The organism is Pseudomonas sp. LAMO17WK12:I1 (genome assembly GCF_900177315.1).
Classification (GTDB): Bacteria; Pseudomonadota; Gammaproteobacteria; order Pseudomonadales; family Pseudomonadaceae; genus Aquipseudomonas; species Aquipseudomonas marginalis.
Map to the genome: position 1 here is coordinate 1 of NZ_FWZV01000012.1, position 56275 is coordinate 56275.

53 protein-coding genes and 1 pseudogene (1 of these 54 cut by a window edge) are annotated in these 56275 nt (G+C 63.5%); 19 read left to right on the top strand and 35 right to left on the bottom strand.

Features of this window, described 5'->3' with window-relative positions; genetic code table 11:
- Positions 1–99 (top strand): annotated as a pseudogene (locus B9N88_RS32415) (ABC transporter); the annotation flags it as partial.
- Between the two features lie 54 nt (positions 100–153).
- Here B9N88_RS32415 and B9N88_RS22080 read toward each other — a convergent pair.
- Positions 154–1362 carry a DUF1835 domain-containing protein gene (locus tag B9N88_RS22080; protein WP_027606137.1) on the bottom strand — a complete coding sequence of 403 codons (1209 nt, stop codon included), beginning with the start codon at positions 1360–1362 and terminating at the stop codon, positions 154–156.
- A 628-nt stretch (positions 1363–1990) separates the two neighbouring features.
- Complete coding sequence (locus B9N88_RS22085; RefSeq protein ID WP_027606138.1) at positions 1991–3067, bottom strand: aldo/keto reductase; 1077 nt, start codon at positions 3065–3067, stop codon at positions 1991–1993.
- A 131-nt stretch (positions 3068–3198) separates the two neighbouring features.
- On the opposite strand from B9N88_RS22085, the gene B9N88_RS22090 reads away from it, so the two are divergent.
- Both B9N88_RS22090 and fetB read left to right on the top strand, forming a co-directional pair.
- On the top strand, positions 3199–3876 hold the full coding sequence (locus tag B9N88_RS22090) for an ABC transporter ATP-binding protein (protein ID WP_027606139.1): 678 nt from the start codon (positions 3199–3201) through the stop codon (positions 3874–3876).
- On the top strand, positions 3873–4664 hold the full coding sequence (fetB, locus tag B9N88_RS22095) for an ABC transporter permease (RefSeq protein WP_027606140.1): 792 nt from the start codon (positions 3873–3875) through the stop codon (positions 4662–4664). The genes B9N88_RS22090 and fetB overlap by 4 nt, the downstream gene beginning before the upstream one ends.
- 170 nt (positions 4665–4834) lie before the next feature.
- Here fetB and B9N88_RS22100 read toward each other — a convergent pair whose 3' ends face one another.
- Both B9N88_RS22100 and B9N88_RS22105 read right to left on the bottom strand, forming a co-directional pair.
- Positions 4835–5887 carry an L-idonate 5-dehydrogenase gene (locus tag B9N88_RS22100; protein ID WP_027606141.1) on the bottom strand — a complete coding sequence of 351 codons (1053 nt, stop codon included), beginning with the start codon at positions 5885–5887 and terminating at the stop codon, positions 4835–4837.
- Positions 5888–5901: 14 nt separating this feature from the next.
- Positions 5902–6675 carry a glucose 1-dehydrogenase gene (locus B9N88_RS22105; protein WP_027606142.1) on the bottom strand — a complete coding sequence of 258 codons (774 nt, stop codon included), beginning with the start codon at positions 6673–6675 and terminating at the stop codon, positions 5902–5904.
- 135 nt (positions 6676–6810) lie between these two features.
- On the opposite strand from B9N88_RS22105, the gene B9N88_RS22110 reads away from it, so the two are divergent.
- From B9N88_RS22110 to B9N88_RS22130, 5 genes are all read left to right on the top strand, one after another.
- Positions 6811–7683 (top strand): LysR family transcriptional regulator, encoded by an 873-nt coding sequence (locus tag B9N88_RS22110; protein ID WP_027606143.1) that lies wholly within the window; start codon positions 6811–6813, stop codon positions 7681–7683.
- 104 nt (positions 7684–7787) lie between these two features.
- On the top strand, positions 7788–8420 hold the full coding sequence (locus tag B9N88_RS22115; RefSeq protein ID WP_027606144.1) for a glutathione S-transferase family protein: 633 nt from the start codon (positions 7788–7790) through the stop codon (positions 8418–8420).
- 18 nt (positions 8421–8438) lie between these two features.
- Positions 8439–9359: a LysR family transcriptional regulator gene (locus B9N88_RS22120; RefSeq protein ID WP_027606145.1), complete on the top strand. Its 921-nt coding sequence runs from the start codon at positions 8439–8441 to the stop codon at positions 9357–9359.
- A complete protein-coding gene (locus tag B9N88_RS22125; RefSeq protein WP_027606146.1) occupies positions 9359–10243 on the top strand; it encodes a LysR family transcriptional regulator in 885 nt (294 codons plus the stop codon). The genes B9N88_RS22120 and B9N88_RS22125 overlap by 1 nt, the downstream gene beginning before the upstream one ends.
- 79 nt (positions 10244–10322) lie before the next feature.
- Positions 10323–11255, top strand: coding sequence for a pyridoxamine 5'-phosphate oxidase family protein (locus B9N88_RS22130; RefSeq protein WP_027606147.1), 933 nt, complete (start codon positions 10323–10325; stop codon positions 11253–11255).
- A 261-nt stretch (positions 11256–11516) separates the two neighbouring features.
- Here B9N88_RS22130 and B9N88_RS22135 read toward each other — a convergent pair whose 3' ends face one another.
- On the bottom strand, positions 11517–11714 hold the full coding sequence (locus B9N88_RS22135) for a DUF6124 family protein (protein ID WP_043293586.1): 198 nt from the start codon (positions 11712–11714) through the stop codon (positions 11517–11519).
- 239 nt (positions 11715–11953) lie between these two features.
- Here B9N88_RS22135 and B9N88_RS22140 point away from each other — a divergent pair, with 239 nt between their 5' ends.
- Positions 11954–12547 (top strand): LysE family translocator, encoded by a 594-nt coding sequence (locus tag B9N88_RS22140; RefSeq protein ID WP_027606148.1) that lies wholly within the window; start codon positions 11954–11956, stop codon positions 12545–12547.
- A gap of 47 nt (positions 12548–12594) precedes the next feature.
- Positions 12595–12999 carry a RidA family protein gene (locus B9N88_RS22145; protein WP_027606149.1) on the top strand — a complete coding sequence of 135 codons (405 nt, stop codon included), beginning with the start codon at positions 12595–12597 and terminating at the stop codon, positions 12997–12999.
- Positions 13000–13104: 105 nt separating this feature from the next.
- Here the strand turns inward: B9N88_RS22145 and B9N88_RS22150 are convergent, their stop codons facing one another.
- The 3 genes from B9N88_RS22150 to B9N88_RS22160 all read right to left on the bottom strand — a co-directional run bounded on the left by B9N88_RS22150 (position 13105) and on the right by B9N88_RS22160 (position 17142).
- The gene (locus tag B9N88_RS22150; protein ID WP_027606150.1) at positions 13105–14625 is read right to left on the bottom strand and encodes an ArnT family glycosyltransferase; all 1521 of its coding nucleotides are present in this window, start codon (positions 14623–14625) and stop codon (positions 13105–13107) included.
- A complete protein-coding gene (gene arnT / locus B9N88_RS22155) occupies positions 14625–16280 on the bottom strand; it encodes a lipid IV(A) 4-amino-4-deoxy-L-arabinosyltransferase (protein ID WP_027606151.1) in 1656 nt (551 codons plus the stop codon). The genes B9N88_RS22150 and arnT overlap by 1 nt, the downstream gene beginning before the upstream one ends.
- 193 nt (positions 16281–16473) lie before the next feature.
- Positions 16474–17142 carry a lipopolysaccharide core heptose(II)-phosphate phosphatase PmrG gene (locus B9N88_RS22160; protein WP_027606152.1) on the bottom strand — a complete coding sequence of 223 codons (669 nt, stop codon included), beginning with the start codon at positions 17140–17142 and terminating at the stop codon, positions 16474–16476.
- 274 nt (positions 17143–17416) lie between these two features.
- Here B9N88_RS22160 and B9N88_RS22165 point away from each other — a divergent pair, with 274 nt between their 5' ends.
- The 4 genes from B9N88_RS22165 to B9N88_RS22180 all read left to right on the top strand — a co-directional run bounded on the left by B9N88_RS22165 (position 17417) and on the right by B9N88_RS22180 (position 23211).
- Positions 17417–18076: an ABC transporter ATP-binding protein gene (locus B9N88_RS22165; RefSeq protein ID WP_027606153.1), complete on the top strand. Its 660-nt coding sequence runs from the start codon at positions 17417–17419 to the stop codon at positions 18074–18076.
- A complete protein-coding gene (locus tag B9N88_RS22170; RefSeq protein ID WP_027606154.1) occupies positions 18073–20535 on the top strand; it encodes an ABC transporter permease in 2463 nt (820 codons plus the stop codon). Before B9N88_RS22165 ends, B9N88_RS22170 begins: the two co-directional genes overlap by 4 nt.
- A complete protein-coding gene (locus B9N88_RS22175; protein ID WP_027606155.1) occupies positions 20525–21586 on the top strand; it encodes a lipocalin-like domain-containing protein in 1062 nt (353 codons plus the stop codon). Before B9N88_RS22170 ends, B9N88_RS22175 begins: the two co-directional genes overlap by 11 nt.
- Positions 21587–21699: 113 nt before the next feature.
- Positions 21700–23211, top strand: coding sequence for a hypothetical protein (locus B9N88_RS22180; RefSeq protein WP_027606156.1), 1512 nt, complete (start codon positions 21700–21702; stop codon positions 23209–23211).
- A gap of 60 nt (positions 23212–23271) precedes the next feature.
- On the opposite strand, the gene B9N88_RS22185 is transcribed toward B9N88_RS22180, so the two are convergent.
- From B9N88_RS22185 to B9N88_RS22260, 16 genes are all read right to left on the bottom strand, one after another.
- Positions 23272–24369, bottom strand: coding sequence for an SMP-30/gluconolactonase/LRE family protein (locus B9N88_RS22185; protein WP_027606157.1), 1098 nt, complete (start codon positions 24367–24369; stop codon positions 23272–23274).
- Entirely contained in the window at positions 24366–25043 is a 678-nt protein-coding gene (locus B9N88_RS22190; protein WP_027606158.1) for a sterol desaturase family protein, read from the bottom strand. Before B9N88_RS22190 ends, B9N88_RS22185 begins: the two co-directional genes overlap by 4 nt.
- Before the next feature lie 89 nt (positions 25044–25132).
- Positions 25133–25996 (bottom strand): LysR family transcriptional regulator, encoded by an 864-nt coding sequence (locus B9N88_RS22195; RefSeq protein WP_027606159.1) that lies wholly within the window; start codon positions 25994–25996, stop codon positions 25133–25135.
- A gap of 127 nt (positions 25997–26123) precedes the next feature.
- Positions 26124–26603 carry a DUF2846 domain-containing protein gene (locus B9N88_RS22200; RefSeq protein ID WP_051429361.1) on the bottom strand — a complete coding sequence of 160 codons (480 nt, stop codon included), beginning with the start codon at positions 26601–26603 and terminating at the stop codon, positions 26124–26126.
- A gap of 118 nt (positions 26604–26721) precedes the next feature.
- Complete coding sequence (locus B9N88_RS22205; protein WP_027606161.1) at positions 26722–28116, bottom strand: amidase; 1395 nt, start codon at positions 28114–28116, stop codon at positions 26722–26724.
- The gene (locus tag B9N88_RS22210; RefSeq protein WP_027606162.1) at positions 28113–29381 is read right to left on the bottom strand and encodes a Zn-dependent hydrolase; all 1269 of its coding nucleotides are present in this window, start codon (positions 29379–29381) and stop codon (positions 28113–28115) included. Before B9N88_RS22210 ends, B9N88_RS22205 begins: the two co-directional genes overlap by 4 nt.
- Positions 29382–29394: 13 nt before the next feature.
- Positions 29395–30090, bottom strand: a complete 696-nt coding sequence (locus B9N88_RS22215; protein WP_027606163.1) for an ABC transporter ATP-binding protein — start codon at positions 30088–30090, stop codon at positions 29395–29397.
- A complete protein-coding gene (locus tag B9N88_RS22220) occupies positions 30090–30839 on the bottom strand; it encodes an ABC transporter ATP-binding protein (RefSeq protein WP_027606164.1) in 750 nt (249 codons plus the stop codon). Before B9N88_RS22220 ends, B9N88_RS22215 begins: the two co-directional genes overlap by 1 nt.
- Entirely contained in the window at positions 30836–31846 is a 1011-nt protein-coding gene (locus B9N88_RS22225; RefSeq protein ID WP_027606165.1) for a branched-chain amino acid ABC transporter permease, read from the bottom strand. Before B9N88_RS22225 ends, B9N88_RS22220 begins: the two co-directional genes overlap by 4 nt.
- Before the next feature lies 1 nt (position 31847).
- Positions 31848–32708: a branched-chain amino acid ABC transporter permease gene (locus B9N88_RS22230; protein WP_027606166.1), complete on the bottom strand. Its 861-nt coding sequence runs from the start codon at positions 32706–32708 to the stop codon at positions 31848–31850.
- 67 nt (positions 32709–32775) lie between these two features.
- A complete protein-coding gene (locus B9N88_RS22235) occupies positions 32776–33978 on the bottom strand; it encodes an ABC transporter substrate-binding protein (RefSeq protein ID WP_027606167.1) in 1203 nt (400 codons plus the stop codon).
- 123 nt (positions 33979–34101) lie between these two features.
- On the bottom strand, positions 34102–34872 hold the full coding sequence (locus B9N88_RS22240) for a FadR/GntR family transcriptional regulator (RefSeq protein ID WP_027606168.1): 771 nt from the start codon (positions 34870–34872) through the stop codon (positions 34102–34104).
- Between the two features lie 107 nt (positions 34873–34979).
- Positions 34980–35729, bottom strand: coding sequence for an alpha/beta fold hydrolase (locus tag B9N88_RS22245; RefSeq protein WP_027606169.1), 750 nt, complete (start codon positions 35727–35729; stop codon positions 34980–34982).
- Positions 35730–35836: 107 nt separating this feature from the next.
- The gene (locus tag B9N88_RS22250) at positions 35837–37249 is read right to left on the bottom strand and encodes an efflux transporter outer membrane subunit (RefSeq protein WP_027606170.1); all 1413 of its coding nucleotides are present in this window, start codon (positions 37247–37249) and stop codon (positions 35837–35839) included.
- Positions 37242–39212, bottom strand: a complete 1971-nt coding sequence (locus tag B9N88_RS22255; RefSeq protein ID WP_027606171.1) for a MacB family efflux pump subunit — start codon at positions 39210–39212, stop codon at positions 37242–37244. Before B9N88_RS22255 ends, B9N88_RS22250 begins: the two co-directional genes overlap by 8 nt.
- Position 39213: 1 nt before the next feature.
- Positions 39214–40383 (bottom strand): efflux RND transporter periplasmic adaptor subunit, encoded by a 1170-nt coding sequence (locus B9N88_RS22260; protein WP_027606172.1) that lies wholly within the window; start codon positions 40381–40383, stop codon positions 39214–39216.
- 191 nt (positions 40384–40574) lie between these two features.
- Here B9N88_RS22260 and B9N88_RS22265 point away from each other — a divergent pair, with 191 nt between their 5' ends.
- From B9N88_RS22265 to B9N88_RS22280, 4 genes are all read left to right on the top strand, one after another.
- Positions 40575–41123: a sigma-70 family RNA polymerase sigma factor gene (locus tag B9N88_RS22265; RefSeq protein ID WP_223841646.1), complete on the top strand. Its 549-nt coding sequence runs from the start codon at positions 40575–40577 to the stop codon at positions 41121–41123.
- 119 nt (positions 41124–41242) lie between these two features.
- On the top strand, positions 41243–42580 hold the full coding sequence (locus B9N88_RS22270) for a lysine N(6)-hydroxylase/L-ornithine N(5)-oxygenase family protein (RefSeq protein WP_027606174.1): 1338 nt from the start codon (positions 41243–41245) through the stop codon (positions 42578–42580).
- A gap of 66 nt (positions 42581–42646) precedes the next feature.
- Positions 42647–43867, top strand: coding sequence for a putative DNA modification/repair radical SAM protein (locus B9N88_RS22275; protein ID WP_027606175.1), 1221 nt, complete (start codon positions 42647–42649; stop codon positions 43865–43867).
- The gene (locus tag B9N88_RS22280; RefSeq protein WP_027606176.1) at positions 43864–44697 is read left to right on the top strand and encodes a TIGR03915 family putative DNA repair protein; all 834 of its coding nucleotides are present in this window, start codon (positions 43864–43866) and stop codon (positions 44695–44697) included. Before B9N88_RS22275 ends, B9N88_RS22280 begins: the two co-directional genes overlap by 4 nt.
- Positions 44698–44749: 52 nt before the next feature.
- Here the strand turns inward: B9N88_RS22280 and B9N88_RS22285 are convergent, their stop codons facing one another.
- From B9N88_RS22285 to ctlX, 7 genes are all read right to left on the bottom strand, one after another.
- Positions 44750–45247 (bottom strand): Lrp/AsnC family transcriptional regulator, encoded by a 498-nt coding sequence (locus B9N88_RS22285; RefSeq protein ID WP_027606177.1) that lies wholly within the window; start codon positions 45245–45247, stop codon positions 44750–44752.
- A 5-nt stretch (positions 45248–45252) separates the two neighbouring features.
- Positions 45253–46083, bottom strand: a complete 831-nt coding sequence (locus tag B9N88_RS22290) for an ABC transporter ATP-binding protein (protein WP_027606178.1) — start codon at positions 46081–46083, stop codon at positions 45253–45255.
- Positions 46084–46086: 3 nt separating this feature from the next.
- Positions 46087–46800 carry an ABC transporter permease gene (locus B9N88_RS22295; RefSeq protein WP_027606179.1) on the bottom strand — a complete coding sequence of 238 codons (714 nt, stop codon included), beginning with the start codon at positions 46798–46800 and terminating at the stop codon, positions 46087–46089.
- Entirely contained in the window at positions 46797–47498 is a 702-nt protein-coding gene (locus B9N88_RS22300; protein ID WP_027606180.1) for an ABC transporter permease, read from the bottom strand. Before B9N88_RS22300 ends, B9N88_RS22295 begins: the two co-directional genes overlap by 4 nt.
- 137 nt (positions 47499–47635) lie before the next feature.
- Entirely contained in the window at positions 47636–48415 is a 780-nt protein-coding gene (locus B9N88_RS22305; protein WP_027606181.1) for an ABC transporter substrate-binding protein, read from the bottom strand.
- 257 nt (positions 48416–48672) lie between these two features.
- Positions 48673–49719, bottom strand: coding sequence for an ornithine cyclodeaminase (locus B9N88_RS22310; protein ID WP_027606182.1), 1047 nt, complete (start codon positions 49717–49719; stop codon positions 48673–48675).
- Between the two features lie 11 nt (positions 49720–49730).
- On the bottom strand, positions 49731–50657 hold the full coding sequence (gene ctlX, locus B9N88_RS22315) for a citrulline utilization hydrolase CtlX (RefSeq protein ID WP_027606183.1): 927 nt from the start codon (positions 50655–50657) through the stop codon (positions 49731–49733).
- A 288-nt stretch (positions 50658–50945) separates the two neighbouring features.
- Here ctlX and B9N88_RS22320 point away from each other — a divergent pair, with 288 nt between their 5' ends.
- Entirely contained in the window at positions 50946–51839 is an 894-nt protein-coding gene (locus B9N88_RS22320; protein ID WP_081744436.1) for a GNAT family acetyltransferase, read from the top strand.
- A gap of 127 nt (positions 51840–51966) precedes the next feature.
- Here the strand turns inward: B9N88_RS22320 and B9N88_RS22325 are convergent, their stop codons facing one another.
- The 4 genes from B9N88_RS22325 to B9N88_RS22340 form a co-directional block, all read right to left on the bottom strand.
- Positions 51967–52986: a branched-chain amino acid aminotransferase gene (locus tag B9N88_RS22325; RefSeq protein ID WP_027606184.1), complete on the bottom strand. Its 1020-nt coding sequence runs from the start codon at positions 52984–52986 to the stop codon at positions 51967–51969.
- A 103-nt stretch (positions 52987–53089) separates the two neighbouring features.
- A complete protein-coding gene (lpdA, locus tag B9N88_RS22330; RefSeq protein ID WP_027606185.1) occupies positions 53090–54469 on the bottom strand; it encodes a dihydrolipoyl dehydrogenase in 1380 nt (459 codons plus the stop codon).
- Between the two features lie 4 nt (positions 54470–54473).
- A complete protein-coding gene (locus B9N88_RS22335; RefSeq protein WP_027606186.1) occupies positions 54474–55730 on the bottom strand; it encodes a dihydrolipoamide acetyltransferase family protein in 1257 nt (418 codons plus the stop codon).
- Positions 55731–56275: the 3' portion of an alpha-ketoacid dehydrogenase subunit beta gene (locus B9N88_RS22340; RefSeq protein ID WP_027606187.1), read on the bottom strand. Its footprint extends 514 nt past the window's final position; only the last 545 of its 1059 coding nucleotides appear in the window; the start codon falls outside the window, past its right edge — the gene reads right to left on this strand; its stop codon occupies positions 55731–55733.

The window sequence follows — 56275 nt, forward strand, 5'->3', positions numbered from 1 at the left end:
ATCTGGGACCGCTGGATCGGCCCGAACACCGAATACAAGATGGTCCGCGAGGACAAGGTGCAGAGCTTGAGCGCATTGAAGTTCGAGCCGTTGCCGTAAGCGCCGGCGGTTGTGAAAAAGCCCGCCGTGGGTGATGCACGGCGGGCTGTTTTTTTACGGTGTTCTGTACTGGGGGCGCAGGGCCTCATCAATCATCCAGTGCGGTTGGCCGGGCCTGACGCATGTACCGCCCACCCAGCGTTCGTGGCTGGCATGGTCGAGCCAGTACGCCTGTCCGTTGAGCACGCTATGGCCCAAGGGGGTCAGCGACAACGTGCGGCGGGGCCAGTCCAGATGCATCTCGGTTTCCGTCAGCAACGGCTGCTCGCCATCGATCAACGGCCGCAACAGCGCATGAAACATCATGTCCCCGAGGAACGGCAGCGGGTCGCGCCTGGCCATCAGCTCGGCGAACACACGGCCAAACGGCAGCGGCCCGGCTTCGGCGAGGTAGGTCAGGGCCAGGCGTTCGGTCAGCGACAGGCCGTCCTGGGTGCCCGGCAACTCCTGTAATTGACGCAACAGCGCCGGCGCCAGCAACGGCAGGGCCGGGTGTTGGCCATGGGCAAGCGCCGCCAGCCGGGTCGGTGAGCTGTCGCAATAGGCCGACCAGGCCTGTTTGGCCAGGTGCACGGCATCGTCACCGATGAGGCGCCGCTGTGGCCAGAGCCACGCCAATACATCGGGCGCCAGTTGGCCGATACCGATAAAACGCTCGACACCGGGAATACGATCCACCTCGATCAGCTCCAGCCTGGACGGTGCCTGCTCCAGGCCGGCCAGGGCACGCATCAGGAACAACTGGTCATAGGCGTCCGCCTCGCACCACAGCACGCTGTGCTCGGCACTGGCCAAGGTTTCCAGCTGATCGTATTCATCGTCGACGCGGCGCGTGACGTCCGCTAAGGGCAGAGCAAAGGCCTGGCTGATGAACGCGCTGCGCAGGGCGCGGAATTCTGCGGCGGGGACGTCGCGCACCGGGCCCATGCACAGCGGGTCGGTGAGCATCTGGAAGCGGCCCTTGAACCCGGCCACCTGGAGGCTGTGGGCAATGTCATTGCCGCAGCGCCAGTGGGTGGTGCGTGCTTCGTCGCTGGCGGCAAAGTCGGGATGGCGGGCGGCGAAGTCAATGGCGTCGACATGGGCCTTGAGCTTGGGCCAACTGCTGAAGCCCAGTTGCCTGGCGATCTGCCATTGGGCTTGGGACAGGGTGGCGCCGGGGTCCTGGGCTTTCAGATGGCGCAACAGTTCCTTGGCGCGCTTGCGCTGCTGCTCAAGGTTGAGACGGCCATCGGTGTTGGAGGATACGGGGCGTTGCGACATACGATCTCCTTGCACAAACCTTTTCCGCTTTAAGGTTGGGAGTCGTAGAAATGAGGTAGAGCTTCATTGTCCTGGGCGCAGCCCAGCCCTTTCCGCGGAAGGTGGCGTAGAGAGCGCCAGGCGGGAAATATAGGCACTGCGGCGTTTGATTGCAAATCGGGCTTGGGATCGAAGCCGTACTCCTTTTTTGGGGGGGACGGGATTAAATGTGGGAGGGGGATTTGCCCTCATGCCAGTCAGTGAAGACGTAGAAAGGGGAAAAAGTAACCTGTGGTGAGGGAACAAGCTCTTATCAAGATTAAAATAACTCACTGATTTTAAAGGGATAAAATTTCACGCTGAAGTCTTGAGTCCTGCATAAATAATTTCAGGCGAGCGCATTCTTGTGGTGAGCGGGCTTGTCGAATCGTCGCACCGCCCGCGTTGGGCTGCGCAGCAGCCCCAAAAACAGGCGCAGAGGAGTGTCTGATACACCACATTTGTCTCCATCAGGGGCGCTTCGCACCCCAACGCGGGCGGTGCGACGATTCGACAAGCCCGCTCGCCACAGAGGTCCCAGTTTGCTGCGCGACAGCGCTACGTCGAAGAGGTAGTGGCACCTCCCGCGCCACAGGTACGCTGTTCTGGATTATTTGTCCTTGCGTGCATCCATGGTCTTCTGGTGCTCGGCCAGGAACGGCTGTTCTGCCGGGTCGAAGCGATCAATCCCGGCAGTAAAACGATGCCAGTACGGGTACAACGGTTGGCGCCGTGTCACCGCTTCAATACGCGAGAACTGTTCATCGGTGAGTTTCAATTCCGTGGCCGCCAGGTTGTCACGCAGATGCGCTTCCGTGCGGGCGCCGACGATCAGCGAGGTAATTCCCGGACGGTCCTTGAGCCAGGCCAGGCAGGTGCGCGCCACTGACACGCCCTGTTCATCGCCCACGGCGGCGAGGGTCTCGATGATGTCCAGCGCACGTTCCTGGTCATGCACGTAGGGTTCGGGCCAGCCGCTGCCCTGACGGGTATTGGCCGGTGGCTGCTGCCCGCGCCGGGTGGAACCGGTCAGCAGGCCTTCGCCCATCGGCCCCCACACCAGCGTCCCCACGTGCTGGTCCAGGGCCAGGGGCAGTAACTCGTACTCGGCCTCGCGGGATTCCGGGGTGTAGTAGATCTGCTGGGTGATGGGCTTGAGCATGCCGTGCAATTCGGCCTTGCCGAGGGTTTTCATCATCTGCCAGGCGGTGAAGTTGCTGGTGCCAAAGTAGCGGATCTTGCCTGAGCCAACCAACAGCCGCAGGGCTTCGAGGGTTTCCTCGATGGGGGTCATGCCGTCCCAATTGTGCAATTGGTAGAGGTCGATATGGTCGGTGCCCAGGCGCTTCAAGCTCGCTTCGCACGCGCGAATCAGGTGATAGCGCGACGAGCCTGAGTTGTTCGGGTTGTTGTCCACGGGGCTACGGCCCTTGGTGGCCAGCAGGATATCGTTGCGCTTGTCGCCCAAGGCTTTGCCGACCACTTCTTCGGCCAGTCCGTGGGAGTAGAGGTCGGCGGTGTCGACCATATTCACCCCGGCGTCGAACGCGATATCGAACATGCGCCTGGCCTGGGGCACGTCTACCGATCCGCATTTTTCAAACTCGGCGCGACCGCCAAAGGGCACGGTGCCGAGGATGATTTCGGATACCAGCAGGCCCGAATGGCCCAGTTGTCGGTATTGCATGTCGTCTCCTACTTAACGTTGAACCTGAAGTTCTGAACGACGTGGGTGGCGATAGTTTGAATTTTTTCATGAAAACTTCCCGCGCCTGCCGCACCATTGCGCCCAACAGGTTTAAGAGGAATACCGCGTCCATGAGTGCACTGATCGAAACCCGCGCCCTCACGCGCATGGACGAACGCCGGCAGGTACCGTTGCTGCAGCCCACGGATTTCACCTTGAACCGCGCCGACCGCGTGTCGATCACCGGCGCTTCCGGTTCCGGCAAAAGCGTATTGCTGCGGGCATTGGCGCTGCTGGATGCGCCCACCAGCGGGCAGGTCCTGTGGAACGGCCAGCCGATTGCCAATGCCGAGATTCCCCATTACCGCAGCCATATCAGCTACCTCTCCCAACGCCCCGCGCTGCTCGAAGGCACGGTGGAGGACAACCTGCGCTTTCCCTTCAGCCTCAAGACCCTGCGCCAGCGCCGCTTCGACCCGCAAGCGGTGACCGCGTTGCTGGGGCATGCCGGCAAGGCAGCCGATTTTTTGACCAGGAACGCATTGGACCTCTCGGGCGGCGAGGCCCAGGTGGTCTCGCTGATCCGCACCCTGCAACTCAACCCCGAGGTGCTGCTGCTGGACGAACCCACCGCTGCCCTCGACCCCACCTCATCCCGCGACGTGGAAGTGCTGATCAGCGCCTGGTTTGCCGGCGACAACGCCCGCGCCTATGTCTGGGTGTCCCATGACCTCGATCAGGCGCGGCGCATGAGCGACATCCACTTGCACATGAGTGCCGGCGTGTTGAGCGAGGCGACCCAGCCATGAATTATCAAAACCTCACCGCCCTGGACATGGGCATCGCCGCTTCGCTGATCCTGGTCAACGGTGCGCTCTCCCTGCTGCTGCGCCTGGGCCTGGGCCGCCAGTTGCTGTGGGCGGCGGTGCGTACCGTGGTGCAACTGTTGGCCATCGGTTACCTGCTGGGCTGGGTGTTCGCGTTCGCCTACTGGTATGTGGTGCTGCCGTTGATGGGCGCAATGACCCTGATCGCCGGGTTGTCGGCGGCGGGGCGCGGGCGCAGGACGTACCGTGGGCAAAGGGTCGACAGCATCCTGTCGGTGTGGGGCAGTTCGTGGCTGGTGACGGCAGTGGGCTTGTTTGCGGTGATCCGCATCCACCCGTGGTACGAGCCGCAGTACGCGATTCCGATCCTCGGCATGATCCTCGGCAATACCCTGACCGGCGTGTCCCTGGGGATCGAACGCATGACCCAGGAACTGACCTCGGGGCGCAACACCATCGAGATGATCCTGGCCCTCGGCGGCTCACGCTGGGAGGCGGCGCAGGAAGCGATCCGCCAGGCGGTACGCGCGGGGATGATCCCGACGCTGAACCAGATGACCGTGGTCGGCATCGTCAGCCTGCCCGGCATGATGACCGGCCAGGTGCTGGCGGGGGAAAGCCCGGTGGACGCGGTGCGCTATCAGATCGTGATCATGTTCCTGATTGCCGCGTCGTCGGCGTTGGGTACGGTGGGGGCGGTGTTGCTGACCTATCGGCGGTTGTTTTCCAGGAGCCACCGGTTTTTGCGTGAGCGCTTGCAAGAGCGCTAAGCGTTCATTTGGCGAAGGGGGGGCTGTGGCGAGGGAGCTTGCTCCCGTTGGACTGCGCAGCAGTCCCGTTTTTTCAAACAAAGAGCTGGGGCCGCTTCGCGTCCCAACGGGAGCAAGCTCCCTCACCACAGAAAACCCCTTCTTGCTGACCAGAAGGGCTCGTCACAGGTTCAAGGCTGATCCACCACGCCAAAATCCAACACCACCTTCATCGCCTGAGTCTTGTCAGCCGCCAATTCAAACGCCTGCACCGCCTGCTCGAACGGCAGCGTGTGGGAGATCACCGGGCGTACGTCGATGACCTGGCGATTGAGCAAGTCCACCGCCTGGGCAAACTCGCTGTGGAAGCGGAAGGTGCCGCGCAGGTCGATCTCGCGGCTGACCAGCAGGTTCAGCGGCAGCGACACCTCACCGCCCAAGCCGACCGTGACCAGCACGCCGCGCGGGGCGATGCAGTCCAGGCCGTTACGCAGGGCCTGGGCGCTGCCGGAGACTTCGAACATCACCTCGAAGTAACCCTTCTCGGCGGTGTAGCGCTTGAGCGCGTCGATGCCGTCGGCAATGTTGTGGGTGCGCGTGGCGCCCATTTTTTCCGCGCAGGCCAGGGCGCTGGCGGACAGGTCCACCGCGACGATTTCAGCCGCACCGGCGGCGCGCAGGCCGGCGATCAGCAGGTTGCCGATGGGGCCGCAACCGGTCACCAGCACGCGCTTGCCGAATACCGCGCCGGCCCGTTGGATCGCATGCAACCCCACCGACAGCGGTTCGGCCAGTGCACCTTCGGCGAGGCTGACATGATCGGCCAAAAGATGTGCCTGGTGCGTCTCGATCACCAGGCTCTGGCGAAACGCGCCCTGGACATGCGGGAAGGGCATCGCGCTGCCGTAGAAGCGCATGTCCAGGCAGTGGTTGGGCAGGCCTTGATGGCAATAACGGCAAGCACCGCACGGGCGCGAGGGCGATACGGCAATGCGTTGGCCGACCTTGAACCGGCCGGCGTCGGAGCCCACGGCGTCGATCACTGCCGATACTTCGTGGCCGAGCACCATCGGCTCGCGCAGGCGCACGGTGCCGAAGCCGCCGTGCTGGTAGTAGTGCAAGTCCGAGCCGCAGATGCCGCCACGGGCGATGCGCACGCGCAGTTGCTCGGGGCCCAGGCTATGGGGTTCGTCCTGGGGGCTGACCCGCAGGTCTTTTGAGGCGTGGCAGACAATGGCGTGCATAAGGTTCTCCAGGGTTACAGCGACGCGGTGATGCCACCGTCGACATAGAGGATATGACCGTTGACGAAACTCGCGGCATCGCTGGCCAGGAACACCGCTGCACCGGCCAACTCAGCGACGTCGCCCCAGCGTCGGCTCGGCGTACGTTGCACCAGCCAGTCGCTGAATTCGGGGTTGGCCACCAGGTTGGCGTTCAACTCGGTCTTGAAGTAGCCGGGGCCGATACCGTTGACTGTCAGCCCGTGGGGGCCCCAGTCGATGGCCATGCCCTTGGTGAGCATCTTCAACGCACCTTTGCTCGCCGCATACGGCGCGATGCCCGGGCGGCCCAATTCACTTTGCACCGAACAGATATTGATGATGCGCCCCCGCTTGCGCGGGATCATCGCCCGTGCCACGGCCTGGCCCACCAGGAAGGCGCTGTCGAGGTTGGTGCTGATCAGTTCGCGCCAGTGCTGCTCGCTGTAGTCTTCCAGCGGCCCACGGCGTTGCATGCCGGCGTTGTTGACCAGGATGTCCAAGGGCCCGAGGCGTTCCTCGATAGCGGCCACACCGGCCTGGATCGCCGCGCTGTCGGTGACGTCGAAGGCCTCGGTGTGCACCTCCAGGCCCTCGAGGGTCAGCAGCGCGGCGGCGTCGCGCAGGGTGCTGCGGTTACGCCCGTTGAGCACCACTCGCGCACCGGCCTGGGCCAGGCCTCGGGCGATGGCCAGGCCGATACCGGCACTGGAACCGGTGACCAGCGCCAGCCGGCCATCGAGGCGAAAGGTGTCTAGAACGCTTTGCATGGGCATGTTTCTCCGGGCGCGCTTGTGATAATCAAAACAATGGCTGATGGGCTTAACTTCACTCCGGTATAGGGCGCAGGTCCAATGTTTATTTATGATCGGCTGATCAATATCGGTGATAACCGGGGAGGCTCGATGGAACTCAAGCACTTGCGCGCCTTTGTGGTACTGGCCCAGGAGCTGCATTTCGGCCGGGCGGCGGCGCAGTTGTCGATTGTGCAACCGGCCCTGAGCATGCAGATCAAGCTGCTCGAAACTGGCCTGGGCGTACGCCTGCTGGACCGCAATCGCCACTCGGTGACCTTGACCGATGCCGGTCGGGTGTTCCTGCCCGAAGCCCAGGCGACCCTGCACCAGGCCGCTCGGGCGGCGGAGGCGGCGCGGGCGTCCAACCGGGGGGAAATCGGCCGGGTGCGCTTGGGCTTTGTGTCGTCGGTATTGCCGCACCTGTTACCCGCGTTGATCCGCACGGTGCATCAGCGCTACCCGCGGATCGAGCTGGAACTCAAGGACATGCCCGGCCCCGATCAAGCCGCCGCGCTGAAGAATGATCGCCTGGATTTCGGCCTGATGCGCCTGCCCGCCGCCTACCCCGGGGTGCAAACCCGCGTGGTGCTGCGCGAGCCGTTCTGCGTGGCCCTGCCGATGGATCATCCGCTGGCCGCCCAGGCGTCGATCCAGCCCGGCGACCTGCTCGACGTGCCGGTGTACATCCTTGCGCGGCGCTATGCGCCCGGGTTCTACGACGAATTTATCCAGGCCGTGGGCATCCCTTTGCAGATCGCGTCCGAACTGGGCGAGTTCACCACCATGCTCGCGCTGGTCTGCGCCGGGTTGGGCGTCGGCGTACTGCCGCAGCAGGCCGCGCGGGCGTTGCCGGCCAATTGTGTGTCGCGGCCACTGGCGTTGGGGGCGTTCCAGGCGCGCACGGGGTTGGCCTGGACCACGTTGGACAGTGCGGTAAAGACCACGTTGTTTGCGTTGATCGTCGAACTGTTTGGCGAGTGATTGTTTCATCCGCTGAAATGCTGGATTGTAAAAGCTGGTGATTCCAGTGGTCGGCGCAGCGGTGGAACATGCCGGTGTCAAACCCCCACCCTTTGGAGCCTTACATGTCCCAGCCTGCGATCAAACTCTATGGTTTCCCCTTGTCCGGCCATTCCCATCGGGCCGAGCTGATGCTGTCCCTGCTGGGGTTGCCCAGCGAGTTCATCCTGGTGGACCTCAAGCAAGGCGCGCATAAAAGCGCTGACTTCACTGCGACCATCAACCGTTTCGGCCAGGTCCCGGCGATTGACGACAACGGCACCGTACTGGCGGACTCCAACGCGATCCTGGTCTACCTCGCCACGAAATACGGCAAGGGCCAATGGTTGCCAAGCGACCCGGTGGGGCAGGCGCGCGTACAGCGCTGGCTGTCGGCGGCCGCCGGCGAGCTGCACGCCGGGCCCGCCACCGCACGGCTGGCCGTGGTGTTCGGTGCCGATGTGGATGCGGCGGCGGCGATCAGCCGTGCCCATGGCTTGTTGGCACTGGTGGAGCAGCAACTGAGCGAAACCCGCTTCCTGGCGGGGGAGCAGGCGAGCATCGCCGATATTGCGTTCTACACCTATGTGGCCCATGCGCCGGAAGGCAATGTGTCGCTGGCCGACTACCCTAAGGTGCGCGCCTGGCTTGCCAGCATCGAGGCCTTGCCGGGATTTGTGGGCATGCCGCGTACGGCGGTAGGGTTGCAATCACATTAACGTTGCTGAGGCGCATCGATGGACCGATTTCACGAAATGCAGGTGTTCCTGGCGGTGGCCGAGGAGGAGGGCTTTGCCGCCGCGGCGCGCCGCCTGAACACCTCGCCACCCAGCGTGACCCGGGCCATCGCCGCCATGGAAGCGCGCATCGGCACCCAGCTGCTGGCGCGCACCACCCGCAGCCTGCACCTGACCGAGGCCGGCCAGCGTTACCTCGAAGATTGCCGGCGCATCCTCGCCGAGCTGGACGAAGCCGAAGAAGCGGCGGCGGGCAGTTATTCGATCCCCTGCGGCCACCTCACGGTGACCGCACCGGTACTGTTTGGCGAGTTGTATGTGGCGCCGGTGCTGGGCGAGTACCTCGACCGTTTTCCGCTGGTGAATATCAATGCCTTGCTGGTGGATCGGGTGGTCAACCTGACCGACGAGGGTATCGATGTGGCTGTGCGCATCGGCCATCTGCATGAGCCGGGGCAACAGGCGATCAAAGTGGGCGAGGTACGCCGGGTGGTCTGCGCCTCGCCCGGCTATCTCGACCAGCACGGCCGCCCCCGGCACCCCGGGCAGTTGGGTGCGGCGCAGATCGTCGGCCTGTCCTCCAGCCGATTGGTGAGTGAGTGGGCGTTTGTCGACGCCGGCCAGCCGCTGACGGTGCCCATCGAACCGCGCCTGGTGGTCTCGGCGAACAACGCAGCGATCAACCTGGCGCGCCTGGGCTGGGGGGTGACGCGGGTGCTGTCCTATCAGGTCGCGGCGGCGGTGGCGGCCGGCGAGCTGGAAATTGTCCTCGAGGACTTCGAGCCGGCCCCGTTGCCGATCCAGGTGGTGTTCCAGAAAAGCGCGCGCGTGCCGGCCAAGATCCACACCTTTGTGGATTTCCTCAGCCATCGCCTGGGCCAGGACACGGCCTTGAATCCGGCGATGAAGCGGCGCGGTTGATGGAGCGTTATCGCGATATGCAGCTGTTTGCCGCGCTCGCCGAGCAACCGAGCCTGGCCTCGGCCGCACGTGCAGCCCAGGTCTCGGCGCCGACATTGATGCGTGCGATCGCCCGCTTGGAAGCACGCCTGCGCGTACCGTTGCTGCAACGCAGCACGCGGGGTGTCAGCCTTACCGACACGGGCACTGTCTACATGGCCGACTGCGTGCGGCTGCTGGCCGCCGTGGACGCCGCCGAAGCCTCGGCCAAGGGCTTGCATGTACAGGCCCAGGGCAATCTGCGGGTGTTCATGCCGTTGCTGTTCAGCTGCTATGTGATGGCGCCGCTGTTGGCCAGCTACATGGATCGTTACCCCGCGGTGCAGCTCACCGCCCACTACCACGACTATTACCCCAACCTGCACGAAGAGGGGCTGGACGTGGCGATCCTGGTCGGCGAGTTGCCCAGCTCCTCACTGATCGCGCGGCCGGTCGGGCACGTGCGGCAGATCCTCTGCGCCAGTCCCGCTTACCTAGCGGCGCACGGCGAACCCCGACACCCGGACGACCTCAAGCAGCATCGCCTGATCGCCACTGCCGACCCGGTGCATTGGGCGTTCCAGGGTTGCCAGCTCAAGGCCCGCGCGCGGCTGAGTTGCGCCACGGTGCAAGGCACGATCAATGCGGCGGTGCAGGGCGCGGGGCTGGTGCGTTGCTTGAGCTATCCGCTGCATGAGCATCTGCTCAGCGGCCAGTTACGCCGCGTCCTGCAGGGCTATGAGCCAGCGCCCCTGCCGGTGCATGTGGTGTACGGCGAAGGGCGCCATGGGCCGATGCGTGTGCGCAGTTTTGTCGATCATTGCGTGGCGGCGCTGCGTGAGCATCCGGCATTTCAGTTGGCGTAACAGTGGATTGCCTGGGCTGGGTATTCTGCGTTTGGCTGGCGAGGCGCAGCATGGGGGCAACCCACTGGAGGTGATCACCATGAACCCTATTGAACAATCCCCCTGGCATGCCGGCGAACGGCAGTTACAAGCAGCGGTCGGCGTGGCCGAGCGCATGGCGGTGGTCGGGCCCAAGGTGATACGCGATCACCTGCCGGAGCAGCATCGGGATTTTTATCCGCTGTTGCCCTACCTGATGCTTGGCGTGGTGGATGAACAGGGGATTCCCTGGGCGACCCTGATTGAAGGCGCGCCGGGGTTCGTCCACTCTCCCGACCCTTATACGTTGCAGATTGACAGCCTGCCCTCTGCCAGCGACCCGGCCCGCGCCGCCTTGCACAAGGGCGCTGCCGTGGGTCTGCTGGGTATCGACCTCAACACCCGGCGGCGCAACCGCATGAATGGGCGTATCGGCGCGCTCGATCACGAGGGCCTGTCGGTCGACGTGGTGCAGACCTACGGCAATTGCCCCAAATACATCCAGCTGCGGCCGGTCGATGGGATTGCGCGTAAACCCGGCACCCGGGTCGAGCGTCTTGACGGCCTGGACGCCGCTGCCGAAAGCATGATCCGCAACGCCGACACCTTCTTCGTCGCCAGCTACGTGGAGGTCGACGGCGAACGCTCGGTGGACGTCTCCCATCGCGGCGGTAATACCGGCTTCGTGCGCGTGGAGGGCGACGTGCTGACCATCCCGGACTTTGCCGGCAACCTGTTCTTCAACACCCTGGGCAACCTGGCGGCCAACCCGGTGGCGGGGCTGCTGTTTATCGACTTTGAAACGGGGGATGTGCTGCAGATCGCCGGGCATACCTCGCTGATCCTCGACGGCCCTGAAGTCGCCCGCTTCGAGGGCGCGCAGCGGCTCTGGACGGTGACCGTGGACCACGTGGTCCGCCGCCCGGCGGCGTTGGCCTTGCGCTGGCAGTTCGCGGAGTTTTCGCCGTTCAGCCTGGCGATGGGCGGTTGGTAGCGTCAGCGTATTTATCACGGCCTGTTGAAGAGCAAATGGGGGAACTCCCTCTGTGGTGAGGGGGCTTGTCCCGCGTGGGGCTGCGCAGCGGCCCCCAAACCAGGCGCAGAGGCATGCCTGATACACCTCATTCATCTTCATAGGGGCGCTTCGTACCCCAACGCGAGACAAGCCCGCTCGCCACAAGAATGCGGACGAATTGACCACCTGATCCGGCCCCATCGCAGCCTCGCTGAAGCTCGACAACTCCCACAGGGGGCTTTACTGCGCTGCTTGGATTTGCGCTGTGTGATCAGGGCACCGGCATTCCTGGTTAAGGGCTTCATCCACCAATAACTGCGCAATCTCGATCATCTGCACCAATGCCAGCACCTGCCTGCGGTGGTGACTGTCAAGGCGTTCGGCGCAGTCGTACGCGCAGACCGTAGCCGATTCCAGCATCTCGCTGGCGTTGCTCAAGGCGGCTTCCGTACTCAGGCCGGGACGGATGACATCGGGGGGGATTTGCGGATGGTCATCCGAGGTGGAGGGTTAGGTGTGACTTTCTTCATGGCGAAGCTCCTACGAATGAGCACCTCCATTTTGCTACCACCTATCCGTTAGGCCAGCTATTTTCGATGAGATTTGCTTGGTAGCGTCAACTGCGAACGAACTGCTGTTGGGCTTACTTTCGAAAGACAAGAGGGGGGGCGAATCAAGTGCAAGACCTCTGGAAATCAACGCAGTTTGCATTGGTGCTCTCCATCAGTTTCGGCCCTGTGGCCTTCATCATTTTCAGGCAGTCCTTCACCTTCGGCTTCCTTAGCGCTTTACCTGCGGTTTTCGGGGCGGCAGTTGCAGATGCAGTGTTTGCAGCTGTCGCCTTCGCGGGGTTGCGAGCCGTTGAAGCGTTTTGGGCCGCCAACAGCCAATTGCTAACGTGGGCGGCGATTGCCTACCTCTTTTATTTGGGCGTAATCACTTTCAAGAAATCCGCAGCCACCTCCCTGGCCAAACGAGCAACAGGGTTCATCCCGGTTTTCCTGCTGACGTTGACCAGCCCTTTAACGATCGCTGCGATTTCTTCCTATGTCATCGCCAGTGAGGCGCTGCTCTATAGGCATGGAATGTACTTGAATTTGCTGGGTTTTCTGCTGGGTTCATTGTCGGGGCAGATGTTGTACGCGCTCGTTGGTGCAATGATCAAGAGGGCGCTTGCTGACCCGCTCGATTTCGGCTTTTTGAACCGCGTCAGCGGAGGTTGTCTCATTGCTTTTGCTGCCTGGCAGTTGGCTCGCGTTCTGGAGACGTAAGACTTTTAACGTTAGCCTTGCACTTCTACTGACAACAAGGACTCGTCATGCAACCCAAGGTCATCAATCCCAAGAGCGTATTCAACTCCCTGCAATACGGCTTCAGCCAAGCCATCGAAGTGCCTGATGGCCGGCGTATTCTGCTTTCCGGCCAGGTAGGTGTGGATGCCCAGGAGCGTACGGTCGGTCCAGGCATTGCCGAGCAAACCGATACGGCGTTGGACAATATCGAAAAAATCCTGGCGGAGGTCGAGGGTGACTTGTCCCATGTGGTAATGCTGCGGCTGTATATCGTCGAGTCCGCACGTGATCGGCAGGAGCTTATCGCCCAGGCGCTGCGTGAGCGCTTCCCCCATAACCCGCCGCCGTCGTCCTGGATTATTGTCAGTGGGCTTTCGTTGCCGGAGTGGTTGATCGAAATCGAGGCGGAGGCGGTGATTTCACCGAAATAAGGCCACAACAAGCATGTTCACGCGAAAACCTGTTTGCCATGATCCAGCGGCTCACTGTCCCCACGCCACGCCCAGCGCGGTACAAGCACACTCGATACACAGCTATCAGCGTGACGCAGGGATAAACGCCACACTGCCCTCGTCACGCTTCTGAAACAACCGCTCGCCATTGTCCGGCTGGGTCGTGATCACCTGATGATCCGCACCCAGATACGCCAGCGGCGTCGGATCATCCTTGGAAAACTGCGCGACGATGATCGTACGGTGCGGGTCGAAGGTCTGGCCGCTGGTTTTTTCCAGCCAGGCCATGAAGGCGGCGGTGTGACCCTGGCGGGGAAAGTCCTGGGTCTCGGCGATGTAGTAGAACGGCTTGCCGCCATTTTGCAGGTACATCGGGACCTTGTTGTCGACTTCCACCAGCACCATTTGCCATTGGTTCCAGGGTGCGCTTTTCACGGCCTCGGCTTGCACATCCTCGGCGAAGCGGGTCACGCCGCCGTTGCCGTTGGACCAGGGATAGGCCACGCCGAGGATCAACAGCATGAGTGCGGCAGCGATCCCCAGACCTTTCTGCCAGCGCGGCCAACTGGCGGGCTTTTTCAACACGCGTTCACTCAGCCACCACGCCGCCAGCAACTGGGCAAACGGCACCAGCGGCAGTACGTAGTAGCTGCGCCGGCTGCCGCTGGCGGTAAAGAACACAAACAGCAGGCCCAGGCCCCACACCAGCCAGCGCACGTTCGGCGGGGTGTGACGCCAGTGCCGCACGGCCAGCCACAGGCCCAGCAGCCAGCACGGCGTCCAGGGCAGGGTGTAGGCGGGCAGGTAGATCAGGTAGGTGTAGATCGGCCCCATATGGTCGAACGGGTCGAAGAAACGCACCACGTTTTCCCGGAATACCAAGGCCAGGCCGCTCGCGCCATAGGCCGGTGCGCCGTAGACGTGCGACAGCACGAACGGCACGGCGTACACCGCGGCGGCGATCAGTACGGCCAAAAGCAGGCGCAGGTTGAGGTGGCGCTTGTAGCGCTGTTCGCCGAGCAGGTGCGGCAACAGCACCAGACCGGGCAGCACGAAGCCGATCAGGCCCTTGAACAACGACGTCAGGGCCAGCAACAGGAAAAACACCGTGTAGCGCCACAGCCGTGTGTCGTCGGGGCCGCGCCAATACCAGGCGACGGCTGCCAGCACGCCGCACACGGTGAGCACATCCGCCGTGGCCACGCGGGCCCAGAACAGGAAGTAGAACGTGGTGGCGAGCATCCAGCCGGCGATCAGCCCCGTGCCCTTGCGGAACAAACGTTCGCCGATCAAGTACACCAGCCACACACTCAACCACGCGCCGATCACCGATGGCAGGCGCAACGACCAGGGCCCGAGGCCCCCCGCCAGGTGGGCCGCGCCAGTGATCAGCCAGTAGGAGGGCAGGGGTTTGTCGTAATAGGGCACGCCCTTGAGATAGGGATCGAAATAGTCACCGCTCTGCAGCATCTGCAAGGCGATATTCGCCCAGCGGGTTTCCGGGCCCCACAGGTCACGTGCGCCCAGGCCGGTGAGCAGCAGCAGGGCCGAGACGCCGAGCAACAGCAGCAGGGCGCCGCGTTCGGTCTTGAAATAACCCGGCATCATGGCGCCTGCGGGTAGAGGATAAGTTCCAGGTAGCCCTTGTAGTAGCGTTTGCCTCCGGGCGGCAATTGCCCGGCCTCGCGCATTTCACTGGTGCTGTTGACTCGCAGCAGCACGCCGACCGAGCCGTGCTGGCGCGCCTCCTTGAGCCAGCCCTGAACCTGTTCCAACTCCACTTTGCGTGTGACCGCACCGGCGTACTGCAAGCCGTAGCGCAACTCGCCTTCGGTGTCATACAGCGCCACGTCGGGTCGTTGCAGGCGCCAGGCCAAGGCGCTGGCGCTTTCCAGTTCATTGCTCAGCAGCGCGTGGGTGTGCTGCAACTCATCCAGATGCTCCAGCACAAATTGGTCGGGCATTTCGTTATCGGCGATGTAGGCCGGCATGCTTGACGGCAGCAGCACTACCAGCAGGCCGATGCCCAAGGCCGGCATCGCCCACAGCGTCAGCGGCCGCACGCTTTGCAGCAGGTTGGCAAGGATCCAGCCCAGCAGCACGATAAACGCCAGGGACAGGCTGAACATCTCCGCATGGCTGTTGCTGTACAGCGGCCTGGCGATTTGCAGGTAGATCAGCCCGACCATGGCGGCCATGCCGATCACGAAGTTGAGCAGGCCATTGAGGCGCAGGGTGCGGGTTTTGCCCTGGCTGACCAGCTCGCTCAGGGTATGCCCCATCAGCAATGCGAGGGGCAGCAGGCACGGCATGATGTAGGTCGGCAGCTTGCCGTTGCTCAGGCTGAACAAGCCCAGGGGCAGCAGCAACCACAGGGCCAGGAAGGCGATTGCCGGTTGGCGCTTTTCTTTCCAGGCCTGGTACAGGGTGTTGGGCAGCAGCCCGGCCCACGGCAGGCAAGCCACCGCCATGATCGGCAGGAAGAACCACCAGGGCCGCACGTGTTGCGCGTTATCGGCGCTGAAGCGGCGGATGTGTTCATTCCAGAAAAAGAAGCGCCAGAAATCCGGTTCCTGAGTGTGAATCGCCAGCACCCAGGGCAAACACACCAGCACAGCCACGCCGATGGCCAGCGGGCCATACCGCAGCAACTCGCCCAGGCGGCGCTGCCAGAGCATATAGGGCACGGCAATCAGCACCGGCAGCGCCCACGCCAGGAAACCCTTGGTCATGAACCCCATGGCACACGCAAATCCCAGCACGGCCCAGGCGCCCAGGCGGCTGCGCAGGGTGCTGCTGTCGAGGGCAAACCACAGCGCCACCAGGCTCAGGTTGACCCACAGGGTGAATTGCGGATCGAGGTTGGAATACCCCGCCTGCCCGGCCACCAGGCCAAAGCTCAGGTAGAGCAGGGCACAGGCGAAGCTTTTTCGCGGGTCGTTCCACAGGCGACGGGCGATCAGGTAAGCGAGCAGCACGCTCAAGCCGGTGGTCAGGGCCGAGGCGATGCGCACGCCGAACAGGTTCTGGCCAAACACGGACTGGCCCAGGGCGATCAGCCAGTAACCGGCGGCCGGTTTTTCGAAATAGCGGATGCCCATGAAGTGCGGCGCCACCCAGTTGCCGCTCAGGAGCATTTCCTGGCTGATCTGGGCGTAGCGGGTTTCATCCGGTATCCACAAACCGTGCAGGCCCAGTGGCAACAGATAAAACGCGACGAAGGCCAGCAAGAGTACCGGCAGGGGGTTCAGGCGAGTCATGAAAACGTCGCTCCTTGACGTCTGATGGTGTTTTTTTCAATTAATGAAGTAATGGTGAAAGTCGTCACGGCGTTCACTAAATAACAGGAAATAGTCATAACGACCTTAATTAAGGACGCAACTAAACATGCCAGAACAGGGCTGTCTTTTTGCTGAACATAAGCCGTAGTGGCGGGAAGGGAATGACGTGGATTTATTTAAGCGCGGCAGGCCAGTCCTGGTTTTTCATGATGCCCAGGGCCTTGAACTTGCCGTTGGCCAGCACCTGCACGAACAGCGCGCTGCCGTACTCGGAAAACTTGGCGTGGGGGAAGCCCAGGGCGGTTTCAAAGTCGGCGATGCAACCGCTGTGGGTGACGAATACGAGGTTGCGTCCAGCCTGTTTGTGGCCGAGCAGTTCTTCACCCATGGCCTTGCCGCAGACGGCTTGTTCGCTGGAGGTCATGTCGGTTTTGCCGAACATGAAACGCGAGGTCTGGGCCGTGCGAATGGCGGGGCTTGAGAGTACGTCGGTGCCGTCCATACCCAGGGATTTAAAGGCTTTCCCCAGGTTTTCGGCGTGTTGGCTGCCATTGATCGTCACGCCTTCCACCGGGCCCAGGCACGGGTTGCTCGAACGGTCGCAGCGCTCTTCATGACGCACCAGTACGATCAGGTCGCCGTCGCGCCACAGCGGCAGCACCTGGGACGTCAGCAGGCGGTTGCCCACGCCGAGGTCCCGTGGGGAGGTCGGCCAGAACAGCGCGCAAGTGAGCAGCACGGCGACCACCGTAAGCCCGAGCCAAAGCGGTTTGAGGCGCTTGAAAAAGGCTCGGCGCGAGCGTGGTTTAATCAGGGTAAGGTCAACCACTACATTCACCATGGTCACTATCGGCTGTGTTGTATTAATTAGGCGCAACTTGTCGGCAAGTGCCCGAAGTGAAGCGCGAGGCTGTCACAGGGTGGCTGTCTTTTCGCTGAACATGCTGCGGTTAAAAGTTGCCAGGCGTGGCAACTAATAAGTTGTCGACGAGTGACGCTTGGCCGGCAATTTAAAGTGCGGTGGGTGGGCGGCCGGTGAAAACCATGTGAAAAATTTGCGTGGCCTTGATCCTCAGCCGTTATTCTCGATTGCCAGCCATCCGATGAGTGTTCCCATGTTGCAGGTGCAAGGTGTCTTCAAAAGCTACGCCACCCCCCAGGGCCCGTTGGCGGTACTGGCGGGGGTCGACCTGCACCTGGGGGGGCGCAGCAGCCTGGCGTTGATGGGTGAGTCCGGCAGCGGCAAGAGCACCCTGCTGCACTTGGTTGCCGGGCTTGATCGGGTGGACGGCGGCAGCATCCAGGTAGGTGAGCAGCGCCTCGACCGGATGAGCGAGGCGCAACTGGCCCACTGGCGGCGTACCGAGATTGGCCTGGTGTTCCAGCAGTTCAACCTGATCGGCAGCTTGCGCGTCGACGACAACCTGGCGTTCCAGGCCCGCCTGGCGGGGCGTTTTGATCCGCAGTGGCAGGCGCAATTGGTCGAGCGCCTGGGCCTGGGGGACTTGCTCAAGCGTTACCCGGAACAACTCTCGGGCGGCCAGCAGCAACGGGTGGCGGTCGGGCGGGCGTTGGCCTCGCGCCCGGGTTTGCTGTTGGCCGACGAGCCCACCGGCAACCTCGACGAAGCCACCAGCGACGAGGTCCTGCAACTGCTGCTGGACCTGCTGCGCGACAGTCCCACCAGCTTGTTGATGGTCACTCACAGCCCACGCATCGCCGCCCGACTGGACCGGCAAGTGGTGCTGCATCATGGACAGGTCATGCCGACGTGAGGGTGTTTTACTGGACCTTGCGTGCCTTGCTCAGCCATTGGCGACGCCATCCGGTGCAGTTCTTCAGCGTGCTCACCGGCCTGTGGCTGGCCACCGCGCTGCTGACCGGGGTGCAGGCCCTCAACAGCCAGGCCCGCGACAGTTACGCGCGCGCCAGCCAATTGATCGGCGGCGAACCCCAGGCCAGCCTCAGTGCGCCGGACGCCGCCAGTTTCCCGCAAACGCTGTTTGCCCAACTGCGTCGTGCCGGGTGGCCGGTGTCGCCGGTGGTGCAGGGGCGGCTGCAACTCAAGGGGCATGAGGACGTGCGCCTGCAGTTGATGGGCATCGAACCACTGTCGTTGCCCGGCAGCGGCGCGGTGTCGGGGCAGCGCCTGAGCCAGGCGCAGATGCTGGCCTTCTTTGAACCGCCGGGGCGTACCTGGATTGCACCGCACACCTTGCAGGCCCTGGGACTGCGCGAGGGCCAGCAACCGCTCACGCTGAATGGGCAGCGCCTGCCGCCATTGCAAGTCCAGGCGGATATGGCGCCCGGCCTGTTGCTCACCGATATCGGGTTTGCCCAGGTGCTGCTGGAGATGCCCGGCCAGCTCTCGCGCCTGCTGGTGGACAAGGCCTTCGCCGCTCGCCATCCCACACCGCCCGCCGGGCTGCAGCTCAAGCAGGGCGAGGAGAATAACCTCGCGCGGCTGACCGAGAGCTTTCACCTGAACCTTGATGCATTGGGTTTCCTGTCGTTTGTGGTGGGGCTGTTTATCGTGCATGCGGCCATCGGCCTGGCCCTGGAGCAACGGCGCGGGTTGTTGCGCACCTTGCGCGCCTGCGGGGTGAGTGCGCGGATGTTGATCCTCGGCCTGGGGGTGGAGCTGGGGGCGTTGTCGCTGTTGGGGGGCGTGCTCGGCGTCGCCAGTGGTTACCTGCTGGCCAGCCTGTTGCTGCCGGATGTGGCCGCCAGCCTGCGTGGCTTGTATGGCGCCGAGGTGCCGGGCCAATTGAGCTTGAGTCCCTGGTGGTGGGCGGCAGGGTTGGGCTTGAGCCTGCTCGGCGCCTTGCTTGCCGGCGCCAGCAGCCTATGGCGCGCGGCGCGTTTGCCGTTGCTGGCGCTGGCCAACGCCCAGGCCTGGCATGAGGCCCATGGGCGCTGGTTGCGGCGCCAGGGCTGGGTCGCGGCTACGGCCTTGCTGATCGCGTTGTTGGCGTTATGGCTGGGCGACAGCCTGGCCGCCGGTTTTGTGTTGATGGCGGCCTTGCTGCTCGGCGCCGCCCTGGGCCTGCCGGTGCTGCTCAATGGCCCGTTGGAGGCGCTGCTGGGGCGCAGCCGTTCGGTACTCGGCCAGTGGTTCCTGGCTGACTGCCGCCAACAATTGCCGGCCCTGAGCCTGGCATTGATGGCGCTGCTGTTGGCCCTGGCCGCGAATATCGGCGCGGGCTCCATGACCTCGGGCTTTCGTCACACGTTCAATAACTGGCTGGAGCAACGCCTTACCGCCGAGCTGTACCTCAACCCGCAAACCCCGGCCCAGGCAGAGCAACTCAGCGCCTGGCTGGCGCAGCAACCGTTGGTGCAAACCGTGTTGCCCACCTGGCAGGTCGCGGTGCAATTGCAGGGTTGGCCAGCGGATCTGTTTGGCGTGGTCGACGACCCGACCTATCGCCAGCACTGGCCGTTGCTGGAAGCGGCGAGGGCGCCGTGGGACCAGTTGCAGCAAGGCGAGACCCTGATGCTCAGCGAACAGCTGGCGCGGCGGCTCGGCGTGAAGCTGGGTGATACGGTGAGCATTCCCACGCCCCAGGGGGTGTGGTCGCCCACAGTAGTGGGGGTGTATGCCGATTACGGCAACCCCAAGGGCCATATGCTGGTCAATTCCCGGCACCTGCTGGCCCACTGGCCGACACTGGCACCGGCGCGTTTCAACCTGCGGGTGCTGCCGCAGGACGTGGCGCCGCTGGTGGCTGAAGTGCAGCGCGCCTTTGCCCTGGAAGACAGCCGTATCGTCGATCAACAGCAACTCAAGGGCTGGTCGAGCCAGGTGTTCGAGCGCACCTTCGCCGCCACCGCCGCGCTCAACAGCCTGACCTTGGGCGTGGCCGGCGTAGCGCTGTTCATCAGCCTGCTGACCCAGAGCCAGAGCCGCCTCGGTCAACTCGCCCCGCTGTGGGCATTGGGGGTGACGCGCAGGCAATTGATGCTGCTGAACCTGGGGCAAACCTGGCTGCTGGCGGTGCTCACGCTGCTGCTGGCATTGCCCTTGGGCCTGTTGCTGGCGTGGTGCCTGGATGCGGTGATCAATGTGCAGGCCTTTGGCTGGCGGCTGCCGTTGCAAGTATTCCCGTGGCAGCTCGCACAATTGCTGGGGCTGGCGATGTTGGCCACGTTGTTGGCGTCGGCCTGGCCCCTATGGCAGCTGTACCGCAGCCGTCCGGCGGATTTGTTGAGGACGTTTGCCCATGAAGATTAGGGCGTTGATGTGTGCGTTATTACTGCTGGCGGCCTGCGACAAAGTCCCCGCGCCCCAGGAAAGCTTCGCCGGCCTGGGCAGTGACGCCGCCGACTTTGCCCAGGTGCTGCCCGGCAAGGTCTTCAGCTTTCCCGAGGACCATGGCTCCCACGATGGCTTTCGGATCGAGTGGTGGTACGTCACCGCCAACCTCAAGGACGCCCAAGGCAATGTGTTCGGCGTGCAATGGACGTTGTTTCGCAACGCCCTCAAGGCCGGGCCGACGCAGGCGGGCTGGCACGACTCGACCGTATGGCTCGGCCACGCCGCCGTCACCTCCGCCACCCGCCACTATGCCGCCGAACGCTTCGCCCGCGGTGGCGTCGGCCAGGCCGGGGCGCAGACTGCGCCGTTCAACGCCTGGATCGACGACTGGAATTTCGCCAGCCAGCCCGGCGCCGCGAGCGCCTTGGCGGACATGCAACTCAAGGCCAGCGGGGCGCAATTTGCCTACGACCTGCGCCTGACATCCAGCCGGCCATTGGTGTTGCAAGGCGACCATGGCTACAGCCGCAAATCCGATCAGGGCCAGGCGTCGTACTACTACAGCCAACCTTTTTTTACCGCCGAGGGCAGTGTCAGCATCGACGGCAAGACGTATCAGGTCAGCGGCCCCGCGTGGCTCGACCGCGAATGGAGCAGCCAACCGCTGACCGCCAGCCAGACCGGCTGGGACTGGTTCTCCCTGCACCTGGACCGTGGCGAGCAGTTGATGCTGTTTCGGGTGCGGCAAACCGACGGCGCGTCCTACCTGACCGGTACCTGGATCGACCGCGAAGGCCACACCCAGACCCTGCACAACGCCGACATCCAACTGGCACCGCTGGACACCACGGCGATCGACGGTCGCCAGATTCCCACACGCTGGTCGCTGAAAATTCCCGGCAAGCAGCTGGATATCAGCACCCAGGCCGTCAACCCCAAGGCCTGGATGAACCTGAGTATTCCGTACTGGGAAGGGCCGGTGCGGTTTGAGGGTGGGGTGGGGTACCTGGAGATGACCGGGTATTAGATGAAGAAATTTCCTACAAAAATACTGGACATGCATACAGTTGTTGGCTAGATTCCATCCCAGGTGACCGGATGTCACCTGACCTTCAGTTTTTAACTATGGATGGATAAAAAATGAAATCGAAAAAAGCCTTTATGCTCGGTGCGGCCATGGCGGCCACCTGCTTTGTCTCGGCCTTTGCCCTCGCTGAACAATACCCTCACCTGGCTGCGCAAGCGGCGCCTCCTGCGGTCAAGCAAGGCTTGAAAAGCGCTGCGAAGGTCAAGGCCAACAAGGCGACGGCTGCCCTCAAGCAGCAATTGCTGGCGGGTGCCCAGCAGAAGAAAACCCTGTTTGCCCCCAAGGCGAAGGCTGACTCGGTGGTGGAAGACAACACTGCGCCGGCCAGGGTGACCAAGCTGCAGAAAACCACGGCGCAGTCGGCGCCTGCCGTACAGGCTGCGCTGGTCCAGGGCTGTGAGCAGACGCTGGACATCAACTCGCTCTACACGATCGATGGCGTGCAAACCGGCGACCTGCTGTGCTACCACTTCAACCTGCCGCAGAAGGCGCGGATCAATGTTCTGCTGGTCAACCAGACCGCAGGCACCGACATGTCGTTGTCGCTGTTCCAGGACGACGGCCAGGGCAATCCGCTGCCCCTGGGCACCTCCAATAACCCCGGCACGGGCGATGAAAGCCTTGGCGGCGTGGTGCCGGCCGGCGATTACTACTGGTTCATGGAGGCCAACGCGGCGGTCCAGGGCTCGAGCTTTCAGTTCGGCGTGGCGGTCGATACCAACCTTGATGCGTTCGAACCCAATGACACCCCGGACACGGCCTTCCAACTGCCGGACACCCTCAACTACATCAACGGCAACGCCGACAGCCTGGATGATGTCGATTACTTCGATTTCACCGCCGTCCGTGGCCAGAGTGTGGGTATTGCGCTGACGGCCGATGCGACCAGTGGCAGCACGCGCAACAAGTGGATCCTCGAGCGTTTCGATGGCGCCCAGTGGGTCACCGTGGGGGCCAACGTCGTGTCGACCTCGATCCCGAGCCCGGGTGTCGGTGGCGTGGTCAAGGTACGTGTGCGGCCGAACCAGCACCCGAACGAGCCGTGGAGCGCGACCGGCAAGTACAACTTGTCGTTCGGTTCCAACCCGCGGGTCAACAGCCCGGATGTGAAGGGCGAGGCGAACGTGTTGCGCATTCCGTATTCGGCTTCCGACGTGGGCTACGGCTACATGACCACCCAAGCCTATCGCGACCTGACCTGGACCATGGGCCTGTCGGACAGCACCGGTGCACCGTTGGTGGGCCTGCACCCGATCGTCTATCTCGACCAGCGGATCGACCCGGCCAACGGCGATATCGTCTACAAGGCGTATTCGGCGGCGACCGACAGTGCGGGCCAAGCGGCGGGCACGATCAACGTGGGCACCTGCTTCGGTGATTTCCAGACCACCTTTGTCGATTACGCCCAGGGCTACAACAACACCTGGCGTACCGACTTCAACTACGGCGTGTGGCGCATGGAAGTACTGGAATACCCGGGTATCGGCGTCGGTGGTGACAACACCGAGTTCGTCAGCTTCGGCCACCTGTGCAAACAGACCTTGCTGAGCAGCACCAAGAGCTGAACATGAGTGACCCGTAGTACCCAGGGCATACAGGCCAGGCGCCTGTATGCCCTGTTTGCGTTATTGCGCCAACGCCAGCTTCAACGGCAAGCGCGCCATGCTCGTATTCTTCAATGAGCCCAGGTACAGCCAGTCGCCATATTCCCGGGCCGTGGTGATGGGCGAGTAATTGCCGGCGCTGCCATCCTGCAAATTGGCGATGACCTTGCCATCGGTATCCAGCCCCAGCACGAAGGCTTTGCGCTCAATGGGCTTGGGCACCACCATCAGCGCACGCACCATCACCTTGCGCAGCAAGGGGTAGCCGGCAAAGCTGTCCAGCAGCGGGTTGCGTGGTGAGTACAGCGCCACCCAGAAACGGTCCTGGCCGTTGAAACTGAGGTTGTCCGGCAGGCCGGGCAGGTTGTCGATAAACAAGTCGTGGTTGCCCGCACGTTCGCCCTTGAGCCAGTAGCGGCTGATGCGATACGCCCCGGTTTCATTGACCAGCAGGTAATTTTCATCGGGGCCGAGGGCCACGCCGTTGGCGAATTGCAGTTGGTCCAGCAACACCTCGGTGGTGCCGTTGCGAAAGTCATAGCGCAGCAGGCGACCATCGCCGCCATGCTCGATCACCGCCTCGCCATCCTGGCCATAACCCCAGCGGCTCGAAGCATCGCTGAAGTAGGCATAGCGCCCGCCGGCATCGATGGTTACGTCATTGGTAAAGCCAAAGGGGACGCCATTGGCGCTGGCGCTCAGGACGGTCAGTTGGCGCTGGGGATCCAGCGCGAGCAAGCCCCTGATCCCGTCGGCAATGATCAAGCGCCCGTCCGGGTGCAGTGCCATGCCCAGCGGCCGCCCACCGGTGTTGGCCAGTACTTCCAGGGTGGGGCTGTCGGGCGACGTGCGGATGATGCGGCCGTCATGCAGCCCGCTGATCAGAAGCCCCTGGGCATCGAGCAGCAAGGCCTCGGGGCCGGCGATGCCCTGGGCGCCGATTTTCTGCACAGCCTTGAGGCGCTGGTTGTCGGCATAGGCACCTTCCTTCATCGATGGCGCCTTGGGCGGAGCCCAGTTCACCGGTTGCACTTTGGTCGGCATCAACAGCAGGAAAGCGATCACCGCCAGCAGCAGCACAAACAGCAGATGACGCATTTTCTTTCGACGGGTACTCATGACGATTCCTGGTTGTCGTTGGGGTTCGGTTCCCAGTACAGGGTGCCGAACAGGTAATCCATCAGCGGGAGGACGATATTGAAATTGCGCCCCTGCATCAGCTCGCGGCGGTGATGCAGGGCGTGCAGTCGATGCATCTGGCGAATCCACGGCAGGCGCGCCAGCGGGTGGTCGGCGGGCAAGTGCTCGCAGGCGTGGAACACTTCGTAGAGCAGGTAACCGAGGATCATGCTCCCGGCGAACAGCCCGGCGACATTGGCGTTCAGGTGCTGGAGCAACCACCAGGCGGGGAGGGTGATGACCAGGCTGTGCAGCACGATCAGCCACGCCGGAAAGAGAATGACGCGCCAGTCTCGCGGGCTGTCGTAGGTCATGTGGCCGGGGGTAAAGAAGCTGTGGTGATCACCGGTGTGGCGCGCATAGAACAGGCGGGCCAAGGCGTGTTTGTGATGGCCGAGGTGGCGATGCACCAGGTAGATACAGAGGTTGAAGAACACCAGGGTCAGCGGCACGGTCAGCCACTCGAACGGCGTCACTCGGTGGGTGGAGGCCCCGGCCAGGCCGATGCAGCACACGCCATAGCCGAGCACAAAGCCGGCGTGCAGCCAGGGGTTGTAATGGGGGCTGACCTCGGCGCGGTAGCGGCTGCGAAACGTCTCGGTGGGGTGGACCATGGCGGGCTGCTCAGGTTTTTTTGTTGGAGACTGAGCTTAGTTGGTACACGGGAATCTGCGAGTTTTGCGCGCTGCGCCGGTGAAGGGATTCAGATCAACGGGTCCCAGCGCTGCGACCAGTCACTCTCGGCCTTGACCACTTCACGCAGCAGCCCCAGGGCCTGTTGCAACACCGCCGAATCCCGTGCCCGCGAGTACACCAGGAACGTCGGGAAGCTGAACTCCGGGGCCTTGGGCACGCGCTGCATCACGCCGCTGTCCAGGTAGCTCTGTACCACCCGCGTGCGGAAATAGCCGGCGCCGCCGTTCTCGAGGATGTACTGCAATGCCAGCGGCCCGAGGTTGAAACTCACCGCCGCGCGAGCCCTGTCGGGCAGGGCCGCGTCGTGCTGCTGGCGGAAACCCGGGCCCCAATCGATGTAGACGTACGGGGCCGGTTTGCTCGTCAATTGCACCAGGATCAGTTTTTCTTCCAGCACCTGCTCCACCTGCAACCCCGGCCAGTACTGCGGCTGGAACACCAGCGCCGCATCGAGTACGCCGAGCTCCAGCTGCCGCAGCAGGTATTCACCTTCACGCACTTCGGTGCGCAGGGCATGCCCGGGGATCTGTTCGCGCAGGGCCCGGGCCCAACCGAGCATCAGCGGGTTGCACAGGCTGACTTCACCGCCGATATGCAGCACATTGCGATAGCCATCGGGCAACGGCAGGTCGCGCCGCGCGGCTTCCCAGGTTTGCAGCAACTGGTTGGCGTACACCACAAACGCCTCGCCGTCGGCGGTCAGGCGTGCACCGGCGCGGTTGCGCACGAACAGCGTACTGCCCAGTTGGCTTTCCAGGTTTTTAACGCGGGCGGTGATGGCGGTCTGGGTGACGTGCAGTTTCTCGGCGGCGGCGGCCAGGCTGCCGCAGCGGGTGATTTCCAGGAAAGTGCGTGCCAGTTCGATGTCCATGAAGCCCCCGGGGATGAATGGGGGACATTGTAGAGGCAGGGGATTGGAATGCGGTCAGAAAATGTGGGAGGGGGCTTGCCCCCGAAGACGGCCTCTGGGACGACCAGGGTGTTCAAAAGGGATAGATTTATTTGGATTTGGCCAAGCGGTACTTGGGCATGAACTTCACGGCAGTATCGGCAGGCAGTAGCGCCCACCGGAAATAGTGCATGGAGCCTCGATAGATATTGTTGTTCATGTCGCCCAAGGTCAAACCGTCCTTGGGTTCTGCCCACAAATCCTGATCCACCACGAAGTAGCTCTGGCCAGCCTTGACGGACAAGTCAAACTGGCGCGTGGCTTCGTCCGTGAGGATTGAGGTTTTGTTGGAGCTGACGCGGTGCACGCCGGCTGGCAAGTCCACCTTGAAGTAGCCGCCGGTAGGCAGCCCCCCAAGGCTCTGGCCATCGACGTGGACTTCGGTGATGAATTGCGGGCTCATGAGGCGATACTCGCGCACGAAGTAAACGGTGGCCTTGTCGCTGGCTGTCTGGGCTGGCGTTGTGAAGTAAGGCTGACCCAGCAGTGGGTCGGTATGCGCGCAGCCTTGCAAGCAGGCAAGCGCCAAGAAAAGACCTGTCCATGTGAGTATTCTTGGCATTGCGTAAAACTCCTGAAAACGTTGAGGGCGCGAGAATAGCACTGAGTCAGGCGTCAACGCATTCCGCAGGCACAGTGGCTATTTGTCAGACCGGGGCCTGCAAGTGTCGGGTTGGAAATGCTCGCGCATACACCTGGCATACCCTCAATACCTGCTCATCGGCAAACCGCGCCGCCACCACATGCAACCCCACCGGCAAGCCATTCGCCGCCAAGCCGCACGGCACCGACGCCGCCGGCTGCTGGGTGAGGTTGAAGGGGTAGGTGAACGGTGTCCACTCGGTCCATTCCTGCATCCCGGAACCGGGCGGTACGTTGTGCCCGGCCTCGAACGCGGTGATCGGCATCATCGGCGAGACCAGCACGTCGTAATGCTCGTGGAACGCCGCCATACGGGCCACCAGCGCGGCGCGGGCTTCGAGGGCTGCGTTGAAGTCATCCAGGCTCAGTTGCTCGCCACGCTGGGCAATGCGCAGCAGCCCAGGGTCCAGCAGTTGTTTCTGTGCGTCGCTCATGGACCCGGTCAGGCGTGCCGCGCCCGCCGCCCACAAGGTGCTGAACACCTCCAGCGGGTCGCTGAAGCCAGGGTCGATCTGCTCGACATGGGCACCCAACTGCACCAGGCCCTCGACCGCCCGGGCGACCACCCTGGCCACCTGCGGGTCGACATCCACGTAGCCAAACGTGGGGCTGTAGGCCACGCGCAGGCCGTTCAAATCCGTGTGCGGCGTGAGCCATGGCGTGGTCCTCGGCGCGCCGATCAGGCCATCCCGCGTATCCTGCTGTGCCACGGCCTGCAGCATCAGCACGCTGTCTTCCACGGTACGGGTCATCGGCCCCAGGTGCGACAGGATGGTCATTGAACTGGCCGGCCATTGCGGTACATAGCCGAACGTCGGCTTGATGCCGAAGGTGCCGGTAAACGCGCAGGGGATGCGGATCGAGCCGCCGGCATCGCTGCCCTGGTGCAGCACGCCCAGGTTCAATGCAGCTGCCGCGCCCGCGCCGCCAGACGAGCCGCCCGCCGTGGTGCGGGTGTCCCACGGGTTGCGCGTGATGCCGTACAGCGGGTTATCGGTGACGCCTTTCCAGCCGAATTCCGGGGTGGTGGTCTTACCCAGCAGCACCGCGCCGGCCTTGCGCATAAAGGCCGGGAAGGGCGCGTCGACGTCCCACGGACCCTCGGCCGACGAGGTGCGCGAGCCCTTGCGGGTGGGCATGCCGAGCGTCAGTGTGAGGTCCTTGATCGAGGCGGGCACGCCATCCAGGGCACCGCAGGGTTCACCCTTCAACCAGCGTTGCTCCGACGCCCGCGCGGCGCGCAGCGCGCCCTCGGGGTCCACATGGCAGTAGGCGTTGACCACCGGGTTGTGGCGTTCGATGCGCAGCAATGCGTCCTCGGTGACGTCCACCGGCGACAGGGTCTTGTCGCGAAAATGCGCCAGCAGTTGTACCGCCGTCAGTTCACCTAGGTCACTCATGGCTGTTCCCCCTGTGCCGCGTTGACCATGGCGCGCAGCAACACGGCGCACCCGGCCGCAAGGTCATCCGGCGCGGCGTTTTCGATTTCGTTATGGCTGATGCCGCCTTCGCACGGCACAAAGATCATCCCGGCCGGGCCCAGCTCGGCGACGAAAATCGCGTCATGCCCGGCGCCGCTGACGATGTCCATATGGCTCAGGCCCAAGGCACCCGCCGCATCGCGCACGGCGTTGACGCAGGCCGGGTGGAAGTCCAGGGGCGGGAAGTCGGCGGTGGGCGTCAGTTCGAAGGTCAACCCGTGCCGGGCTGCTGTGGCTTCGATCACGCCACGTATTTCATCGACCATGGCCTGCAGCTTGTCGGCATGCAGGTGGCGCAGGTCGAGGGTCATGTGCACCTGGCCGGGAATCACATTGCGCGACCCCGGATGCAGGCTCAGGCAGCCGACCGTGCCGCAGGCGTGAGGTTGTTGCTGGTGGGCGATACGGTTGACCGCGCTGACCACCTCGGCGGCGCCCACCAGGGCGTCCTTGCGCAGGTGCATCGGCGTCGGGCCGGCGTGGGCTTCGACGCCGGTGAGGGTCAGGTCGAACCACTTCTGGCCCAGGCAGCCCATGACCACGCCGATGGTGGTGGCCTGGTCTTCCAGCACCGGGCCTTGCTCGATATGCGCTTCGAAATACGCGCCGACCGGGTGGCCTAACACCGCGCGCGAACCGGCATAGCCGATGCGCTGCAACTCGGCGCCCACCGACAGGCCTTGCTCGTCCTGCTTGTCGAGGGTGTCCTGCAGGTCGAACTTACCGGCAAATACCCCGGAGCCCATCATGCACGGAGGAAAGCGCGAGCCTTCTTCATTGGTCCATACCACCACTTCGATCGGCGCCTGGGTCTCGATCTTCAAGTCATTGAGGGTGCGGATCACTTCCAGCCCGGCCATCACCCCGTAGCAGCCGTCGAACTTGCCGCCGGTGGGTTGGGTGTCGATATGGCTGCCGGTCATCACCGGCGGCAGGGCCGGATTACGCCCAGGGCGGCGGGCGAAGATATTACCGATGGCGTCGACACTGACGCTGCACCCGGCGGCTTCGCACCACTGTACAAACAGGTCACGGGCCTGGCGGTCCAGGTCGGTGAGGGCCAGGCGGCACACGCCGCCCTTGACCGTGGCGCCCAGTTGCGCCAGGTCCATCAGCGATTGCCACAGGCGGTCGCGGTTGATCAGCGGGGCGTTGCCCTGGAGTGGTTGCGCAAAACTGTTCATCTGCATTCTCCCGTCAGGCGCTCAGCGCCAGGTAGCGGTTCTTGATGGTCGGGTCGGCGCGGAAGGCGGCGGCGCTGCCCTCGTAGACCACGCGGCCCTGTTCGAGGACGTAATGGCGGTCGGCGAGCTTGTCGCAGACCATCAGGTTCTGTTCCACCAGCAGCACCGGCAGGCCGTCGTCCTTGACTTTGCGCAGGATCTTCACCAGTTCGTCGACGATCACCGGGGCGAGGCCTTCGGTGGGTTCGTCGAGGATCAGCAACTTGGGGTCGTTGAGCAGGGCGCGGGCGATGGCGAGCATCTGTTGCTCGCCGCCGGAGAGTGCATGGCCGGCGTTCCTGCGCCGCTCCTTGAGGCGCGGGAACATGCCGTACACGTCTTCGAGCTGCCAGCGGCTGGTCTTGCGCACGGCGATGCGCAGGTTTTCCTCGACGGTCAGCAGGCGGAAGATCCCGCGATTTTCCGGCACCAGCGCCAGGCCCTGGCGCGCGATTTCAAAGATTTTCTGCCCCACCAGCGCCTGGCCGTTGAAGTGGATCTGGCCCTGGCGCGGGCAGATGATGCCGAGGATGCTGCGCAGGGTGGTGGTCTTGCCCGCGCCATTGCGCCCGAGCAGGGTCACCAGTTCGCCGGGGTTGACCCTCAGCGACACGCCTTCGAGCACGTGGCTCTTGTCATAGTAGGAATGGATATTCTCGACGATCAGCATCAGGCAGCCTCCCCAAGATAAGCACTGCGCACGCGTTCATCGGCACGCACGAACTCCGGCGTGCCTTCCACCAGGATCTGCCCGTGGCTCATCACCGTGATGCGCTGGCTGATGGACATGACGATGCTCATGTTGTGTTCGATCAACAGCACCGTGTGGTCGCGGCCGAGGTCGCTGATCAACTGGGTCATGATCGGGATGTCATCGATGCCCATGCCCGAGGTGGGCTCGTCGAGCATCAACAGTTTGGGCTTGGAGCAGATCGACATGCCCACCTCCAGCACCCGTTGCTGGCCGTGGGACAACTCGCCGGCCAGGGTCTCGGCGCGGGCGCTGAGTTGCAGGCGTTCGAGCACCTGGTCGGCCATCTCCAGGTGTTCGCGCTTGCTGTCCACGCGGCGCCAGAAGTTCAATGCACGTGCACCGTCGCGGCCCTGGGCGGCGAGTCGCAGGTTTTCGCGCACGCTGAGGTTCTGGAACAGGCTGGTGAGCTGGAACGAGCGCGCCATGCCCAGGCCGACGCGGCCGTGGGCCGGCTTGCGCATCAGGTTCCTGCCGTCGAAATGAATCGCTCCGGCCGTGGCCTGGCGTTCACCGGTCAGGCAGTGGAACAGGCTGGTCTTGCCCGCGCCGTTGGGGCCGATGATGGTGTGGATGGTGCCGGCTTCGACCTTGAGGTTCACGCCATTCACTGCACGGAACGCGCCATAGGCCAGTTCCAGGTCCTGGGTTTCCAACAGGATGCTCATAGCCCTTCCTCCTTGGCGACGACGGCAGCCTTGCGACGGCCGCGCACGCGCTCGAACAACGCGGCCAGGCCGCCCCACAAACCGCCGCGCATGAAGATCACCACCAGGATCAGGATCACCCCCAGCAGCATCAGCCAACGGGGCCACAGGTCGGAGAGAAAATCCCCCAGCAGCACGATGGACCCGGCGCCCAGCAACGAACCGAACAGCGAGCCGGTGCCGCCGATAATGGTCATGATCAGGATGTTCTCGGACATCGCCAGGTCGATATTCGACAGCGGCACAAAGTGCAGCAGCATGGCGTACAGCGCCCCGGCAATCCCGGTGACTGCGCCGGACAGCACGAACACCAGGATCTTGAAATGCCGCGTGTCGTAGCCGATGGCCGAGGCGCGGGTTTCGTTTTCGCGGATCGCCATCAGCGTGCTGCCGAACGGCGAGGCGATCACCCGGCGTGCGCCGATAAAGATCAACAGGAACAGCACCGCGACAAAGCCATAGAACGCACGGGCGTCGGCCAGGGACAGCAGCACGGTATCGCCGATGCGGATTTCCGGGCGTGGCACGCTGAGCAGGCCGTTGTCGCCACCGGTCCAGTCGCTGAGGGTGTAGGCGACAAAGTACGCCATCTGGCTGAAGGCCAACGTAAGCATCACGAAGTAGATGCCGGTGCGCCGGATTGCCAGGGCACCCACCAGCAAGGCCAGGAAACCACCGGCGATGGCGGCGCCCAGCAGCGCGGTGAACAGGCCCAGTTGCAGGTGGATCATCAGCAGCGCCGCGCAGTAGGCACCGGCACCAAAGAAGATGCCTTGGCCGAATGACAGCAGACCGGTGTAGCCAAGCAACAGGTTGCAGGCCAGGGCCGCCATGGCAAAGATCAGGATCTCGCTGGCCAGGGTCGCCGAGGGCAATAGCACGGGCAGGCCGATCAGCACCGCCACGACCCACAGCAACATGGCGCGCGATTGGGTTTTGGCAAACGGCAGGGGATTTTTCTCGCTCATGTCAGGCTCTCCCAAACAGGCCGTAAGGCCGCACCAGAATCACCACGGCCATGGCGCCGTAGATCATCAGGCTCGCGCCTTGGGGCCAGAGTGTGGTCATCAGGCTTTGCACCACGCCGACCAGCAAACCGCCGACCAACGCACCGCTGAACGAGCCCATGCCGCCGATCACCACCACCACGAAGGCGATGCCGAGAATCTCCGGGCCAACGAACGGCTGCGCACCGCGCAACGGCGCGAACAGCACCCCGGCCATGCCGGCCAGGGCCACGCCGAGGGCGAAGGTCATGGAGAACAGGCGGAAGATATTCGTGCCGAGCAGCGACACGGTCTCGGTGCTTTCACTGCCGGCGCGCACCAGGGCGCCGAAGCGCGTGCGCTCCAGCAGCAGCCACAGGCCCAGGCCCACCAGCCCGGAAAACACGATGAGGAACAGGCGGTAGTAGGGGTAGACGAAATCACCCACCACCAGCACGCCGCGCAGCAGTTCCGGCACGGCGACGCTTTTGCCCACCGGGCCCCAGATCATCACGCTGGCTTCCTGGATGATCAGCGCGATGCCCAGGGTGACCAGGATCTGGAACATGTGCGGCAAGTGATAGATCCGCTGGATCAACAGCCGCTCGATCACCCAGGCCAATACGGCCACCACCAGCGGCGCAATCAGCAGCGCCAGCCAGAAGTTGCCGGTGAGGCTCACGGCGGTGTAGCAGATGTAGGCGCCCAGCAGGAAGAACGCGCCGTGGGCGAAGTTGACGAAGTTGAGCAGGCCGAAAATGATCGTCAGCCCGACCGCGATCAGGAAGTAGATCATTCCCAATCCAAGGCCGTTGAGTATCTGGAACAGGTAAAGATTAAGCATGCAGAAACCCTCGAACAGGTGGCCGCCGGGGCGGCCCTGCCGTGTACAACGGTGGTGTTTTAGCGGATCAGGCGAGCGTGCAGCCCGTGGCTTCCACCGGCGGGAATGACTGGCCGGCGCTGAGCACCTTGGCCAGGTCATCCTTGTCGGCCATCTCGCCGGCGGCCTTGCCGACCAGCAGGTAGTAGTCCTTGATCACCTGGTGGTCGCCGGCGCGGATCGACTCCTTGCCGGTGGGGCCTTCGAAACTCAGGCCCTGCATGGCCTTGGCCACGGTCGGCCCGTCGAAGCTGCCGGTGGCGATGATGGTGTCGAGCATGACTTTGGTGCTGATGTAGTCGGCGGCCAGCGGGTAGGTGGGGTTGATGCCGTACTTGGCCTGGGTCAGCTTGACCAGCTCGCGGTTGAGCGGGGTGTCGACCTGATGCCAGTACTGCGCGCCGAGGTACACGCCGTCGAGGATATCGCTGCCCAGTTCCTGGAACTGGTCGAGGCCGGCGGACCACACCAGCAGCACTTTCATGCGTTCCTTGATGCCGAAGTTCACCGCCTGGCGCAGGGTGTTGGACGACTGGCTGCCAAAGTTGAGCAACACCAGCACATCCGGCTTGGTGGAAATGGCATTGGTCAGGTAGCCGGAGAATTCCTGCTCCTGCAGCGAGTGGTAGCTGTTGCCGACATGCTCCAGGCCATGTTCCTTGAGCACGTTTCTGGCGCCTTCGAGCAGCGCTTCGCCGAACACATATTGCGGCGTGATGGTGTACCAGCGCTTGGCATCCGGCAGCAGCTTGATCAGCGGCACCATGGTTTCGCGGATCGCGCCGTAGGTGGGCACCGACCAGCGAAACGTGGCGTGGTTGCAGTCTTTGCCGGTGACTTCATCGGCACCCACCGGGGTCATGAATACACCGCCAACCTTGTCGACTTCCTTGGCCACCGCGAGTGCCGACGACGACAGCGTACAGCCCTGGAAGAACCGCGCGCCGTCCTGCTGGATCGCCTCCTGCACCTTGCGCACGGCCTTGCCGGCGTTGCCCTCGGTGTCGATGACCTTGTAGTTCAAGGGGCGGCCCAGCAGCTCGGTGTGTTGTGCCACCGCCAGGCGCGAACCCATGTCGGCAAACTTGCCATAGCTGGCAAAGGCGCCGGACATGGACTTGAGGCCGTAAAAGGTAAAGGGCTCGGCGGCGAATGCGGACCGTACGCTCAGCGGAAGACTGAGGGCGGCGGCCGCGGTAAGACTGGCTTTCAATAACGTACGACGCTGCATGGGGTGACTCCCTGGTTTAGTTATTGGCAGGAGTAGCAAGGGCGATACGGTGGAGCAGGGCCTGTGGGCAGGCCTGTTATTGGGGTAACGCAGTGAATGCAGTCAACTGTGGGCGGGGTGTTTTCAGTGGTTGTGGTCGAACTCCAGTAGAAAGTGCGGGCTGACCTGGCCTTCCAGCGCGGTCATATGGTGTTCGGCGTCGCACATATGTTCATGCATCAGGCTGCGTACCGCGCCTTCATCCCCGGCGCGAAAGGCGTTCAGCAGTTGCTTGTGATAGTCGAGGTTGGCCGCGTCGAACTGCTTGCGCTTGGGCTTGTAGGCTTTTTTCAGTACCACCAGGTCGCGCAGCAGGTCGTTGAGAAATTGCGCCATAAAGCTCAGCAACGGGTTGGGGCAGGCCTTGGCCAGCAGGTTGTGGAACTCCAGTTCCGCCAGGCGTTGCTCGCGCTGGCCGGCTTCGCTGTCTTCGGGGGCGCTGCAGAAATCCACGTTGTCCTGCAATGCCCGGTAGTCGTCCTCACTCAGGCGCCCGAGCACCGACACCGCCAGTTCCACTTCGATGACCTTGCGCAACTGGTACACCTGCTCGCCGTCCAGGTGCTGGAAGTGCAGGTAGTTACGCAGCGCGCGGCTGGCGGGCTCCGTGCCGGCCTGGTTCAGGTAGGCACCGCCGCTGGGGCCGGTGCGCGTACTCACCAGCCCCTCGACCTCCAGGGCCTTGAGCGCTTCACGGGCCGAGCCCTTGGAGCACTGGAAGCTCTCCATCAGCTCACGCTCGGTGGGCAGGCGGTCGCCGGGCTTCAAGGCATCGGTGACGATGGAGCGCTTGACCGACTCGACAATCACGTCGGACAGCTTCTGGCGTTTGCGGCGTAGCGGGCGAGTCAGCATGGGTTCGATTTATCGTATTAATGCGGATAAATAGCACTTAATAACGATTGCGACGGAGCGTCAACGCAGGGTGTCGTTTTCGGCGGCAACAGGTCGTAAACGACGCGCTACTGCCTGCCTGCCACGTCAAGGCAGCGAGTCGACGGTGGCGGCTGTTTGCCATAGGCGAGGAAGTCACCCACCCATCGGTTGATACAGCCGCCGGCGTCCGGTTTGGCGGGCTCCTTGAGGCGCAGTTGTTCGACCCCAAGCCTACCCGCCATGGTGTGTTCGGCGTTGACCAGCACCATGCGTGCGACGCGCTCGGGAAACACTGCGGCATAGCGGCTGCCCAGGCGCGTGGCGAGGGTGTCCCCCAGGTAATGCAGTTGGGCGTCGCCCAACTGGGCGCGTACGTACTCCATATCCCGTACGGCCTGTTCGACGCCATGCTCCTGAGTGAGGTCGCGGGGGCTGAGTTCGATCATGTCGTAGCGGTTGAGCAGCGTGCGATAGGCTTGTGTGGAATACGTGTCCCAGCGGCTGGCGAGGTGAATGGCGAAGGTGCTTCCGTAGTTTTTTTGCGCGGTGTCGCCGGCCTGGGTGAAGACCACGCCTTTGCGGTTCAGGGGATCGCGGGCGCCGACACGGGTCAGGTAGAGGCGCTGGTGGCCTTGCCAGGGGGCGGCATGGTTGCGCGGGACGGTGACGATGCCGCACTGGGTGCGCGACAGCACCTCGGGGTCAAGCCGTTCGGTGGTGGGGAGGGGGCAATCGAGCAGCCAATCAATGGCGGTGGGTTTGATCAGTGGCTCTGCCTGGCCAAGGTTTGCCATCAACCAGAGACAGCCGCACGCGAGGTATTTTGCAACATTCATCAGTGTTCCCTGGCAGCCGTGTGATAGCGGCATTTTTTACCAAGGAACCTGAGTCGAAGAATGTAGGGGCGGTAGACGACTTATGTACGAAACTGGAGTTTCGTTTATCAGATGCTGGTTTTCCAACCGCCGCCCAATGCCTTGTACAGCGCAATGCTGGCCTGCAGGCGTGACAGTCGCAATTGCACGTTCAAGTCCTGGGCGGCATACAGGGTGCGCTGGGTTTCCAGTACCGTCAGCAAGTCCTCGGCACCCGCCTGGTAGCGGCTTTCGGCGATCCGGAAGGCGGTTTGGGCCTGTTGCAGTTCTTCCGTTTGCCAGTGGCGCTGCTGGTCCAGGCGCGTGATGCTGCTGAGGGCTTTTTCCACATCGGCAAAACCGTTGATGATCGCGCCGCGGTAGGTTTGCAACAGCTCATCCTGGCGCGCGCGGGCCTTGTCGCGCTCGGCGCTTAAACGACCGTTGTTGAAGATCGGCCCGACCAGGCCGGCCGTCAGCGTGTAGTAGGGGCTGCGCAGGACGTCCACGGCCTTGTAGGCATCGGAGCCGAGTGTGGCGCCGAGGGTCAGGGCCGGCAGCATGGCGGCGCGGGCCACGGTGACGTCCGCCTGGGCCGCCGCCAGTTCGGCCTCGGCCTTGGCAATGTCCGGCCGGCGGCTGAGCAACTGGCTGGGCAGGCCGGCGCCGATGGCTGGCCAGGTCAGGTCCTGGAAGGGTTCGGTGCCCAGCTCCAGGGCCTGGACCGGTTGGCCGAGGAGGGCGGCAAGGGTGATCTGGGATTCTTCGGCCAGTTGTTGAATCAACGGCAGCTGGCGTTGCTGGCTGGCCACCAGGCTTTTCTGCTGGGCCAGTTCCAGGGCCGTGGCGGAGCCTGCGTCGTAACGGGTCTGCACCAGCTCGAGGACGTTACGCGCATTGGCCAGGTTCAACTCGGCGATCTGCTGGCGCTCGCGCGCCGCGAGGGTTTGCGCGTAGCGGTCGGCGACGTTGCTGAGCAAGGTCAGCTCCACGGTCGCCTGGTCGAACTCGCTGGCGCGCAGGCTGTGCAGGGCACTGTCACGGGCAGCGGCGCGGCCACCCCAGAAATCCACTTCGTAGCTGGCGGTGAAGTTGGCGCCGAAATTATCGACGGCGTCATCGCTTTGTGAGGCGTCAAGGTCCGGCCCGCCCGCGCCGTGCAACAACTTCTGGTGGCTGGCGGCAAGGTTGAACTTCACCTCGGGCAACAGTGGCGCCCCGGCAATCACCGCCGTGGCCTGGGCCTGGCGCACGCGGGCCATGGCGGCGGCCACGTCGAAGCTGTCACGCCGGGCCTGGTCGACCAGGCGGTTCAACTGCGGGCTGCCGAACTGCGTCCACCAGCGCTGGTTGGTGGCCCGGGCGGCGTCGCGTTCGGCAAACTGCCAGGCAGCCGGCGGCGCAATAGCGCTGTCCACGGCGTGCGGGTCACCGGCGCAGGCCGTGAGCAGCAGACACAGGCCAAGTGCGGGCAGGTATGGGGGAATGGATCGTTTACTCACTGGTCAACGCCTTAACCGGATCGAGCCGGGCAGCTTTACGGGCCGGCATGAAGCCGAATACGACGCCGGTGACCAGTGCGCAACCGAATGCGCCAAGCACCGCCACCAGGGAAAACTGCACCGCCACCTTGGCCAGCACCAGCACGCCACCCACCAGCAGGGCCAGGGCAATGCCGCACAGGCCGCCGACCACCGACAGCATCACCGCCTCGGTCAGGAACTGGCGCAGGATGTCGCGCTGGCGCGCGCCGGTGGCCATGCGAATGCCGATCTCGCGGGTGCGTTCGCGCACGGTCATCAGCATGATGTTCATCACGCCAATGCCGCCCACCAGCAGGGAAATCGCGGCAATCGAACCGAGCATCAACGACAGGGTGTTCTGGGTGCGCGCCTCGGCCTGGATCATCGCCGCGTTGTTGGTCAACTCGTAGTCGCGCTTGCCGTTGTGCAGCTTTTGCATCAACTGATCGATGGCCACTTCGGCCTCGTGGACCTTGCGCGCATCGGCGGCGGCAATCACCACGTATTCGGGGTTGTAGCTGCCGAACAGGCGCACGCTGGCGGCGGAGTAGGGGATGGCGATACGGTCATCACTGTCTTTGTTGCCGGAGCTGGCGCCTTTCTCCGCCAGCACGCCGATCACCTGGAATGGTACGTTTTCGATCAGGATGTATTGCCCGATGGGGTCGACCTCTCCCTTGAACAGCTTTTCCCGCACGCGATGACCGATCACGGCCACGGTGGCAGCCGCACGCTCGTCGGCCGGCGTGAAGTAACTGCCCTCGACCACCGGCCAATTGAAAATGTCCGGGAAATTGGTGTCATTGCCGCCCACATAGGCCATGTAGTCGACGTTGCCATAGCGCACGCCGGCTTCGGTGCCGTTGACCGGCATGATGCGCTTGATCTGGGGCAGCGCCGCCAGCGCCGCGACGTCGTTGAGGGTAACGATACCCAGCGGCGTGCGCGGGTTGGGCGATGAGCCGCTGAGGTAGAGGATGTTGGAGCCGAACGCGCCCATCTGCGCCATGACCTGGCGTTTGCTGCCTTCGCCCACGGCCAGCATCACCACCACCGAGGCCACGCCGATGATGATCCCCAGCAGGGTCAGCGCGGTGCGAAAACGGTTGATCCACATCACCCGCCAGGCGGCCTGGACCGCGTCCAGCAATTCGGCTTTCCACGCGCCATTGTGTTCGGCGCCGTCGGCCAGGCGCTGGCGCAGGTCCACGGCTTGCAGCGCGCCGCGGGTGGCGGGTGGGGGCGCGGCGTTGTCATCGGCCGAGTCACTGATGATCAGGCCATCGCGAATCTCGATGATGCGGTTGGCCCGCGCCGCCACTTCGCGGTCGTGGGTGATCAGGATCACCACATGGCCCTGGCTGGCCAGTTCGTCCAGCAGGCTCATCACCTCGGCACCGCTGTGGCTGTCGAGGGCACCGGTGGGTTCATCGGCAAGGATGATGTGCCCGCCGTTCATCAGCGCCCGAGCGATCGAGACACGCTGTTGCTGGCCGCCGGACAGCTGGTGCGGACGGTTGCCGGTGCGCTCGGCCAGGCCGAGGCGCGTGAGCAGGGCGTGGGCGCGGGCATGGCGTTCGGCGGCGCTGATGCCGGCGTAGATCGCCGGCATCTCGACGTTCTCCTGGGCCGAGCCCGAGGGGATCAAATGGTAGCCCTGGAACACGAAGCCAAAGGCCTCGCGGCGCAGCCAGGCCAATTCGTCGCTGTCCAGGTGGGCGACGTTTTCCCCCGCGAACAGGTACTCGCCCAGGCTTGGGCGGTCGAGGCAACCGAGGATATTCATCAACGTGGACTTGCCGGAACCGGAAGCCCCGACGATGGCGACGAATTCCCCGGCATGGATCGACAGGTCGATGCCGCGCAACACGTCGACCTGCGGGCTGTCGCCACCGCCGTAGGATTTGCGGATGTTCTTGAGTTCGATCAGGGGCGTGGTCACCTCAACCCCCGTTGCCGTCGGCCGGGCCGATCAGCAGGTGATCGCCTTCGTGCAGGCCGTCGAGCACTTCGACCCGCAGGCGATCGCTGATACCCAGGCGGACTTCACGTTCTTCGATGCGGCCGTTGGTGGCGACCACGCGGGCGATCTGCTTGTCGGCACTGGAGGTGCCCAGCAGTGCGGCCACCGGTGCGGTGAGGACATCCTTGACCTGGCTGGCGACGAAAAATACCTGGGCGGTCATTTCGGCCATCAACGCGTTGTCGCTGTTGTCCACGTCCAGCAGCACGGTGTACAGCACCACGCGCCCGCTGCCGCTCTTGCTGGAACTGTTGGGGCTACCGCTGCCCTGGGTTTCATTCAGCGGCTTGGGCGGGATCGGCAGGATCTGCCGCACGGTACTGGTCCAGCGCCGGCTGCCGCCGCTGAGGGTGGTGAAGTAGGCGGTCATGCCCGGTTTGACGTGGCCGATGTCGGCTTCCGAGACTTCCGCCCACACGGTCATCGGCGACAACTTGGCGATCCGCAGGATCAGCGGCGTCTGCTGCTGGGCATTGAGGGTCTGGCCGACCCGCGCGTCCACCGCGACCACGGTGCCGGTCATCGGTGCGTAGATGCGCGTATAGCCCAGTTCCGCTTCATCGCTGCGCAGGCTGGCCTGGGCCTGGAGAATCTGCGCCTGGAACATGTCCATCCGGGCCTGGGTGGCGCTCAGTTCGGCCTTGGCGGTTTGCACGTCTTCCTCGCGGGTGGCGTTGCCGGCGGCCAGGCGCTGCTGGCGCTGGTACTTCTGGCGGGCGAGGGCGTGCTGGGCCTTTTGCTCCTGCAACTGGGCCTTGAGGTTTTCGATGGCGTAGCGGCTGGCGTCGAGCTTGGCTTTTTGCGTCGAGGGGTCGATCTCCACCAGCAATTGGCCTTCCTGCACCCGGTCGCCGGCTTCAACGTGGATCTTGCGAATCTGCCCGGACGCCTGGGCGCCCACGTCGACATACCGGCGCGGTTGCAGGGTGCCCAGGGCCGTGACGCTGTTTTCAATAGTGCCGCGGGTGACGGTGACGGTGGTCAGGTTGTCACGCCCCGGCGGCAACACCTGCCAGGCGGCCACGGCGATGATGGGAATCAGGCACGCGATAGCGAGCAAGGCGCGTCGGGCAGGTCGAGGGCGTTTCATGCTTAGGTTCCAGCCGGGAAAGTTCGGAGCGCAGTTGCGCAGAGCTGACAGTTAAACGAGAGAATTGCCCGAGGATTTAGGCTGTTACATAAGTGGTTACAGGTCTTGTGGAGAAAAAAAACGGCCTGTAGGTGCAAGTCTTGTTTAAAAGTAGATGAGAATTACTATAAATTGCACCTACCCAAACTGCCATTACTGAATACGCCGTCTTTTTTCGCACTCAAGGATCTGATGCCGCCACCCGGCGGCCGGGAGTCATGTTGGAAAACTACTATCGCGAGCTGGTGTGTTTCCTCAACGCCAAGCTGGGCAACCGTCAGGTGGCCGAGGATGTGGTGCATGACGCTTATGTCCGGGTGCTGGAACGTTCCAGCGAGACGCCCATCGAACAGCCGCGTGCCTTTTTGTATCGCACCGCGCTGAACCTGGTGATCGACGGCCACCGGCGCAATGCCCTGCGCCAGGTCGAACCCCTGGAGGTGCTCGACAGCGAGGAGCGCTTTGCCGCCTGTTCGCCCCATGCCACCCACGACTACGGCCAACGCCTGGCCTTGCTCGAACGCGCCCTGGCCGAGCTGCCGGCGGCCTGTCGCGACAGCTTCCTGCTGCGCAAACTCGAGGGTCTGAGCCACCTGCAAATCGCCGAGCGCCTGGGTATTTCCCGCGCTCTGGTGGAAAAACACATCGTCAACGCCATGAAGCACTGCCGGGTGCGGATGCGCGAGTGGGACGCGCACTGATCACTGTTCGGTTAAATTTTTTTTCACTGTCCTCGTTTCCTATCAACACATGACCTGTTGTGCAGGTCTCGAAGGTATTCCCGCCCCACCGCCAAGGGGCTTATCCAGAGGACACTGGAATGACACAGGCAATTGCTTCGCCCGCGGTTCACGACCTGATCGGTATCGGTTTCGGCCCTTCGAACCTGGCGCTGGCCATCGCCCTGCAGGAGCGCGAAAAGGCCCAGGGCAAACTGGACGTACTGTTTCTCGACAAACAGGCCGATTACCGCTGGCACGGCAATACCCTGGTGACCCAGAGCGAATTGCAGATTTCGTTCCTCAAGGACCTGGTGACCCTGCGCAACCCCACCAGCCCGTACTCCTTCGTCAATTACCTGAAAGCCCACGGCCGCCTGGTGGACTTCATCAACCTGGGCACCTTCTACCCGTGCCGCATGGAGTTCAACGACTACCTGCGCTGGGTCGCGGGGCAGTTCCAGGCCCAGGCCCGCTACGGCGAGGAAGTACTGGCCATCGAGCCGATCCTGCACCAGCAACAGGTCGAGGCATTGCGCGTGATCTCCCGCGACGCCCTGGGCGAGCAGCATGTGCGCACCACCCGTTCGGTGGTGGTCAGCGCCGGCGGCACGCCGCGCATTCCCGAAACTTTCAAGGCCCTCAAGGGCGACAGCCGGGTGTTCCACCATTCCCAGTACCTGGAGCGCATGGCCACCCAGCCTTGCGTGGACGGCAAGGCGATGCGCATCGCAATCATCGGTGGTGGCCAGAGCGCGGCCGAAGCCTTTATCGACCTGAACGACAGCTTCCCATCGGTACAGGTCGACATGATCCTGCGCGGTTCGGCACTCAAGCCTGCCGATGACAGCCCGTTCGTCAACGAAGTGTTCTCGCCGGCCTTCACCGACCTGGTGTTCCAGCAAGTCGGTGCCGAGCGCGAGCGCCTGGTCGCCGAGTACCAGAACACCAACTATTCGGTGGTCGACCTCGACCTGATCGAGCGCATCTACGGGATTTTCTACCGCCAGAAAGTCTCCGGTATCGCCCGCCAGGCCTTCCGCACCATGACCGTGGTCGAGAAGGCCACCCCCGGCCCCCTGGGCATCGAACTGGCCCTGCGCAACAACGCCAGCGGCGAAACCAGCGTCAACCATTACGACGCGGTGATCCTCGCCACCGGCTACGAGCGCGAGACCCACCGCGCATTGCTGGCGCCGCTGGAGGAGTACCTGGGTGATTTTGAAGTGGCGCGCGACTACCGCATCGTCACCGACGAGCGCTGCAAGGCCGGCGTCTACATCCAGGGCTTCAGCCAGGCCAGCCATGGCTTGAGCGATACGTTGCTGTCGGTACTGCCGATTCGCGCGGATGAGATTGCGGCGTCGCTGTTTGAAAATGACCGTAGCCGTGGCAAGGGGCGTTCGGTGCAGGATCTGCTCCTCGCCACCGCCAGCTGACAGGCTGCACTTGTGACACGGGGGGCTGGCTGATACTGTACAAAAAACCAGTATCGGTAAGCCTCCATGCAGTTGATCGAAAAACTCAGCATCCTCGCCGACGCCGCCAAGTACGACGCCTCCTGCGCCAGCAGCGGCGCGCCCAAGCGCAGTTCGGAAGGCAAGGCAGGGCTGGGCTCCACCGATGGCATGGGCATCTGCCACAGCTACACGCCGGACGGTCGCTGCGTATCCTTGCTCAAGGTGTTGCTCACCAACTTCTGCCTCTACGACTGCCAATACTGCGTCAACCGCCGCTCCAGTGACGTGCCCCGTGCACGCTTCAGCCCGGAGGAGGTGGTCACCCTGACCCTGGATTTCTACAAGCGCAACTGCGTCAGCGGGCTGTTCCTCAGCTCCGGCATCATTCGTTCGGCCGACTACACCATGGAGCAATTGGTGCGGGTGGCCAAACTGCTGCGCGAAGAGCATGACTTTCGCGGTTACATCCACCTCAAGACCATCCCCGAGGCCGACCCGGCGCTGATTGCCGAGGCCGGGCGCTACGCCGATCGCCTCAGCGTGAATATCGAACTGCCCACCGATGCCAGCCTGCAAACCCTGGCGCCGGAAAAGCAGATCGTCTCGATCAAGCAGGCCATGCAGACCATCTACACCGGCGAGCAGACGGTCCTGAACGAACCCCGTGCACCGCGTTTCGCCCCGGCCGGGCAGAGTACCCAGATGATCGTCGGCGCCGACGAGACCGACGACAGCACCATCCTCCACAGTGCCGAGGCGCTGTATGGCAACTTCAAGCTGCGCCGCGTGTATTACTCGGCCTTCAGCCCCATCCCCAACAGCCCGAAAAGCGTGCCCCTGGCCGCGCCGCCGTTGATGCGCGAGCATCGCTTGTACCAGGCGGATTTCCTGCTGCGCAGCTACGGCTTCAGTGCCAACGAATTGTTCGAAGGCCCCGGCCACCTGGCCCTGGACATCGACCCCAAGCTGGCCTGGGCCCTGGAGCACCGCGAGGTATTCCCCCTGGACCTGAATCGCGCCGAGCCGACCTTGATCGCCCGCATCCCAGGGATCGGCCTGCGCACCACCCAGCGCCTGGTGGACCTGCGCCGCGAACGCAAGATCCGCTTTGAAGACCTGGCCCGCATGCGCTGTGTGCTGGCCAAGGCCAAGCCATTCTTCATCACCAGTGACTACCATCCGCAGCAGGCGGACAGCACCAGCGTGCTGCTGCGCGAGCAACTGCGCGACCGCCCGCAGCCGCAGCAGATGGGGCTGTGGGGATGATCAGCCTGGAATGCGACAACCTTTTCAGCACCTGGCGCGAACAGGCGCGCTGGCTGCTCAGCCATCAGGTCGACCCCAGCCAGGTCAGCTGGGGCGAGGTGCAGGCGGCGGACCTGTTTGCCACCGATGAGCCGATCCCCGCGGGCTTGGGGCCGTTCCAGGCGCGTGTTCCCAAGGCGCTGCTGGAGCTGTTGGAGTCAGCCGCCTGTTACCAAGGCGACCAGCGTTGGAGCCTGTTGTACGAAGTGCTCTGGCGCGTCAGCCATGGCGACCGCACCGCGATGCTGGCGGGGGATAAACTCGGCACTGAATTGCAGCGACGCATCAAGCAGGTGAGTCGTGAGGCCCATCACCTGCATGCGTTTGTGCGCTTTATCGCCCTGCCGGCAGAAGCAGGGCCCGAGTTGCCGGAGTACGTGGCCTGGCATGAACCGGCCCATGACATCCTCAAATCGGCCAGCCAGCATTTTGTGGGGCGCATGGGGCGCCATCGCTGGATGATAGCCACGCCGTTGGACGGGGTTTATTACGATGGCGAACAGCTGATTCATCAACGCCAATGCCCTGAGGCCTGGCAGCAGCTGGCGCAGAACGTCGAGGATCCCCACAGTGCGATGTGGCTGACGTACTACAGCCACATTTTCAACCCGGCGCGATTGAACCCCAAGGTGATGGAGGGGCACTTGCCGAGTCGGTTCTGGAAGAATCTGCCGGAGGGCAGGTTGATCCCGGGGTTGATCAGCGAGGCGCGTACGGGGAAGCAGAAGGATGGGCAGGCGAAGATGATTGGCACCAAGCTCGGCAAGCGTATTTCAAGCGGGCGCGGTTAAAAATCTGGGAGGGGCAAACCCCTCCCACATTGGATTTCCAGTGTTTGAGGATCTAGGCCAGTTCGATGGCGGTATTTTTCACCACCGCTAACTCCGGATGCGCCACCAACTTATCGATGTGCAGCTCATCATTGTTCAGCCAGATCTCCGATACCACCCGGTAGTGCTCCATGTCCCGGCAACGCATGCGCAGGCTGTAGTCGAACGGCCCGCTGATCAACTGGCATTCGAACACCTGGGGGCACGCCTTCATACAGGCTTCGAAGGCCTTTTGCGCCGAGCGCCCGCTCTGGTTGGACAAGGCCACCAGCACCAGCAGCGACAGCCCGGGCGAGACCATCTGCACATCGATGATCGCGCCGTACCCGCGAATCACCCCGCGTCGCTCCAGCTTGCGCACCCGCTCCAGGCAGGGCCTGGGGGTGAGGTGCACCAGTGACGAGAGCTTTTCATAGGTGATACGCCCCTGGTGGCGCAGCACTTCGATGATCGCCTCATCGATGCGATCCAGCGCAGGGGAGGTATGGGGTCCGTTGACCTTGGTATCCATGGGTTTCACTTCAAACGGTTGGAAAGAAATTGCTGCAAGCGCTCGCTGTTGGGGTGGTCGAGGATCTCGGCGCCGCCTTGTTCCTCGACTCGGCCTTGATGCAGGAACAGCACTTGGCTGGACACCTGGCGGGCAAAGCCCATTTCGTGGGTGACCATCAGCATGGTACGACCTTCCTCAGCTAACGTCTGTATGACTTTGAGGACTTCTCCTACAAGTTCGGGGTCGAGGGCGGAGGTGGGTTCATCGAACAGAATGATTTCCGGCTCCATCGCCAGGGCCCGCGCGATGGCCACGCGCTGTTGCTGGCCGCCGGACAGGAACGCCGGGTACTGATCGGCCACGCGGCCCGGCAGGCCGACCTTGTCGAGGTACATGCGCGCGCGTTTTTCCGCTTCGGCGGCACTTACCCCCAGCACCCGGCGCGGGGCCATGGTGATGTTTTCCAGCACGGTCATGTGGCTCCACAGGTTGAAGTGCTGGAACACCATGGCCAGGCGCGTGCGCAGGTTCTGCAATTGTTCCTGGTGCGGCGCGCGGGCGCCGGCGCGGCCCTGGCGCATTTCGATGCTGATGCCGTCCAGGGTGATGACGCCGGCGTCCGGCTGTTCGAGAAAGTTGATGCAGCGCAGCATCGTGCTTTTGCCCGAGCCGCTGGCGCCGATCAGGCTGATCACGTCGCCGTGGCGTGCGTTGAGGGACACACCCTTGAGCACTTCGTGTTCGCCGTAGCGTTTATGGATGCCCTCGACCTGCAGCTTGACGGCAGCAGTTGCCGCCTGGGTAACGGGTACATCGACAGGATAAGTGGCCAGGGCCTGCGCGGACTGATTCATGGGTTAGCCTCGGGTAGGAACAAGAAAACGCATCCAGCGACGTTCGGCCAGTCGGAACAGGCCCACCAGTGCAAAGGACAGCAGCATGTAGAGCAGGGCGGCGATGCCGAAGGCCTGGAACGTCAGGAACGTCTCGGCATTGGCATCGCGCGCCACCTTGAGGATGTCGGCGACGGTGGCGGTAAACGCCAGCGACGTGGCGTGCAGCATCAGGATCATTTCATTGCTGTAGGCCGGCAGCGCCCGGCGCAGTGCGGCAGGCACCACCACAAACAGGTTGAGGCGCCAGCCGTGCAGGCCATAGGCGCGGGCCGCTTCGAGTTCGCCGTGGGGAATGTTGCGGATCGCCCCGGCGAAGATTTCCACGGTGTAGGCGCAGGTGTTGAGCACAAAGGCCAGCAGGGTGCAGTTGAGGGCATTGCGGAAAAACTGGTTGAGCAGGGCGTTGTCCTGCACCACCTCCAGGCTGTACAGCCCGGTGTAGCAAATCAGCAATTGGATATACAGCGGCGTGCCGCGAAACAGATAGGTGTAGACCTCCACCGGCCAGCGCAGCCAGAAGTGCGCCGACACGCGCGCCAGCGCCAGCGGGATCGAGAGGAAAAACCCCAGCACCACCGAGATAATGAACAGCCACAAGGTCATGGCAACGCCGGACAACCCGGTGCCATCGCTGAACAGGTAGGCCACGCCGTATTGCTGGAACAGTTCGATCATCGCGCCATCCCCTTGATGCCGAGGTTATAGCGCCGTTCGAGGCGCTTGAAGATGCGGTTGGAGAGGGTGGTGATCACCAGGTACACCAGGCCTGCGAGGATCAGGAAGTACAACGGCTCGTTGGTGGTCTTGCCGGCGTTCTGCGCGGCCTTGACCAGGTCCGACAGGCCAATGATCGACACCAGCGCCGTGGACTTGAGCAGCACCAGCCAGTTATTGCCCAGGCCCGGCAGGGCAAAGCGCATCAGCTGCGGGAACAGCACCAGGTGAAAACGCTGCCAGCGGCTCAGGCCGTAGGCGGTGGCGGCTTCGAGTTGGCCGACCGGCACACTGAGGATCGCACCGCGAAAGTTCTCGGTGAAATACGCGCCGTAGATAAACCCCAGGGTGATGACCCCGGCGGTAAACGGGTCGATTTCAAAGTAGTCCCAGCCGAACACTTCGCTCAGGTCGTTGAGCCACAGTTGCAGGCTGTAGAAAATCAGCAGGATCAGCACCAGGTCCGGCACGCTGCGGATCAGCGTGGTGTACAGCGTGGCCGGCACCCGCAGCCATTGGGCGCTGGACAGTTTTGCGCCGGCGGCGATCAGGCCCAGGGCGAGGCTCAGGGCCAGCGCCAGGAGCGCCAGCTTGACCGTCATCCAGGCACCCTGGGCGAGCATCGGGCCGTAGCCTTGCAGGTTGAGGAGTTCGTTCATGGGGAGATCTCTAAAGGGCGCAGACATACCCCTGTGGGAGGGGGCTTGCTCCCGATGAGGGCGTGCCAGTCGACACCTGTATTGACTGACCCGCAGCTATCGGGAGCAAGCCCCTTCCCACAAGGGATTGTGTTGGCTTATTCGTTGTAGATGTCTTGATCGCCGAAGTATTTCTTCTGGATCTGTGCGTAGGTGCCATCGGCCTGGACGGCGGCGATGCCTTTGTTGATCAGCGCACGCAAGTCCTGGTCGTTCTTGCGCAGGCCCATGGCGATGTCCAGGGGCAGGGTCGGGTCCTTGAAGGCCGGGCCGGTCTTGAAGTCGGCGCCTTCAGGCTTGGACAGGAAGTTGAGCTGGGCTTCGAGCTTGTCGGTCAGGGTGGCGTCGAGACGGCCGTTCTGCAGGTCGGCGTAGTTCTGTTCCTGGGACTGGTACGCCTTGATCTGCGCGCCCAGCCTGGCCAGGTGCGCGCGGGCATAGGCTTCCTGCAACGAACCTTGCAGCACGCCGACCTGTTTGCCTTTCAACGATTCCGGGGTGTCGCCGAAGTCGGCGTTTTTGCGCGTGATCACCGACGTGGGGCTGAGGAACAGGCGGTCGGTGAAGTCGATGACTTTCTCGCGCGCCGGGGTCACGGCCATGGACGACATGATCGCGTCGAACTTGCGCGCGCGCAGGGCCGGGATCATGCCGTCGAATTCGTTGTGCACCCAGGTGCATTTGACCTCGAGCTTGGCGCAGATGGCGTTGCCCAATTCGATATCGAAGCCTTGCAGGCTACCGTCGGCGGCCACGGATTCAAACGGGGGGTACTCGGGGAATACGCCGAAGCGGATTTCTTTCCAATCCTGGGCGTGGGCGGCGCTGGCGCACAGTGGCAACAGCAACGCAGCGAAGAGTGATCGCAGTGGAGTCATGTGTCAGTCCCTATATTTTGTAATTGATGTCAGGGCAGTAGAAAGGGTGCAGCGTGCATGCATTCGGTGACTCTTTGGTCGGGCTCAGAATGCTTCATGATGGTGCGTTTTTTGTGTCGTTTACCCGGTGCTCAAAGCGCAAATTGCGCTGTTAAAACACGCAATGCAGCGGAATCGGCTGTGACACCCGCTGAATCGGCTTTTGAGCCCTGGAAATCCGACCTGCCCATGGCGCAAAGGGGCAGGCCAGAGCGGTCTCAGGCGCGCTTTTTATGCTGTGCTCGAGGCTGTTGGGCCAGGCGCGCGAACAAGTCCTTGGGGTCGGCCAGGTCCGGCACCAGTTCCAGTTCGCTGCCGACATCCAGGGCCTTGGCCACGTCCAGCACATAGCGCAGGGCCGAGTAGTCTTCGATGGCAAAGCCCACCGAGTCGAACAGGGTGACCTGGCGCTCATGCTCGCGGCCGGCGACCTGGCCGTTGATGACCTGCCACAACTCGGTCACCGGCGAGTCTTCCGGCATGTGCTGGATTTCACCTTCGATGCGGCTTTGCGGTTCGTACTCGACGATCACACGGGCGCGCTCGACGATGCGGCGGTCCAGCTCGGTCTTGCCTGGGCAGTCGCCGCCCACGGCGTTGAGGTGCATGCCGGGCTCGATCATGTCGTCGGTGAGGATGGTCGCGTAGGCCTTGTCGGCGGTGACGGTGGTGACGATGTCTGCGCCCTTGACCGCTTCGGCCACGCTGCCGGCCAGGATCACCTTGATTGCCGGGAACGCCTTGAGGTTGGCTGCCAGCTTGGCGGTGGCCCTGGCGTCGATGTCGAACAGGCGGATCTCGTTGATGCCGAGCATGGCGTGGAAGGCCAGGGCCTGGAATTCGCTCTGGGAGCCGTTGCCGATCAACGCCATGCTGCGGCTGTTGGCGCGGGCCAGGTAGCGGGCCACCAGGGCCGACGTGGCGGCGGTACGAATGGCAGTGGTCAGGGTCATTTCCGCCAGCAGCACCGGTTTGCCGGTGTCGACGTCACCGAGGGCACCAAAGGCCATTACGGTGAGCATGCCGGCCAAGGTGTTCTTCGGGTGGCCGTTGACGTACTTGAAGGCGTACAGCGAGGCGTCGGACACCGGCATCAACTCGATCACGCCATCCGGCGAGTGGTTGGCCAGGCGTGCGCATTTTTCAAAGTCCTGCCAGCGCAGGTAGTCGGCGCGGATGTACTCGGCCATCTCGGTGATGCAGGTGTGCAGGCCTTTTTGCGAAACCAGATAGCTGAGGTCGTTGACGTCGATATAGCGGGTCATGGCAAGACTCCTTATTGAAATGAGGGACGGGCGGGCAGATGCACTTCTGCCAGCATGCAGCGGGCACTGCCGCCGCCGATGCGTTCGATGTTGTCGATGTTCACCACCACCGGCCGGGTGTGGCGCTCCACATGCCGGCGCTGGGCCGGTTGCAGCGCGCCCCAGGCACTGGCAGACATCACCAGCAGCGGCTGGCCGTCGCGGTCGTGGACTTCGAGCATGTTGCCGGCGAAGGCTTCGAGCTGGTCGAAGTCGAGGCCGAGGATGTCTTTGCCGGTGTCGCGCAGCGAGCGTTCCAGGGCCTGGCGTTCGTCGGCGTCGGGCAACGCTTGCAGGCACACCACCGAAAGGTCGCGGCCGACGCTCATCATCACGTTGCTGTGGTAGATCGGTGCGTGGTGGCGGTCGACGGCGTGGAAGACGCAGAGCTGGTAGTCGAGGCGTTCGGCAAACTGGCGCAACGCGTCGTGGTGGGTGCGCCCGGAGTGGCAGGCGTAGCTGATGCGGTGCTGGCGGTCGAGGACCATGCTGCCGGTGCCTTCGAGGAAAATGTTCTGTTGTTCGAGGTGGCTGAGGTCGATGGTGTCCTTGATCGCAAAGCGCTGCTCCAGCACTTGCAGCACGCCTTTGTTGCGCTCCAGTCGTCGGTTCTGGCCTTCCATCGGGTACAGCACCAGGCTGCCGTCGGCGTGGCTGCTCCACCAGTTGTTGGGGAAGATCGAGTCGGGTGTGTGGGGCGCCGGAGTGTCTTGCACCACCAGCACTTCCACGCCGTGCCGGCGCAGGGTGTCGACATAGCCGTCGAACTCTTCCAGCGCTTTCTGCTGTGCACTGAGCGGGTCGAGGGGCGGGCGTTGGAAACGGTTGTTGATCGCGGTATCCGGGTTGAAGGCAAAGCGCGCCGGGCGAATCATCAGGACGGTATTGGTGGTTTGCATGGGGGCACGAATCCATGGGGTTGAGCAGTGGGGCTATTTTGTTCGCTGTGGCAGGGGAATCCCGGCTGAAACCCAGGGGCGGCTCAGCCGGGAAAGCTTAAAAGGGGGGTGAGGCAGCCGAATCGGCTGTTGGAGCTGGAGCGCGGTCAAAATGTGGGAGGGGGGCTTGCCCCCGATTGCGGTATATCAGTCACTCAATCTATCAACTGGCACACCGCCATCGGAAGCAAGCCCCCTCCCGCATTGGTACAGTGGCGACTGTAATAACGCCGTCAGCCAGGAGGAATCATGTCTACCGTCGTACGTCTTGCCCAATCCGAGGATGCCGAAGGGATCAGCCAGGTCATCCTGGCGGCCTTGCACAGCAGCAATGCGCGGGACTATCCAGCGGATGTGATTGCCCGGGTGGCCAGCAACTTCACCCCGGACGCGGTGCTCGACCTGCTCAAGCGCCGTGTGGTGCTGGTGGCGGTCCAGGACGGGGTGATCGTCGCCACGGCGGCCCTGGATGCCAATGTGGTGCGTTCGGTGTTCGTCAACCCTACGCTGCAAGGGCAGGGCATTGGCCGGTTGCTGATGATTGAAATCGAACTGCGCGCGCGGGAAGCGGGGGTGACGACGCTGAGTGTGCCGTCTTCGCTGACCGCCGAGCCGTTCTACACCAGGCTGGGTTTTCACACGGTACGCGACGTCTACCACGGCAATGAGCGCACGTTGGTGATGGAAAAGGCGCTGTTGTCGCGCCATCCCATCGGTCCGTATCGCGACCGCCAGCACCGCGGGCAAGTGGTGGCGTTATGGCAGGAGGCGTTTGGGTATGACACGGCGCATAACCTGCCGACCCTGGCGATCGATAAGAAACTGGCGGTCAATGACGGGCTGTTTTTTGTGGCGACGGACAAAAAGACTGTCATCGGGACGGTGCTTGCCGGCTACGACGGTCATCGCGGCTGGTTGTACTCGGTGGCCGTGCACCCTGGCTATCGGCGTCATGGCCTCGGTTCCTCGCTGGTGCGGCATGCGGAACAGGCCCTGACGGCCCTGGGCTGCATGAAGATCAACCTGCAGATCACCGGTGGCAATGAGGCGGTGGTGGGGTTCTATGAGGCGCTGGGGTATGGGGTGGAGCCGAGGATCAGCATGGGCAAGAAGATTGCCGAGAATATCCCGGCTCAATCCTGAGGACACTGGAGAGCAAATGTGGGAGGGGGCTTGCCCCCGATGTCGGTGTATCAGTCAACAGATTCATTGACTGACCCACTGCCATCGGGGGCAAGCCCCCTCCCACATGGGATATGCATTGAGGCTGTTAGACCTTAACGATCCAACCCGCTGGCGCTTCGACGTCGCCGGTCTGCACGCCGGTCAGCTCTTTGTAGAGCTTCTGGGTGATCGGGCCGACTTCGGTCTCGCTGTGGAACACATGCAACTGGCCGTTGTACTGGATACCGCCGATCGGCGAGATCACTGCCGCAGTCCCGCAGGCACCGGCTTCCTTGAACTGATCCAGCTTGTCGATGAATACCTCGCCTTCGACCACTTCCAGGCCCAGGCGGGTCTGGGCCAGTTCGATCAGCGACAGGCGGGTGATGCCTGGCAGCACCGAAGGTGATTTCGGTGTGATGAACTTGTTGTCGTGGGTGATCCCGAAGAAGTTGGCCGAGCCGACTTCTTCGATTTTCGAGTGGGTCATCGGGTCCAGGTAGATCGCATCGGCGAAACCGGATTTCTTCGCTTCCGAGCCCGGCATCAGGCTGGCGGCGTAGTTGCCACCGACCTTGGCGGCACCGGTGCCCTGTGGGGCGGCGCGGTCGAAGGTGGAGATCTGGAAGTTGTGCGGCACCAGGCCGCCCTTGAAGTAGGCGCCGACCGGGATGCAGAACACCGAGAAGATGAACTCCGGCGCGGTGCGCACGCCGATGTTGTCACCGGTGCCGATCACGAACGGGCGCAGGTACAGCGCGCCGCCGCTGCCGTACGGCGGAATGAACCGCTCGTTGGCCTTGACCACTTGCTTGCACGCGTCGATGAACGCGTCGGTCGGGACGTGGGGCATCAGCAGGCGGGCGCAGCTGCGCTGCATGCGCGCGGCGTTCTGGTCCGGGCGGAACAGGTTGATCGAGCCGTCCTTGCAGCGGTAGGCCTTGAGGCCTTCGAAGCACTGCTGGCCGTAGTGCAGGGCGGTAGAGCCCTCGCTGATGTGCAGCACGTTGTCGTCGGTCAGGGTGCCGGTTTGCCATTCGCCGTTTTTCCAGACCTGGAGAAACCGCTTGTCGGTCTTGATGTAGTCAAAACCCAGCTTGTCCCAATTGATGCTTTCGTTACCCATGACACCCTCTATCTTTGGTCAAGTCGGTTTTTTTCTGAATGGACGCAACAATACTTCATTCCCGGGCCCGTTCGCATCCCCTGTAGCGCCCTCGCCACAAACGCTATAGGTGCAAGGCGTGGCCCAGGGCCCGCAGCGCAGCTTCCTGCACCGCCTCGCCAAGCGTCGGATGGGCGTGGATGCTGCCGGCCACGTCTTCCAGGCGTGCGCCCATTTCCAGGCTCAGGCCGAAGGCGGTGGACAGCTCGGACACGCCGGCGCCGACCGCCTGCCAGCCGACAATCAGGTGATTGTCGCGGCGTGCCACCACCCGTACGAAGCCGGTTTTCGACTCCAGGGTCATCGCGCGGCCGTTGGCGGCGAACGGGAAGCTCGACACGATGCAGTCCAGGCCGGCGGCCTTGGCGTCGTCGGGCGTCTTGCCGACCACCACCAGTTCCGGGTCGGTAAAGCACACCGCCGGGATCGCCGCCGGGTTGAATTCGCGGTGTCGGCCGCTGATCAGTTCGGCAACCATTTCGCCCTGGGCCATGGCGCGGTGCGCCAGCATCGGCTCGCCGCTCAGGTCGCCGATGGCATACACGTTGCGCATGCTGGTCTGGCAGCGGCTGTCGATCCTGATCGCCGCGCCGTTCATCTCCAGGTTCAGCGCCTCAAGGTTCCAACCCTGGGTGTTGGGTTTGCGACCAACGGCAACCAGCACCTGATCGGTTGTCAGCGCCAGGATGTCGCCATTCGGGTCGCATACTTGCAGGCTGCCATCGGCAAAACCCGTGACGCTGTGCTTGAGGTACAGCTTCACGCCCAGTTGCTTGAGGGATTCGTTCACCGGTTGCGTCAGCTCGGCGTCGTAGGCCGGCAGGATGCGGTCCTGGGCCTCGACCACACTCACGTCGGCGCCGAGCTTGCGATACGCAATCCCCAGCTCCAGGCCGATGTAGCCGCCGCCCACCACAATCAGGCGCTTGGGCACGCGGGTCGGGGCCAGGGCTTCGGTGGACGAGATGATCGGCCCGCCAATCGGCAGCATCGGCAGGTTGACGCTTGTCGAACCGGTGGCCAGCAGCAGGTGTTCGCACTGGATGCGCTGGTCACCGACGTCAACGGTCTTGCCGTCCACCACCTTGGCCCAGCCATGGATCACCTGCACTTTGTGCTTTTTAAGCAGTGCGGCGACACCGGTGGTCAGGCGGTCGACAATGCCGTCTTTCCATTCCACGCTTTTGCGGATGTCCAGGGTCGGCACATCCACCTCGATTCCCAACCGGGAACCCTGGCTGTGATGCACGGTTTGCTGGAATTGCTCGGCCACGTGAATCAAGGCCTTGGACGGAATGCAGCCGATATTCAGGCAGGTGCCGCCCAACGCCTGGCCTTCCACCAGGATGGTCGGGATGCCCAGCTGGCCGGCACGAATGGCGGCCACATAACCGCCAGGGCCGCCGCCGATAATCAGCAGCGTGGTATGCAATGTCTGGGTCATGCCCTTACTCCAGGAACAGGCTGGCGGGTTGTTCGAGCAGGCCGCGAATGGCCTGGATGAATTGCGCCGCGTCCATGCCATCGACCACGCGGTGATCGAAGGAGCTGGAGAGGTTCATCATCTTGCGGATCACGATCTGGCCCTTGATCACCATCGGCCGCTCAACGATACGGTTGACGCCGACGATGGCCACCTCCGGCAGGTTCAGCACCGGGGTGCTGACGATGCCGCCCAGGGCACCCAGGCTGGTCAGGGTAATGCTCGAACCGGACAGCTCATCGCGGCTGGCCTTGCCATTGCGTGCAGCAGTGGCCAAACGCGTGATTTCCTCGGCGTTGCCCCACAGGCTGCGCGCTTCGGCGTGACGCACCACCGGCACCATCAGGCCCACGTCGCTCTGGGTGGCGACGCCCACATGCACCGCGCCGAGGCGGGTGATGACCTGGGCTTCGTCGTCGTAGCGCGCGTTGATCTGCGGGAAGTCCCGCAGCGCCACGACCATGGCGCGCACGATAAACGGCAGCAACGTCAGCTTGCCGCGCGTGGCGCCGTGCTTGTCGTTGAGGTGCACGCGCAGCTCGTCGAGGGCGGTGACGTCGATCTCTTCCACATAGCTGAAGTGCGCGGCACGCCGGGTGGCGTCCTGCATGCGCTGGGCGATCTTGCGGCGCATGCCGATCACCGGGATCTGTTCTTCGTCGTTGCGTTCGGCGTAAGGGTTGGCTGCCGTCGAAGGCTTTGAAGCCCCTTGTTGCAGGTAGGCCTCGAGGTCTTCGTGCAGGATCCGCCCGGCCGGGCCGGAGCCCTGGACCAGGCGCAGTTGGATACCGGCATCCAGCGCGTGCTTGCGCACGGCGGGGGAGGCCAGAGGGCGTTCGTCGGCATCGCGGGCCACGGGGGCCTGTGCGGCTGCCACCGGTGCGGGCTTGCTTTCGACCACCGGTGCCGGCTTGGCCTCGACAACGGCAGCCGCTTTCACCGGCTCCGCGGCTACCGGCACCTCCTTGGCATTGCCCGCGCCTTCGACTTCAATGCTGATCAGGATACTGCCCACCGCCATCACTTCACCCGGCTCGCCGCCGAGGGCAATCACCTTGCCATGGACCGGCGAGGGAATGTCCACCATCGCCTTGTCGGTCATCACATCCGCCAGCACCTGGTCTTCGACGACCATGTCGCCGACCTTCACATGCCACTGCGACAATTCAACTTCCGCGATGCCTTCGCCAATGTCCGGCATCTTGATAACGTGCGTGCCCATTCAGACCTCCATGACCCGTTTCAACGCCGCGCCCACTCGGGACGGGCCTGGGAAATACGCCCACTCCTGCGCGTGCGGGTAGGGGGTGTCCCAACCGGTGACGCGTTCGATCGGCGCTTCCAGGTGGTGGAAGCAATGCTCCTGCACCAGCGCCACCAACTCGGCACCAAAGCCGCAGGTACGGGTGGCTTCGTGCACCACCACGCAACGGCCGGTCTTCTTCACGGACTTGACGATGGTGTCCAGGTCCAGCGGCCACAGGCTGCGCAGGTCGATGACTTCGGCGTCGATGCCGGTTTCTTCGGCGGCGACCTGCGACACATACACCGTGGTGCCGTAGGTCAGCACAGTGACGGCCGAGCCCGGACGCACGATGGCGGCCACGTCCAGCGGCACCGTGTAGTAACCGTCCGGCACCTGGGCTTGCGGGTGTTTCGACCACGGCGTTACGGGGCGGTCGTGGTGGCCGTCGAACGGGCCGTTGTACAGGCGCTTGGGCTCGAGGAAGATCACCGGGTCATCGTTTTCGATGGAGGCAATCAGCA

What these genes read in the sequence shown, in the direction of transcription:
- B9N88_RS22080 (WP_027606137.1), bottom strand. Translation starts at nt 1,362, where the DNA reads ATGTCGCAACGCCCCGTATCCTCCAACACCGATGGCCGTCTCAACCTT.
- B9N88_RS22085 (WP_027606138.1), bottom strand. Translation starts at nt 3,067, where the DNA reads ATGCAATACCGACAACTGGGCCATTCGGGCCTGCTGGTATCCGAAATC.
- B9N88_RS22090 (WP_027606139.1), top strand. Translation starts at nt 3,199, where the DNA reads ATGAGTGCACTGATCGAAACCCGCGCCCTCACGCGCATGGACGAACGC.
- fetB (WP_027606140.1), top strand. Translation starts at nt 3,873, where the DNA reads ATGAATTATCAAAACCTCACCGCCCTGGACATGGGCATCGCCGCTTCG.
- B9N88_RS22100 (WP_027606141.1), bottom strand. Translation starts at nt 5,887, where the DNA reads ATGCACGCCATTGTCTGCCACGCCTCAAAAGACCTGCGGGTCAGCCCC.
- B9N88_RS22105 (WP_027606142.1), bottom strand. Translation starts at nt 6,675, where the DNA reads ATGCAAAGCGTTCTAGACACCTTTCGCCTCGATGGCCGGCTGGCGCTG.
- B9N88_RS22110 (WP_027606143.1), top strand. Translation starts at nt 6,811, where the DNA reads ATGGAACTCAAGCACTTGCGCGCCTTTGTGGTACTGGCCCAGGAGCTG.
- B9N88_RS22115 (WP_027606144.1), top strand. Translation starts at nt 7,788, where the DNA reads ATGTCCCAGCCTGCGATCAAACTCTATGGTTTCCCCTTGTCCGGCCAT.
- B9N88_RS22120 (WP_027606145.1), top strand. Translation starts at nt 8,439, where the DNA reads ATGGACCGATTTCACGAAATGCAGGTGTTCCTGGCGGTGGCCGAGGAG.
- B9N88_RS22125 (WP_027606146.1), top strand. Translation starts at nt 9,359, where the DNA reads ATGGAGCGTTATCGCGATATGCAGCTGTTTGCCGCGCTCGCCGAGCAA.
- B9N88_RS22130 (WP_027606147.1), top strand. Translation starts at nt 10,323, where the DNA reads ATGAACCCTATTGAACAATCCCCCTGGCATGCCGGCGAACGGCAGTTA.
- B9N88_RS22145 (WP_027606149.1), top strand. Translation starts at nt 12,595, where the DNA reads ATGCAACCCAAGGTCATCAATCCCAAGAGCGTATTCAACTCCCTGCAA.
- B9N88_RS22150 (WP_027606150.1), bottom strand. Translation starts at nt 14,625, where the DNA reads ATGCCGGGTTATTTCAAGACCGAACGCGGCGCCCTGCTGCTGTTGCTC.
- arnT (WP_027606151.1), bottom strand. Translation starts at nt 16,280, where the DNA reads ATGACTCGCCTGAACCCCCTGCCGGTACTCTTGCTGGCCTTCGTCGCG.
- B9N88_RS22160 (WP_027606152.1), bottom strand. Translation starts at nt 17,142, where the DNA reads ATGGTGAATGTAGTGGTTGACCTTACCCTGATTAAACCACGCTCGCGC.
- B9N88_RS22165 (WP_027606153.1), top strand. Translation starts at nt 17,417, where the DNA reads ATGTTGCAGGTGCAAGGTGTCTTCAAAAGCTACGCCACCCCCCAGGGC.
- B9N88_RS22175 (WP_027606155.1), top strand. Translation starts at nt 20,525, where the DNA reads ATGAAGATTAGGGCGTTGATGTGTGCGTTATTACTGCTGGCGGCCTGC.
- B9N88_RS22180 (WP_027606156.1), top strand. Translation starts at nt 21,700, where the DNA reads ATGAAATCGAAAAAAGCCTTTATGCTCGGTGCGGCCATGGCGGCCACC.
- B9N88_RS22185 (WP_027606157.1), bottom strand. Translation starts at nt 24,369, where the DNA reads ATGAGTACCCGTCGAAAGAAAATGCGTCATCTGCTGTTTGTGCTGCTG.
- B9N88_RS22190 (WP_027606158.1), bottom strand. Translation starts at nt 25,043, where the DNA reads ATGGTCCACCCCACCGAGACGTTTCGCAGCCGCTACCGCGCCGAGGTC.
- B9N88_RS22195 (WP_027606159.1), bottom strand. Translation starts at nt 25,996, where the DNA reads ATGGACATCGAACTGGCACGCACTTTCCTGGAAATCACCCGCTGCGGC.
- B9N88_RS22205 (WP_027606161.1), bottom strand. Translation starts at nt 28,116, where the DNA reads ATGAGTGACCTAGGTGAACTGACGGCGGTACAACTGCTGGCGCATTTT.
- B9N88_RS22210 (WP_027606162.1), bottom strand. Translation starts at nt 29,381, where the DNA reads ATGAACAGTTTTGCGCAACCACTCCAGGGCAACGCCCCGCTGATCAAC.
- B9N88_RS22215 (WP_027606163.1), bottom strand. Translation starts at nt 30,090, where the DNA reads ATGCTGATCGTCGAGAATATCCATTCCTACTATGACAAGAGCCACGTG.
- B9N88_RS22220 (WP_027606164.1), bottom strand. Translation starts at nt 30,839, where the DNA reads ATGAGCATCCTGTTGGAAACCCAGGACCTGGAACTGGCCTATGGCGCG.
- B9N88_RS22225 (WP_027606165.1), bottom strand. Translation starts at nt 31,846, where the DNA reads ATGAGCGAGAAAAATCCCCTGCCGTTTGCCAAAACCCAATCGCGCGCC.
- B9N88_RS22230 (WP_027606166.1), bottom strand. Translation starts at nt 32,708, where the DNA reads ATGCTTAATCTTTACCTGTTCCAGATACTCAACGGCCTTGGATTGGGA.
- B9N88_RS22235 (WP_027606167.1), bottom strand. Translation starts at nt 33,978, where the DNA reads ATGCAGCGTCGTACGTTATTGAAAGCCAGTCTTACCGCGGCCGCCGCC.
- B9N88_RS22240 (WP_027606168.1), bottom strand. Translation starts at nt 34,872, where the DNA reads ATGCTGACTCGCCCGCTACGCCGCAAACGCCAGAAGCTGTCCGACGTG.
- B9N88_RS22245 (WP_027606169.1), bottom strand. Translation starts at nt 35,729, where the DNA reads ATGAATGTTGCAAAATACCTCGCGTGCGGCTGTCTCTGGTTGATGGCA.
- B9N88_RS22260 (WP_027606172.1), bottom strand. Translation starts at nt 40,383, where the DNA reads ATGAAACGCCCTCGACCTGCCCGACGCGCCTTGCTCGCTATCGCGTGC.
- B9N88_RS22270 (WP_027606174.1), top strand. Translation starts at nt 41,243, where the DNA reads ATGACACAGGCAATTGCTTCGCCCGCGGTTCACGACCTGATCGGTATC.
- B9N88_RS22275 (WP_027606175.1), top strand. Translation starts at nt 42,647, where the DNA reads ATGCAGTTGATCGAAAAACTCAGCATCCTCGCCGACGCCGCCAAGTAC.
- B9N88_RS22280 (WP_027606176.1), top strand. Translation starts at nt 43,864, where the DNA reads ATGATCAGCCTGGAATGCGACAACCTTTTCAGCACCTGGCGCGAACAG.
- B9N88_RS22285 (WP_027606177.1), bottom strand. Translation starts at nt 45,247, where the DNA reads ATGGATACCAAGGTCAACGGACCCCATACCTCCCCTGCGCTGGATCGC.
- B9N88_RS22290 (WP_027606178.1), bottom strand. Translation starts at nt 46,083, where the DNA reads ATGAATCAGTCCGCGCAGGCCCTGGCCACTTATCCTGTCGATGTACCC.
- B9N88_RS22295 (WP_027606179.1), bottom strand. Translation starts at nt 46,800, where the DNA reads ATGATCGAACTGTTCCAGCAATACGGCGTGGCCTACCTGTTCAGCGAT.
- B9N88_RS22300 (WP_027606180.1), bottom strand. Translation starts at nt 47,498, where the DNA reads ATGAACGAACTCCTCAACCTGCAAGGCTACGGCCCGATGCTCGCCCAG.
- B9N88_RS22305 (WP_027606181.1), bottom strand. Translation starts at nt 48,415, where the DNA reads ATGACTCCACTGCGATCACTCTTCGCTGCGTTGCTGTTGCCACTGTGC.
- B9N88_RS22310 (WP_027606182.1), bottom strand. Translation starts at nt 49,719, where the DNA reads ATGACCCGCTATATCGACGTCAACGACCTCAGCTATCTGGTTTCGCAA.
- ctlX (WP_027606183.1), bottom strand. Translation starts at nt 50,657, where the DNA reads ATGCAAACCACCAATACCGTCCTGATGATTCGCCCGGCGCGCTTTGCC.
- B9N88_RS22320 (WP_081744436.1), top strand. Translation starts at nt 50,946, where the DNA reads ATGTCTACCGTCGTACGTCTTGCCCAATCCGAGGATGCCGAAGGGATC.
- B9N88_RS22325 (WP_027606184.1), bottom strand. Translation starts at nt 52,986, where the DNA reads ATGGGTAACGAAAGCATCAATTGGGACAAGCTGGGTTTTGACTACATC.
- lpdA (WP_027606185.1), bottom strand. Translation starts at nt 54,469, where the DNA reads ATGACCCAGACATTGCATACCACGCTGCTGATTATCGGCGGCGGCCCT.
- B9N88_RS22335 (WP_027606186.1), bottom strand. Translation starts at nt 55,730, where the DNA reads ATGGGCACGCACGTTATCAAGATGCCGGACATTGGCGAAGGCATCGCG.